At 61.8% G+C, this 55787-nt stretch carries 59 protein-coding genes (1 of these 59 running past the window's edge); 17 read left to right on the forward strand and 42 right to left on the reverse strand.

The annotated features are described in order from the left end of the window. The 8 genes from gcl to V3W39_RS11315 all read left to right on the forward strand — a co-directional run. Positions 1-1659, forward strand: the 3' portion of a protein-coding gene (gcl, locus tag V3W39_RS11280) for a glyoxylate carboligase (RefSeq protein WP_063028181.1). The gene continues 117 nt to the left of window position 1, outside the view; only the last 1659 of its 1776 coding nucleotides appear in the window; the start codon falls outside the window, past its left edge; the stop codon is at positions 1657-1659. Positions 1660-1669: 10 nt separating this feature from the next. Then, positions 1670-2452 carry a hydroxypyruvate isomerase gene (gene hyi / locus V3W39_RS11285; RefSeq protein ID WP_330212644.1) on the forward strand — a complete coding sequence of 261 codons (783 nt, stop codon included), beginning with the start codon at positions 1670-1672 and terminating at the stop codon, positions 2450-2452. 164 nt (positions 2453-2616) lie between these two features. Beyond that, a complete protein-coding gene (locus V3W39_RS11290; RefSeq protein ID WP_010166211.1) occupies positions 2617-3507 on the forward strand; it encodes a 2-hydroxy-3-oxopropionate reductase in 891 nt (296 codons plus the stop codon). 188 nt (positions 3508-3695) lie between these two features. Then, complete coding sequence (locus V3W39_RS11295; protein WP_330212645.1) at positions 3696-4991, forward strand: glycerate kinase type-2 family protein; 1296 nt, start codon at positions 3696-3698, stop codon at positions 4989-4991. Further along, positions 4981-6396 (forward strand): pyruvate kinase, encoded by a 1416-nt coding sequence (pyk, locus tag V3W39_RS11300; RefSeq protein WP_177043076.1) that lies wholly within the window; start codon positions 4981-4983, stop codon positions 6394-6396. Before V3W39_RS11295 ends, pyk begins: the two co-directional genes overlap by 11 nt. A 121-nt stretch (positions 6397-6517) precedes the next feature. Beyond that, positions 6518-7393, forward strand: a complete 876-nt coding sequence (locus tag V3W39_RS11305) for an urea transporter (protein ID WP_330212646.1) — start codon at positions 6518-6520, stop codon at positions 7391-7393. A gap of 31 nt (positions 7394-7424) precedes the next feature. Continuing rightward, the gene (locus V3W39_RS11310) at positions 7425-8249 is read left to right on the forward strand and encodes an ion transporter (RefSeq protein ID WP_177043074.1); all 825 of its coding nucleotides are present in this window, start codon (positions 7425-7427) and stop codon (positions 8247-8249) included. A gap of 105 nt (positions 8250-8354) precedes the next feature. Beyond that, positions 8355-9359: a sulfate ABC transporter substrate-binding protein gene (locus V3W39_RS11315; protein ID WP_330212647.1), complete on the forward strand. Its 1005-nt coding sequence runs from the start codon at positions 8355-8357 to the stop codon at positions 9357-9359. A 170-nt stretch (positions 9360-9529) separates the two neighbouring features. On the opposite strand, the gene V3W39_RS11320 is transcribed toward V3W39_RS11315, so the two are convergent. Then, the gene (locus tag V3W39_RS11320; protein ID WP_330212648.1) at positions 9530-10144 is read right to left on the reverse strand and encodes a DUF5666 domain-containing protein; all 615 of its coding nucleotides are present in this window, start codon (positions 10142-10144) and stop codon (positions 9530-9532) included. A 177-nt stretch (positions 10145-10321) separates the two neighbouring features. On the opposite strand from V3W39_RS11320, the gene V3W39_RS11325 reads away from it, so the two are divergent. Beyond that, positions 10322-11518, forward strand: coding sequence for an MFS transporter (locus V3W39_RS11325; protein ID WP_169385930.1), 1197 nt, complete (start codon positions 10322-10324; stop codon positions 11516-11518). A gap of 6 nt (positions 11519-11524) precedes the next feature. Here the strand turns inward: V3W39_RS11325 and V3W39_RS11330 are convergent, their stop codons facing one another. Together V3W39_RS11330 and V3W39_RS11335 are read right to left on the reverse strand one after the other, a co-directional pair. After that, on the reverse strand, positions 11525-11929 hold the full coding sequence (locus V3W39_RS11330; RefSeq protein ID WP_010166194.1) for a type II toxin-antitoxin system HicB family antitoxin: 405 nt from the start codon (positions 11927-11929) through the stop codon (positions 11525-11527). Positions 11930-11950: 21 nt separating this feature from the next. Next, a complete protein-coding gene (locus tag V3W39_RS11335) occupies positions 11951-12139 on the reverse strand; it encodes a type II toxin-antitoxin system HicA family toxin (protein ID WP_177087582.1) in 189 nt (62 codons plus the stop codon). A 216-nt stretch (positions 12140-12355) separates the two neighbouring features. Here V3W39_RS11335 and V3W39_RS11340 point away from each other — a divergent pair, with 216 nt between their 5' ends. Beyond that, the gene (locus V3W39_RS11340) at positions 12356-13234 is read left to right on the forward strand and encodes a LysR family transcriptional regulator (protein ID WP_330212649.1); all 879 of its coding nucleotides are present in this window, start codon (positions 12356-12358) and stop codon (positions 13232-13234) included. Between the two features lie 3 nt (positions 13235-13237). Here the strand turns inward: V3W39_RS11340 and V3W39_RS11345 are convergent, their stop codons facing one another. Beyond that, the gene (locus tag V3W39_RS11345) at positions 13238-14347 is read right to left on the reverse strand and encodes a cytochrome P450 (protein ID WP_330212650.1); all 1110 of its coding nucleotides are present in this window, start codon (positions 14345-14347) and stop codon (positions 13238-13240) included. A gap of 74 nt (positions 14348-14421) precedes the next feature. Between V3W39_RS11345 and V3W39_RS11350 the strand changes: the two genes are divergently transcribed. Further along, positions 14422-15111 carry an ArsR/SmtB family transcription factor gene (locus tag V3W39_RS11350; RefSeq protein WP_259195925.1) on the forward strand — a complete coding sequence of 230 codons (690 nt, stop codon included), beginning with the start codon at positions 14422-14424 and terminating at the stop codon, positions 15109-15111. A 6-nt stretch (positions 15112-15117) separates the two neighbouring features. Here the strand turns inward: V3W39_RS11350 and V3W39_RS11355 are convergent, their stop codons facing one another. From V3W39_RS11355 to phnC, 16 genes are all read right to left on the reverse strand, one after another. Next, on the reverse strand, positions 15118-16605 hold the full coding sequence (locus tag V3W39_RS11355) for a M57 family metalloprotease (RefSeq protein WP_330212651.1): 1488 nt from the start codon (positions 16603-16605) through the stop codon (positions 15118-15120). 177 nt (positions 16606-16782) lie between these two features. Continuing rightward, on the reverse strand, positions 16783-17556 hold the full coding sequence (locus V3W39_RS11360; protein ID WP_259195927.1) for a M10 family metallopeptidase C-terminal domain-containing protein: 774 nt from the start codon (positions 17554-17556) through the stop codon (positions 16783-16785). Between the two features lie 239 nt (positions 17557-17795). After that, entirely contained in the window at positions 17796-20642 is a 2847-nt protein-coding gene (locus V3W39_RS11365; RefSeq protein ID WP_330212652.1) for a M10 family metallopeptidase C-terminal domain-containing protein, read from the reverse strand. A 468-nt stretch (positions 20643-21110) separates the two neighbouring features. Then, on the reverse strand, positions 21111-21860 hold the full coding sequence (phnP, locus tag V3W39_RS11370) for a phosphonate metabolism protein PhnP (protein WP_177077232.1): 750 nt from the start codon (positions 21858-21860) through the stop codon (positions 21111-21113). After that, on the reverse strand, positions 21851-22414 hold the full coding sequence (gene phnN, locus V3W39_RS11375; protein WP_330212653.1) for a phosphonate metabolism protein/1,5-bisphosphokinase (PRPP-forming) PhnN: 564 nt from the start codon (positions 22412-22414) through the stop codon (positions 21851-21853). The genes phnP and phnN overlap by 10 nt, the downstream gene beginning before the upstream one ends. Continuing rightward, positions 22414-23562, reverse strand: a complete 1149-nt coding sequence (locus V3W39_RS11380; protein ID WP_177043064.1) for an alpha-D-ribose 1-methylphosphonate 5-triphosphate diphosphatase — start codon at positions 23560-23562, stop codon at positions 22414-22416. Before V3W39_RS11380 ends, phnN begins: the two co-directional genes overlap by 1 nt. After that, positions 23552-24271 carry a phosphonate C-P lyase system protein PhnL gene (gene phnL, locus V3W39_RS11385; RefSeq protein ID WP_053255202.1) on the reverse strand — a complete coding sequence of 240 codons (720 nt, stop codon included), beginning with the start codon at positions 24269-24271 and terminating at the stop codon, positions 23552-23554. The genes V3W39_RS11380 and phnL overlap by 11 nt, the downstream gene beginning before the upstream one ends. Next, positions 24271-25083, reverse strand: a complete 813-nt coding sequence (gene phnK / locus V3W39_RS11390) for a phosphonate C-P lyase system protein PhnK (protein WP_330212654.1) — start codon at positions 25081-25083, stop codon at positions 24271-24273. Before phnK ends, phnL begins: the two co-directional genes overlap by 1 nt. Beyond that, the gene (locus tag V3W39_RS11395; RefSeq protein ID WP_053255200.1) at positions 25080-25946 is read right to left on the reverse strand and encodes an alpha-D-ribose 1-methylphosphonate 5-phosphate C-P-lyase PhnJ; all 867 of its coding nucleotides are present in this window, start codon (positions 25944-25946) and stop codon (positions 25080-25082) included. The genes phnK and V3W39_RS11395 overlap by 4 nt, the downstream gene beginning before the upstream one ends. Further along, positions 25939-27015: a carbon-phosphorus lyase complex subunit PhnI gene (locus tag V3W39_RS11400; protein WP_330212655.1), complete on the reverse strand. Its 1077-nt coding sequence runs from the start codon at positions 27013-27015 to the stop codon at positions 25939-25941. Before V3W39_RS11400 ends, V3W39_RS11395 begins: the two co-directional genes overlap by 8 nt. Further along, positions 27015-27605 (reverse strand): phosphonate C-P lyase system protein PhnH, encoded by a 591-nt coding sequence (gene phnH / locus V3W39_RS11405; RefSeq protein ID WP_330212656.1) that lies wholly within the window; start codon positions 27603-27605, stop codon positions 27015-27017. The genes V3W39_RS11400 and phnH overlap by 1 nt, the downstream gene beginning before the upstream one ends. After that, the gene (phnG, locus tag V3W39_RS11410; protein WP_053255197.1) at positions 27605-28042 is read right to left on the reverse strand and encodes a phosphonate C-P lyase system protein PhnG; all 438 of its coding nucleotides are present in this window, start codon (positions 28040-28042) and stop codon (positions 27605-27607) included. Before phnG ends, phnH begins: the two co-directional genes overlap by 1 nt. An 11-nt stretch (positions 28043-28053) precedes the next feature. Then, positions 28054-28758, reverse strand: coding sequence for a phosphonate metabolism transcriptional regulator PhnF (gene phnF, locus V3W39_RS11415; protein WP_073636930.1), 705 nt, complete (start codon positions 28756-28758; stop codon positions 28054-28056). Positions 28759-28794: 36 nt separating this feature from the next. Then, positions 28795-29577 carry a phosphonate ABC transporter, permease protein PhnE gene (gene phnE, locus V3W39_RS11420; protein ID WP_003210621.1) on the reverse strand — a complete coding sequence of 261 codons (783 nt, stop codon included), beginning with the start codon at positions 29575-29577 and terminating at the stop codon, positions 28795-28797. 144 nt (positions 29578-29721) lie between these two features. Then, positions 29722-30723 (reverse strand): phosphonate ABC transporter substrate-binding protein, encoded by a 1002-nt coding sequence (phnD, locus tag V3W39_RS11425; RefSeq protein ID WP_330212657.1) that lies wholly within the window; start codon positions 30721-30723, stop codon positions 29722-29724. Positions 30724-30755: 32 nt separating this feature from the next. Then, positions 30756-31589, reverse strand: coding sequence for a phosphonate ABC transporter ATP-binding protein (phnC, locus tag V3W39_RS11430; RefSeq protein WP_177077240.1), 834 nt, complete (start codon positions 31587-31589; stop codon positions 30756-30758). Between the two features lie 414 nt (positions 31590-32003). Between phnC and V3W39_RS33770 the strand changes: the two genes are divergently transcribed. Further along, complete coding sequence (locus tag V3W39_RS33770; protein WP_442968399.1) at positions 32004-32336, forward strand: DUF6124 family protein; 333 nt, start codon at positions 32004-32006, stop codon at positions 32334-32336. Positions 32337-32432: 96 nt separating this feature from the next. Here the strand turns inward: V3W39_RS33770 and V3W39_RS11435 are convergent, their stop codons facing one another. Then, positions 32433-33329, reverse strand: coding sequence for a LysR family transcriptional regulator (locus V3W39_RS11435; RefSeq protein WP_330212658.1), 897 nt, complete (start codon positions 33327-33329; stop codon positions 32433-32435). Between the two features lie 106 nt (positions 33330-33435). On the opposite strand from V3W39_RS11435, the gene V3W39_RS11440 reads away from it, so the two are divergent. Further along, positions 33436-34668 carry an MFS transporter gene (locus V3W39_RS11440; protein ID WP_330212659.1) on the forward strand — a complete coding sequence of 411 codons (1233 nt, stop codon included), beginning with the start codon at positions 33436-33438 and terminating at the stop codon, positions 34666-34668. 147 nt (positions 34669-34815) lie between these two features. On the opposite strand, the gene V3W39_RS11445 is transcribed toward V3W39_RS11440, so the two are convergent. The 10 genes from V3W39_RS11445 to ccmA form a co-directional block, all read right to left on the reverse strand. Next, positions 34816-35208, reverse strand: coding sequence for a hypothetical protein (locus V3W39_RS11445; RefSeq protein ID WP_177043057.1), 393 nt, complete (start codon positions 35206-35208; stop codon positions 34816-34818). A gap of 15 nt (positions 35209-35223) precedes the next feature. Next, positions 35224-36417, reverse strand: coding sequence for a c-type cytochrome biogenesis protein CcmI (gene ccmI, locus V3W39_RS11450; RefSeq protein WP_330212660.1), 1194 nt, complete (start codon positions 36415-36417; stop codon positions 35224-35226). Then, positions 36410-36883, reverse strand: coding sequence for a cytochrome c-type biogenesis protein (locus V3W39_RS11455; protein ID WP_177043055.1), 474 nt, complete (start codon positions 36881-36883; stop codon positions 36410-36412). The genes ccmI and V3W39_RS11455 overlap by 8 nt, the downstream gene beginning before the upstream one ends. Then, a complete protein-coding gene (locus tag V3W39_RS11460) occupies positions 36880-37416 on the reverse strand; it encodes a DsbE family thiol:disulfide interchange protein (protein ID WP_177043054.1) in 537 nt (178 codons plus the stop codon). The genes V3W39_RS11455 and V3W39_RS11460 overlap by 4 nt, the downstream gene beginning before the upstream one ends. Beyond that, positions 37413-39401: a heme lyase CcmF/NrfE family subunit gene (locus V3W39_RS11465; RefSeq protein WP_177043053.1), complete on the reverse strand. Its 1989-nt coding sequence runs from the start codon at positions 39399-39401 to the stop codon at positions 37413-37415. Before V3W39_RS11465 ends, V3W39_RS11460 begins: the two co-directional genes overlap by 4 nt. Positions 39402-39404: 3 nt before the next feature. Then, positions 39405-39860 (reverse strand): cytochrome c maturation protein CcmE, encoded by a 456-nt coding sequence (ccmE, locus tag V3W39_RS11470; RefSeq protein ID WP_008434786.1) that lies wholly within the window; start codon positions 39858-39860, stop codon positions 39405-39407. Beyond that, positions 39857-40033, reverse strand: coding sequence for a heme exporter protein CcmD (gene ccmD, locus V3W39_RS11475; protein ID WP_008434788.1), 177 nt, complete (start codon positions 40031-40033; stop codon positions 39857-39859). Before ccmD ends, ccmE begins: the two co-directional genes overlap by 4 nt. Next, positions 40030-40785 carry a heme ABC transporter permease gene (locus tag V3W39_RS11480; protein WP_003210634.1) on the reverse strand — a complete coding sequence of 252 codons (756 nt, stop codon included), beginning with the start codon at positions 40783-40785 and terminating at the stop codon, positions 40030-40032. The genes ccmD and V3W39_RS11480 overlap by 4 nt, the downstream gene beginning before the upstream one ends. A gap of 82 nt (positions 40786-40867) precedes the next feature. Beyond that, positions 40868-41536 (reverse strand): heme exporter protein CcmB, encoded by a 669-nt coding sequence (ccmB, locus tag V3W39_RS11485; protein ID WP_003210635.1) that lies wholly within the window; start codon positions 41534-41536, stop codon positions 40868-40870. Beyond that, positions 41533-42168, reverse strand: coding sequence for a cytochrome c biogenesis heme-transporting ATPase CcmA (ccmA, locus tag V3W39_RS11490; RefSeq protein WP_177043052.1), 636 nt, complete (start codon positions 42166-42168; stop codon positions 41533-41535). Before ccmA ends, ccmB begins: the two co-directional genes overlap by 4 nt. A gap of 198 nt (positions 42169-42366) precedes the next feature. Between ccmA and fliK the strand changes: the two genes are divergently transcribed. Both fliK and V3W39_RS11500 read left to right on the forward strand, forming a co-directional pair. Continuing rightward, on the forward strand, positions 42367-43950 hold the full coding sequence (gene fliK, locus V3W39_RS11495) for a flagellar hook-length control protein FliK (protein WP_330212661.1): 1584 nt from the start codon (positions 42367-42369) through the stop codon (positions 43948-43950). Continuing rightward, the gene (locus tag V3W39_RS11500) at positions 43947-44276 is read left to right on the forward strand and encodes an EscU/YscU/HrcU family type III secretion system export apparatus switch protein (protein WP_259195943.1); all 330 of its coding nucleotides are present in this window, start codon (positions 43947-43949) and stop codon (positions 44274-44276) included. The genes fliK and V3W39_RS11500 overlap by 4 nt, the downstream gene beginning before the upstream one ends. Here the strand turns inward: V3W39_RS11500 and V3W39_RS11505 are convergent. After that, a complete protein-coding gene (locus V3W39_RS11505; RefSeq protein ID WP_259195944.1) occupies positions 44270-44539 on the reverse strand; it encodes a hypothetical protein in 270 nt (89 codons plus the stop codon). The two genes, V3W39_RS11500 and V3W39_RS11505, sit on opposite strands and share 7 nt — an antisense overlap. 247 nt (positions 44540-44786) lie before the next feature. Here V3W39_RS11505 and V3W39_RS11510 point away from each other — a divergent pair, with 247 nt between their 5' ends. Together V3W39_RS11510 and V3W39_RS11515 are read left to right on the forward strand one after the other, a co-directional pair. Next, entirely contained in the window at positions 44787-45170 is a 384-nt protein-coding gene (locus V3W39_RS11510) for a Rap1a/Tai family immunity protein (RefSeq protein ID WP_330212662.1), read from the forward strand. A gap of 82 nt (positions 45171-45252) precedes the next feature. Beyond that, positions 45253-46416 carry a hypothetical protein gene (locus V3W39_RS11515; protein ID WP_330212663.1) on the forward strand — a complete coding sequence of 388 codons (1164 nt, stop codon included), beginning with the start codon at positions 45253-45255 and terminating at the stop codon, positions 46414-46416. A gap of 33 nt (positions 46417-46449) precedes the next feature. Here V3W39_RS11515 and V3W39_RS11520 read toward each other — a convergent pair whose 3' ends face one another. The 10 genes from V3W39_RS11520 to V3W39_RS11565 form a co-directional block, all read right to left on the reverse strand. Next, positions 46450-46845 (reverse strand): DUF2802 domain-containing protein, encoded by a 396-nt coding sequence (locus tag V3W39_RS11520; RefSeq protein ID WP_177043048.1) that lies wholly within the window; start codon positions 46843-46845, stop codon positions 46450-46452. Next, entirely contained in the window at positions 46846-47331 is a 486-nt protein-coding gene (locus V3W39_RS11525) for a chemotaxis protein CheW (protein WP_003210641.1), read from the reverse strand. 72 nt (positions 47332-47403) lie between these two features. Then, on the reverse strand, positions 47404-48222 hold the full coding sequence (locus V3W39_RS11530; RefSeq protein WP_177077258.1) for a CheW domain-containing protein: 819 nt from the start codon (positions 48220-48222) through the stop codon (positions 47404-47406). A 151-nt stretch (positions 48223-48373) separates the two neighbouring features. After that, positions 48374-49162 (reverse strand): ParA family protein, encoded by a 789-nt coding sequence (locus V3W39_RS11535; protein ID WP_330212664.1) that lies wholly within the window; start codon positions 49160-49162, stop codon positions 48374-48376. Positions 49163-49213: 51 nt separating this feature from the next. Continuing rightward, positions 49214-50101 carry a flagellar motor protein MotD gene (motD, locus tag V3W39_RS11540; protein ID WP_177077260.1) on the reverse strand — a complete coding sequence of 296 codons (888 nt, stop codon included), beginning with the start codon at positions 50099-50101 and terminating at the stop codon, positions 49214-49216. A gap of 208 nt (positions 50102-50309) precedes the next feature. After that, a complete protein-coding gene (locus V3W39_RS11545; RefSeq protein ID WP_010166125.1) occupies positions 50310-51050 on the reverse strand; it encodes a flagellar motor protein in 741 nt (246 codons plus the stop codon). Continuing rightward, complete coding sequence (locus tag V3W39_RS11550) at positions 51050-52171, reverse strand: protein-glutamate methylesterase/protein-glutamine glutaminase (RefSeq protein WP_177077262.1); 1122 nt, start codon at positions 52169-52171, stop codon at positions 51050-51052. Before V3W39_RS11550 ends, V3W39_RS11545 begins: the two co-directional genes overlap by 1 nt. A 49-nt stretch (positions 52172-52220) precedes the next feature. Further along, positions 52221-54446 carry a chemotaxis protein CheA gene (locus tag V3W39_RS11555; RefSeq protein WP_330212665.1) on the reverse strand — a complete coding sequence of 742 codons (2226 nt, stop codon included), beginning with the start codon at positions 54444-54446 and terminating at the stop codon, positions 52221-52223. An 11-nt stretch (positions 54447-54457) separates the two neighbouring features. After that, positions 54458-55246, reverse strand: coding sequence for a protein phosphatase CheZ (locus tag V3W39_RS11560; protein WP_177043043.1), 789 nt, complete (start codon positions 55244-55246; stop codon positions 54458-54460). Positions 55247-55264: 18 nt separating this feature from the next. Further along, positions 55265-55639 carry a chemotaxis response regulator CheY gene (locus tag V3W39_RS11565; protein ID WP_005790040.1) on the reverse strand — a complete coding sequence of 125 codons (375 nt, stop codon included), beginning with the start codon at positions 55637-55639 and terminating at the stop codon, positions 55265-55267. Between the last annotated feature and the right edge of the window lie 148 nt (positions 55640-55787).

A 55787-nucleotide genomic window follows, 5' to 3' on the forward strand; every position in this document is an offset into this window, starting at 1 on the left:
GTCGGTGGCATCGATCACGTCCTTGCTCGCCACGTTGAAGGCGCCTCGCACATGGCCGAGGGCTACACCCGCACCAAGGCCGGCAACATCGGCGTGTGCATCGGCACTTCGGGCCCGGCGGGCACCGACATGGTCACCGGCCTGTACAGCGCCTCGGCCGACTCGATCCCGATCCTGTGCATCACCGGCCAGGCGCCACGGGCACGGATGCACAAGGAAGACTTCCAGGCCGTGGATATCACCAGCATCGTCAAGCCGGTGACCAAGTGGGCGACCACCGTCCTGGAACCCGGCCAGGTGCCGTATGCCTTCCAGAAAGCCTTCTACGAAATGCGCTCCGGCCGCCCGGGCCCGGTGTTGATCGACCTGCCGTTCGACGTGCAAATGGCCGAGATCGAATTCGACATCGATGCCTACCAGCCGCTGCCCCTGGCCAAGCCGTTGGCCACCCGCATCCAGGTGGAAAAGGCCCTGGCCCTGCTGGACCAGGCCGAACGCCCGTTGCTGGTGAGCGGTGGTGGCGTGATCAACGCCGACGCCAGCGAACTGCTGGTGGAGTTCGCCGAGTTAACCGGTATCCCGGTAATCCCGACCCTGATGGGCTGGGGCACGATCCCGGACGATCACCCGCAGATGGTGGGCATGGTCGGCCTGCAAACGTCCCACCGTTATGGCAACGCCACGATGCTGAAATCGGACGTGGTGCTGGGCATCGGTAACCGCTGGGCCAACCGTCACACCGGTTCGGTGGAGGTGTACACCGAGGGCCGCAAGTTCATTCACGTGGACATCGAGCCGACGCAAATCGGCCGCGTGTTCACCCCGGACCTGGGCATCGTTTCCGACGCCGGTTCCGCCCTGACCATGTTCATTGAAGTGGCCCGCGAGTGGAAAGCCGCCGGCAAGCTCAAGGACCGCAGCGCCTGGCTCCACGACTGCCAGCAGCGCAAGGCCACCCTGCACCGCAAGACCCACTTCGACAACGTGCCGGTCAAGCCGCAACGGGTATACGAAGAGATGAACCAGGTGTTCGGCAAAGACACCTGCTACGTCAGCACCATCGGCCTGTCGCAGATTGCCGGCGCGCAGTTCCTGCACGTCTATAAACCCCGCCACTGGATCAACTGCGGCCAGGCCGGCCCGCTCGGCTGGACCATCCCGGCAGCGCTGGGCGTGGTCAAGGCAGACCCGACCCGCAAAGTCGTGGCGTTGTCCGGCGACTATGACTTCCAGTTCATGATCGAAGAGCTGGCCGTGGGCGCGCAGTTCAAGCTGCCGTACATCCACGTGGTGGTGAACAACTCCTACCTGGGGCTGATCCGCCAGGCCCAGCGCGGGTTTGAAATGGACTACTGCGTGCAGCTGTCCTTCGACAACCTCAACGCGCCGGAACTCAACGGTTATGGCGTGGACCACGTGGCCGTCGCCGAAGGCCTGGGTTGCAAGGCCCTGCGCGTGTTCGAGCCGGGTCAGATCCAGCCGGCACTGCGCAAGGCCCAGGAGATGATCGAGGAGTTCAAGGTGCCGGTGATCGTCGAGATCATTCTGGAGCGGGTGACCAATATTTCCATGGGCACCGAGATCAACGCCGTCAACGAATTCGAAGATCTGGCACTGGTGGGCAACGACGCGCCGACTGCTATTTCACTGCTCGATTAAGGAGAACCCCATGCCGCGTTTTGCCGCCAACCTGTCCATGCTGTTTACCGAACAGGACTTTCTTGCCCGTTTCAAAGCCGCCGCCGACGCGGGGTTCAGTGGTGTGGAATACCTGTTTCCCTATGAATTCAGCTCGGCTGAAATCAAGGCGCAACTCGATGCCCACGGCCTGACCCAAGTGCTGTTCAACCTGCCGGCCGGTGACTGGGCCAAGGGCGAACGCGGCCTGGCGTGCCACCCGGACCGGGTCGAGGAGTTCCGCGCCGGGGTCAACCTGGCCATCGCCTACGCCCAGGTGCTGGGCAATACCCAGATCAACTGCCTGGCGGGGATTCGTCCTGCCGGTGTGGATGACGCCACCCTGGAAAAAACCTTCGTCGCCAACCTCAAGTACGCCGCCGATAAGCTGCAAGCGGTGGGCATCAAGCTTGTGATGGAGATGATCAACACCCGCGACATTCCGGGCTTCTACCTCAACAACACGGCGCAGGCCCTGTCGATTCGCGAGCAGGTGGGCAGCGCCAACCTGTTCCTGCAATACGACATCTATCACATGCAAATCATGGAAGGCGACCTCTCCCGCACCATGGCGAACCACCTGGATGAGATCAACCACATCCAGCTGGCCGACAACCCGGGGCGCAACGAGCCGGGCACCGGTGAAATCAACTACCGCTTCCTGTTCGAACATTTGGACCGCATTGGTTATCAGGGTTGGGTCGGCTGTGAGTACAAGCCGTTGACCACGACTGAAGCCGGGCTTGGCTGGCTCAAAAGCCACAACGCGATCTGACTGAACAACACAAAACCCAATGTGAAAGCAGGGCTTGTGTGGGAGCTGGCTTGCCTGCGACGCAGGCAACTCGGTCTCTCAGTTAAACCGAGGTGATGCCATCGCAGGCAAGCCAGCTCCCACAAAAAGCAGCTCTCACATCGAATAAAGAGAGGATTTTCGTCATGGCTAAAATCGGATTTATCGGCACCGGCATCATGGGCCAACCCATGGCCGCCAACCTGCAAAAGGCCGGTCACCAACTGTTCCTGTCCGAGCATCACGGCAAGGCCCCGGCTGAACTGATCAACGCGGGCGCGGTGGCCCTGGCCAACCCGCAGCAAGTGGCCCAGGAAGCCGAATTCATCATCGTCATGGTGCCCGACACCCCGCAGGTCGACGATGTGCTGTTCCGTGCCGACGGCGTTGCCGCAGGCCTGGGGCCGAACAAAGTGGTGATCGACATGAGCTCGATCTCGCCCACCGCCACCAAAGCCTTTGCCGCGAAGATCAACGAGACCGGCGCGCGCTACCTCGACGCCCCGGTGTCCGGTGGTGAAGTCGGTGCCAAGGCCGGCACCCTGAGCATCATGATCGGCGGCGACCCGCACACCTTCGAACGCGCCCTGCCGCTGTTCCAGGCCATGGGCAAGAACATCACCCTGGTGGGCGGCAATGGCGATGGCCAGACTGCCAAGGTGGCCAACCAGATCATCGTCGCCCTGAACATCCAGGCGGTGGCCGAAGCGCTGCTGTTCGCCTCGAAAAACGGTGCCGACCCGGCCAAGGTGCGTGAAGCGCTGATGGGTGGTTTTGCTTCCTCGAAAATCCTCGAAGTGCATGGCGAACGGATGATCAAGGGCACCTTCGACCCGGGCTTCCGCATCAACCTGCACCAGAAGGATTTGAACCTGGCGCTGGCGGGTGCCAAGGAGCTGGGGATCAACCTGCCGAACACCGCCGGTACGCAACAGGTGTTCAGCACCTGCACGGCCATCGGTGGCGGCAACTGGGACCACTCGGCGCTGATCAAGGGCCTGGAGCATATGGCGAATTTTTCGATTCGCGATAAGTAAACAACAGCGCCCCTGCCTTGGAATGCAATCAAGTGTGGGAGCTGGCTTGCCTGCGATAGCGGTCGTTCAGACACCGACTCATCGCCTGACACACCGCTATCGCAGGCAAGCCAGCTCCCACATTTTTGACCGCGTTTTACATCGAGTTTGATGTACCTCTAATAACAAGAACCCCCGGGAGCCCGCTTATGTCGGTCGATCCGCAACACCTGCTTCGCGAGCTGTTTGCCACAGCCATCGACGCCGCCTACCCCCGGCAAGTCCTCGAACCCTATCTACCCGCCGACCGCAGCGGCCGTGTCATCGTGATCGGTGCCGGCAAAGCCGCCGCCGCCATGGCCCTGGTGGTGGAAAACTGCTGGCAAGGCGAAGTCTGCGGCCTGGTGGTCACCCGCTACGGCCACGGCGCACCCTGCAAGAAAATCGAAGTGGTCGAAGCCGCACACCCGGTTCCGGATGCCGCCGGCCAAGCCGTGGCCAAGCGTGTGCTGGAGTTGATCAGTAACCTGGGCGAAGACGACCGCGTGATCTTCCTGCTCTCCGGCGGTGGCTCTGCGTTGCTCGCCCTTCCGGCCGCCGGCATCACCCTGGCGGACAAGCAAGCGATCAACAAAGCCCTGCTCAAATCCGGCGCCACCATTGGCGAGATGAACTGCGTGCGCAAGCACCTCTCGGCAATCAAGGGCGGCCGCCTCGCCCGGGCAAGCTGGCCGGCCACGGTCTACACCTACGCGATTTCCGATGTGCCGGGCGACCAGGCCACGGTCATCGCTTCCGGCCCCACCGTCGGCGACCCCAGCACCTCGCAGCAGGCGCTGGCGATCCTCAAGCGCTACCAGATTGAAATCCCGGCGTCGGTGCGCACCTGGCTGCAAAGCCCGGAGTCGGAGACGGTCAAGCCCGGCGACCCGGTGCTCGCCCGCAGCCATTTCCAACTGATCGCCCGCCCGCAGCAATCCCTGGAAGCGGTGGCGGTGAAAGTCCGCCAGGCCGGTTTCAGCCCGTTGATCCTCGGCGACCTGGAAGGCGAAGCGCGGGACGTGGCCAAGGTGCACGCCGGTATCGCCCGGCAAATCATCCAGCACGGCCAGCCGCTGGCAGCGCCTTGCGTGATCCTTTCCGGCGGTGAAACCACCGTGACCGTGCGCGGCAATGGCCGTGGCGGGCGCAATGCCGAATTCCTGCTGAGCCTCACCGACAGCCTCAAGGGCCTGCCCGGCGTCTACGCCCTGGCGGGTGACACCGACGGCATCGACGGCTCCGAAGACAACGCCGGCGCGATCATGACGCCCACCAGTTACGCCCGCGCCGAAGCCCTGGGCCTGAGCGCCAGCGATGAGCTGGACAACAACAATGGCTACGGCTACTTCGCGGCCCTCGACGGCTTGATCATCACCGAGCCGACCCGCACCAACGTCAACGATTTTCGCGCCATTCTGATTCTTGAAAGTCCTGAAAGAGAGTCCCCTGAACATGACGCCTGACAAGAAGGTCAAAATCCTCGCCACGCTGGGCCCGGCCACCGACAGCATCGATGACATCCGCGAACTGGTGGAAGCCGGGGTGAACATCTTCCGCCTGAATTTCAGCCACGGTGATCACGCCGATCATGCCCAGCGCTACCAGTGGATTCGCCAGGTGGAGCGCCAGCTCAATTATCCCCTCGGCATCCTCATGGACCTGCAAGGCCCGAAGCTGCGGGTCGGGCGTTTTGCCGAAGGCAAGGTGCAACTGATTCGCGGCCAGGCCCTGCGCCTGGACCTGGACCCGACACCCGGTGACCAGCGGCGGGTCAACCTGCCGCACCCGGAAATCATCGCGGCCCTGAAGCCCGGCATGGACCTGCTGCTGGACGACGGCAAGCTGCGCCTGCGGGTGATCACCAAGCACGTGGATGCCATCGACACCACCGTACTCAATGGCGGTGAACTGTCGGACCGCAAAGGCGTGAACGTGCCCCAGGCATTGCTCGAACTCAGCCCGCTGACCGCCAAGGACCGCCGCGACCTGAGTTTCGGCCTGGAACTGGGGGTGGACTGGGTGGCGCTGTCGTTTGTGCAACGCCCGGAAGACATCCGCGAAGCCCGGGAATTGATCGGCGACAAGGCGTTCCTGATGGCCAAGATCGAGAAGCCATCGGCGGTGCAGCACCTGCAGGAAATCGCCGCGCTGAGCGACGCGATCATGGTCGCCAGAGGGGACCTGGGGGTGGAAGTGCCGGCGGAAAGCGTGCCGCAAATCCAGAAGGACATCATTGGTGTGTGCCGTCAGTTGGGTAAGCCGGTGGTGGTGGCCACGCAGATGCTTGAGTCGATGCGCTTCTCACCGGCACCGACCCGTGCCGAGGTCACGGACGTGGCCAACGCAGTGGCGGAAGGCGCGGATGCGGTGATGCTCTCGGCGGAAACCGCTTCCGGCGAATACCCGCTGGAGGCCGTGCTGATGATGAGCAAGATCATTCGCCAGGTGGAAAACGGCCCGGACTACCAGACCCAGCTGGACGTCAGCCGGCCCAAGGCCGATGCCACGGTATCGGACGCCATCAGCTGCGCGATTCGGCGTATCAGCAGCATCCTGCCGGTGGCGGTGCTGGTGAACTACAGCGAGTCGGGCAGCTCCAGCCTGCGGGCGGCGCGGGAACGGCCGGCGGTGCCGATCCTGAACCTGACGCCGAACCTGTCCACGGCGCGTCGGTTAAGCGTGGCGTGGGGCGTGCATTCGGTGGTGAATGACCGATTGCGGCAGGTGGATGAGGTGTGTTCCACGGCGCTGGAGATTGCCCAGGCACAGGGTATGGCGCAGCGTGGGGACACGTTGGTGATTACCGCGGGGGTGCCGTTCGGGCAGCCGGGGTCGACCAACTCGCTACGGATAGAGACGTTGATCTAGCGCCTGTAAGGGCCTCATCGCGGGCAAGCCCGGCTCCCACATTTTGATTTGTGAACCCGTTCAAATGTGGGAGCTGGCTTGCCTGCGATGGGGGCAACTCGGTCCCTCAGACTCACCCACCATGCCCAACCAACCCTGCCCCGACTGGGCCGAAGCCCTGCTCAACGGCTTCAGCCAGATTTTCCTCCAGCGCCACCCGCTGTGCGGCCTGCTCTGCCTGCTGGCAATCCTGATCGGCGCCCCGGCCCTGCTCGGCGGTGCGCTGCTGGGCGGTGTCGCCGGCCTGCTGACGGCCCAGCGTCGCGGCTACCCCAAGGCCGAGCGCCAGGCCGGCCTCTATAGCTACAACGGTGTGCTGCTGGGCTTGCTGATCAGCCAGCACTTCACCTGGTCGGCACTCTTGCCGCCGTTGATCCTCGCCTGCGGCGGCCTCAGTGCCATCCTCACCCGACAATGGCTCAAACGCGCCGCCAACCCCGACGACCTGCCCGCCTATACCGCACCGTTTGTGGTGCTCGGCTGGCTGCTGCTGGGCACCACGGCGCCCGCCGCATTCGCCGCCAGCGAACCCGGCACCTGGGCCCTGCTCTGCGCGCCGTTTAATGGCCTTGCCCAAGTCATCCTGCTGGATCAGCCCCTGGCCGGTCTGTTGATCGCCGTCGGCCTTTTAATCGCCAGCCGCCGCGCTGCACTGTGGGCGCTGACCGGTGCCAGTCTCGGCGTGCTGCTCGCCCTGTTGATGGACGAACCCGCCAGCGCCCTGCTCGGGCTGCACAGCTATAACCCGGCGCTGGCCGCCCTGGCCCTCAGCCAGCATCGGCGCCAACCCTGGCTGCCGTTGATCGGCATTCTGCTGGCGATCATTCTCACGCCTGGCTTCACCGGCCTGAACCTGCCCGCGCTGACCGCACCGTTTATCCTCGCCACCTGGCTGGTGCGCGCCAGTCACCGGGTGATGCAGAAAACCCGCATGGACAGCCCCTTCGAATCCCCCTAGGCTTCGCTGATCTTCGATTCAGGCGACTTCAATGGACAGCAACAAACACTGGCGTGAACGTCTCTACGTCATGGTTTTTCAAAGCGACACCCCGGCCGGCCGACGCTTCGACAGCACCCTGCTGCTGATCATCCTCGCCAGCCTTGTGATCGTGATCCTCGACAGCATCCAGGCGGTCCACGACAACTACGCCAACGTGCTGGCGTATATCGAGTGGGGCTTCACCATCATCTTCGCCATCGAGTACGGCCTGCGGCTGTATTGCTCGCCCAAGCCGTTGCGCTACGCCTTCAGCTTTTATGGGCTGGTGGATTTGCTGGCCATCGTGCCCGGGATCCTGGCGCTGTATTACAGCGATGCGCAGTACCTGTTGATCATCCGCATCATCCGGATGCTGCGGATCTTCCGCGTGCTCAAGCTTGGCCCGTACCTCAAGCAGGCCAACTACCTGATGTCGGCGCTGCGGGGCAGCAAGCAGAAGATCGTGGTGTTCCTGGTCAGCGTCTGCACCCTGGTCACGGTGTTCGGCACCCTGATGTACGTGATCGAAGGCCCGGAACACGGCTTTACCAGCATTCCCAAAGGCATCTATTGGGCGATCGTGACCCTCACCACCGTGGGCTTTGGCGATATCGTGCCGAAGACCCCGCTGGGCCAGGTGATCTCGTCGCTGGTGATGATCACCGGTTACTCGATCATCGCGGTGCCCACCGGGATCTTCACCGCCGAACTGGCCAACGCGATGCGCGGCGAACAGCTGCAGACGGATTGCCCGGTGTGCAAGAAAAACAGCCATGAGCCCAATGCAGCGTTTTGCTCACGGTGTGGCAGCGCGCTTTTCAAGAAAGTGGAATAAGCAAAGTTCTTTTTAATCTTTAAGCGACTATGCGCCCGCCGTTATAGTCGCTGGCATATTGCCCCTATGTGTCCCAAAACCTTCTCGAACAACAAGGAATGAGCAGTGAAAAAACTCGTTAGTGCCTCTCTCCTGGCCGCCGGCCTCGCACTGGCTGGCGTCGTCCAGGCCGCCCCGGTCACCCTGCTCAACGTCTCCTATGACGTGATGCGCGACTTCTACAAGGACTACAACGCCGCCTTCCAGAAACACTGGGCAGCCGAGCACCCGGACGACAAGCTGACCCTGCAGATGTCCTTCGGTGGTTCGAGCAAACAAGCGCGCTCGGTGATCGACGGCCTGCCGGCTGACGTGATCACCATGAACATGGCCACCGACATCAACGCCCTGGCAGACAACGGCAAACTGGTACCCGACAACTGGGTCACCCGCCTGCCGAACAACAGCGCGCCGTTCACCTCGGCCACGGTGTTCATCGTGCGTAAAGGCAACCCGAAAGCCCTGAAAGACTGGCCGGACCTGATCAAGGATGGCGTACAAGTCATCGTGCCCAACCCGAAGACCTCCGGTAATGGCCGCTACACCTACCTGTCGGCCTGGGGTTATGTGCTGAAGAACGGCGGCGACGAGGAAAAGGCCAAGAAGTTTGTCGGCGACCTGTTCAAACACGCGCCCGTGCTGGACACCGGTGGCCGTGCGGCGACCACCACGTTCATGACCAACCAGATCGGCGACGTGCTGGTGACGTTTGAAAACGAAGCCGAAATGATCGCCCGTGAATTCGGGCGTGATCAGTTCGAAGTGATCTACCCAAGCGTTTCCGCTGAAGCCGAGCCACCGGTGTCGATCGTCGACAAAGTGGTCGAGAAGAAAGGCACCAAAGTGGCTGCCGAGGAATACCTGAAATACCTGTGGTCGCCGGAAGGCCAGGAAATTGCTGCCAACAACTACCTGCGTCCACGTGACCCGAAAGTGCTGGCCAAATACACCGACCGTTTCCCGAAAGTCGACTTCCTGTCGGTCGAGAAGACCTTTGGTGACTGGCGTACCGTGCAAAAGACCCACTTCAATGATGGTGGGGTTTTTGACCAGATCTACAGCGGGCAGTAATCCGCTCTGACTGAAAAAATGCAGTCCAGTGTGGGAGCTGGCTTTTGTGGGAGCCGGGCTTGCCCGCGATAGCCTCACCTCGGTTTGTCTGATAGACCGAGGTGCCTGCATCGCGGGCAAGCCCGGCTCCCACACAAGCCCGCTCCCACATTTGGTTCAGTGCTCAGCGGTTACATCGGCGGCGTCACGCCATCCTTGCCCGCAGAAATCGCCTGGGCCGTCACACTCCCATCCGCGCCCTTCGCCGCAAACATCACCACCTTCACCCCCGGCTTCAGCAAGCTGCGATCACCCGGCTCCAGGTTGACGATCGGCACATCATCCGGCACCACGATCTTCTGCTCGCCGCCCTTGTACTTCACGGTCAACGTCCGGCCATGGCTCACCACCAGGTCACCCACGGTGCCGTTGGTCATGCTGCTGCCTTCCTTCAGGTCGAACGCACGGTGCCCGTCACCGGTACCCGCCATGGCCGGTGGAAACACATGCACTTCCAGCGCCGTCAGGGTGCCATCCGCGTTGGGCATGGCCGCCGAACCGATGTAACTGCCGGGCTTGATATCTTCAATCTTCGCCAGGGTAACGGCGCGCACCAGCGTGTCCTTGGTCAGGTGCACGGTGACGTCTTCACCGCTGTTGACCTTGACCTGCATCGCATCGCCGTCCAGCGCGGTGATCGCACCTCGCACGCCGACACGCGGCGCATCCTGGGCCTGGGCAGCCCCCACGGTCATCAGCGCGGCCAGGCTTGAGGCCAGGAGCATCTTGTTGAAAGTCATCTTCATGGCAGTCGATTTCCTGTTTATGCAGTTGTGACTGAATGTATCATCGACCTTCAGCCCGAAAGTTAACGTTTCAGTCATTAATGCCCGGCATAAGTGTTATCACCCCAAACGGGCTACTCCCGCCCCGGGCCAGTCTTTAATCTCGCTCGCCTCTTTCTTCGCTTTTATGAGAACGCCATGAACGCTACGCCCCACGCTACAAGCACCATGACCCGAGGCATGGTGATGCTGTTTGCGTTCTGTTGCGGCGCCATCGTCGCCAACATCTACTACGCCCAACCGATCATCGAGCTGATTGCGCCGGACATCGGCCTCACGCCGGCCATGGCCAGCCTGATCGTGTCCCTGACCCAGATCGGCTATGCCCTGGGCCTGTTCTTCCTGGTGCCGCTGGGCGACCTGCTGGAAAACCGCCGGCTGATGATCATCACCACCGTGGTGGCCATCGCCAGCCTCCTGGGCGCAGCCTTCACCGAGCAGCCGAACCTGTTCCTGCTGGTGTCGCTGCTGATCGGCTTCAGCTCGGTGTCGGTGCAAATCCTGATTCCCCTGGCGGCGCACCTGGCACCGGCTGAATCCCGTGGCCGGGTGGTCGGCAGCATCATGGGCGGCTTGCTGCTGGGCATCCTGCTGGCCCGGCCTGTGTCCAGCGTGGTGGCCGACCACTTCGGCTGGCGCGCCATGTTCATGGCTGCCGCGGCCCTGATGGCGTTTATCAGCGTGGTGCTGATGCTGACCATCCCCAAGCGCCAACCCGATCACGCCGCCAGCTACGGCCAGTTGCTCGGCTCGCTGGGCACCTTGCTGCGTCGCCAGCCGGTGCTGCGCCAGCGGGCGTTTTACCAGGGCTGCATGTTCGCTACCTTCAGCCTGTTCTGGACCGCCGCCCCACTGGAACTGTCCCGCAACCATGGCCTGAGCCAAAGCCAGATCGCCCTGTTTGCCCTGGTGGGTGCCCTGGGCGCCATCGCCGCGCCCATCGCCGGGCGCCTGGCGGATGCCGGCCACACCCACCGCGCCTCACTGCTGGCGATGCTGTTTGCCGCGTTGAGCTTCCTGCCCGCCTTCGTACACCCGCTGTACAGCGTGATTGGCCTGGCGGTAACCGGCGTGGTCCTGGACTTCTGCGTGCAGATGAACATGGTCCTCGGCCAACGCGCCATCTACGCCCTCGACGCCAACAGCCGCAGCCGGCTGAACGCGCTGTACATGACCAGCATCTTCATCGGCGGCGCCTTCGGGTCGGCGATTGCCAGCAGCGTGTACGAACACGGCGGCTGGCTGGGGGTGATGCTGGTGGGCAGCGCGTTCCCGCTGGTGGCCTTGCTGCGCTTCTTGAGTGCATCGCGGCAAGGGGCGGTGGCCACCGCCTAGTCAAACTTACAACCGCACCAACTTCTCCAAAGCCGCATCCGCCAGAAATGACGAGCGGCTTTTTACTTTGTGCTCGCGCACATAGCGGTCGATACGCTGGATCACATAGCCGGGCAAGGTCACGTTGACCTTCTCGGTCTTGCCCAGATAGGGCGAAATGTCGAGTTCCAACATCCCCCAGCCCATCCCCGCGTATTCCTCATTGTCATGATGGGCGGCCACCGACGTTGGCATCGGAATCACCCGACCTTCTGCCGCGATCTCCTGCAGCATGATGTGCGCCACCTCGACGGCGGCGTTGTACGCCTCTTCAAAGCTGTCCCCGGCGGTCACAGCGCCCGGAATATCGGGGATCTGAATACCGGTGGCGACAAAGTCATCGCCCCATTCGATACAGATTGGGTATTGCATGGAAAATCTCCTTAAACCGTCCTAAAACGAAAACAGCCCGGCACGTTTCCTGATACTTCGCACGGTGCCCAGGGGCAGATCCTTCTTGGGATGGGGCACCGGTATCGTGTACGGGTTATAGCGATGGGTGAAAAGATGATGGCTGCCCGTCACCCGATCCAGCACCCAACCTGCCTCTTGCAGCTCTTTGATCAATAGCCTGCTTTGCACCACAGCCTCCTTGCTCCGGCCTGAATAAAAGTAACTCTAGAGTTATCTTTACTCAAGCACAGAATTCGTCAGTCTGACTGGTGGCTGTTTTACTGGATGTTGGAAACCCATCAATTCATGCCCTTAGGGAATGAATTCTATGCCAACCGACTGACTTCCCCCCTTATCCCAAAGGCCCCATGATTCCCGAAACGCCACCGCCAAAAGGACATCCCGATGGACCGCCTCACCGCCATGGAAACCTTCGTTCACGTCGTGGAGACAGGCTCGTTTTCCTCTGCTGCCAAACGCATGGGCATTGGCCAGCCCGCCGTGTCCAAAGGCATTGCCCAACTGGAAGCCCGGCTGGCGGTCAGGTTGCTGATGCGTTCCACCCGGGGACTGACGCCCACCGAGGCGGGCCTGGCGTTTTTTGAGAAGGCCAAGCGCGCTGTCGACGACGCCAACGATGCCGACGACGCCGCCCGGGGCGCCAGCAATGGGCTGTCGGGCACCCTGCGCATCAGCGCGGGCGTGACTTTTTGCCGTTTACAGATCATTCCCAACCTGGGGCCGTTCCTTGAGCAACACCCCGGCCTGAACGTCGACGTCGTACTCGACGACCGCCTGCTCAATCTGGTGGAAGAAGGTATCGACGTCGCACTGCGCATCGGCAACCTGAGTGACTCCGGCCTGACGGCCCGCAAGATTGGCCAAAGCCCCTGCCGGATTTTTGGCACGCCCGCCTACTTTGAACGCCATGGCGAACCCCGCTCCCCAGCAGACCTCCTGCACCACCAGGCAGTGATCTATAGCTTGAGCGAAAGCACCTGCTGGACCTTCACTCAAGGTGCCCATCAATACCCGGTGGTCGCTCACGGGCGCCTGCGCGTCACGTCCTCCGAAGGCATCCGCGCAGGGGTGCTGTCTCACCTGGGTGTGGCGATGACTGCCGAATGGATGTTCCTGCCGGAGATCGCCAGTGGCGAGGTCAAGGCAGTCCTCACCGACTGGGAACTGCCGCCACGGGACTTGTGGGCCGTGTTGCCCACAGGCCGGATGATCAGTGCGAAGGCCCGGGCGTTTATCGAGTTCGTGGAGGGCGTGTTGCGCTGATCCTTACCCGTGAAAGCGCGGAATACGCCCATTCAGCGACGGCCAGTAACTGAACGCACACGGGCTGCTCAGCACACGTTGCTGACGACGCTGTAAATCCTGGATCGCCTGCGAGGCAATGCTGACCGCGATTTTTTGACCCGGACACTGATGCCTTCCCAAGCCGAAACTGAAGGTTCGTCGTTGCTGGCGCTCGAGTAAAAATCGGTCGGGTTCCGGGTTCGCCGCAGGATCCCGATTGGCCGACGCCAGCAACACCAGCACGGTATCTCCAGCCTCCAGAGTCCGGTCGCCAATGGTGCAGCGGCTGGCCACGAATCGTCGGGTGTTCTGCACCGGAGAATCGTAGCGGGCGACCTCCTCGACCAACGCAATGGTGAGGGTCGGCGTACGCTGGACGAGTTCCAGCAGATCGGGGCGCCGATGCAGTGTGACCAAGGTGTTGCCGATAAGACCTGCACTGGCTTCGCAGGTCTGTGACAGCAGCCCGATCAGATTGGCGATCAATGCGTCGGGATCTTCCCAGGTACTGGCTTCGTAGTTGCGAAGGATGTGCTTCCGCAACCCTGATTGCGCCAGCAACCCGCTGAACATTTCCCTTAGCCGGCTCGCCCCGGCGTGCGCATCGCGCAGCTGAGCCTCGCTGCTCAACGGTGAAAGGCAGGCGACAAAATCACGAGTCATCCGGGCGACTGCCCGCAGTTGGTCGCGTGGAAAACCCAGCCAATGCGCGACCGCCGACACCGGTAACGTGAACATGAATTCGTTCAGATCAGCCGCTGGGGGACCGATGCGAGTCACGACATCTTCGGTAGCCAATGAGGCCAACGCCGGCTCGATGACCGCCCTGGGGCACCGATGGCGTGTGCCTTCATTCATGCGCATCAATGACGCAAACACCTGCCCCGCCGCACCTTGCGCAATGGCCGCAGGCACCGGCTCATGCAGTGATCGCACCCGGCAATCGGGATGCGTCAGCACGGCCTCCACCGTCCTGGCAGTGCTGGCGATCCATAGCCCGAGACCTTCATCAAACAGCAGTTCGCCGTTGAGCCTCAAGCCTGCGTAATACTCATAAGCGTTGTTGTGTGTCGCAGCTTCCAGCGGGGTCATTCAGTACATCCTGTGCCTAAAGAACCGCTACTATCTGCCACCGCACACGGCAACGATTCGTTCAGGAACGAAATATGAATGCCCACCACGATGACTCCGCCCTCTCCCGGGTCGCCGGCGCGATTGCGGAACCTGCACGGACCAAAATGCTTTGCGCACTGATGGACGGCCATGCGCGCACCAGCACCGAAATGGCAATCATCGCCGAGGTCAGCGCCTCCACCGCCAGCGCCCACCTGGCACGGCTCAAGGAAGACAGTCTGGTTAAACTGCATACTCAGGGAAGGCATCGCTATTACAGCCTTGCGGGCCCGCATATCGCCCAGGTGCTTGAAGCGTTGATGGTGATCAGCCAAAACACCGCGATAGCGTTCATTGCAACCACACCCAGCCGATTGCAGTTCGCCCGCACCTGCTACGACCATATGGCCGGGACGTTGGCAGTGCGCCTGCATGATCACTTTATCGAGGCCGGCTGGCTGGTAGGCGCTGATGCCTATCAGCTAACGGCGGGTGGCGAAAAAGCCATGTCCGAATTAGGGGTTGATGTCGACACCCTGCGAACCCAACGGCGTCGTTTCGCCTGCTCGTGCCTGGACTGGAGCATGCGCCGTCCTCACCTGGCCGGCGCACTGGGAGCTGCTTTGCTGCAGAGTCTCATCCGGCGCCAATGGGTGACCCAGGACCTTGACAGCCGGGCACTGGGATTGACGCCAAAGGGGCGCAAGGCGTTGGCTGAGCGATTTGGCATGGATGACCTGTAGCCGCCATCAAGGCCTGGCCGCGGTGCCCAATAACTGCAACAACAGTGAGAGTGTCTTCGTGATCATCTCGCCTAACGCGGCCAGTGTGCCTGTCGTCGAATCAACGGGCGGCGATGGGGTCGGCGTCGGCTGCACCAAGGGGGTAGGTTGGACCCTCGGCATTGGCTGAACCTCAGGTTTTCGACCGTCCCAAATCACATCCCCGGGCTTGATGGCGCCGTTGCTCTTGACCAGCAGATTGGCGCTGCCGCGGCCCTTCAAGTCGATCGCCAGGCTGGAGCGACCCGTCGCCGCATCGTGGGTGAGCATCGCCTCGCCTGCCCGGCCACTGAATCGGTCGGTAAACACCAGCGCGCTGACGCCCGCCTCTTTCAAGGCCCCCGAGACGTCAATCCGGTCGGTGCCGCTGGCAAAATCCTCGATCACGTCGGGACTCTGGGGTGTGGAGTCGCTGGCCTTGTCGTACACGAACGTGTCCGCCCCGCCACCACCGCGCAACGTGTCCGCCCCCGCCCCGCCTTGGAGCCGGTTGTTGGCCTGATTACCGATCAGGGTGTCGCGGCCGGCACCGCCAATCGCGTTTTCCACCACACAGCCCTTGGCAATCGAAACGTTACCCTTCAGGCCGCCCACATCGGAGAACGACTCGGCATTGAGGTCGATCTTCTGGTCCTGGGAGAACCCGGAAAAGTCCAACGTGTCCTCACCGCCGCCGTCCCATACGCAAAAAACGGGTTTGTCCCTGGCGCTCTTGAGGGTCATCGCTTCGCGCTCGGTATTGGAGTTGAACCCATAGGTGGTGTCGGTATTGCGGGTTTGGTGGTTCGCGCCGTAAAGCCGCTGCGCAGCCGCAATGTCATCCATCATCGGCGCCGACGGGTTCTGTGACTGGAAGTCATGGCCGGGCTGGTTTTTCTCCGACCAGTAACTCATCACACTGCGGGCCTTTGTGTCTCCGGCGTACACCGCGCCGCTTTGATAGGTTGAGCCTCCACCGTTGTAGTTACCGGGGTGTTGCAGGCCGATGGCATGGCCGATTTCATGCACGGTGGTCACCGAAAAATGACTGCCCAGGGCCGGCGCAGTACCGGCACTGCGCGTGCCAACCGTGGCCGTGGTGCTGGTGGTGGAGCGCGATGGAAACGTGGCGACGCCGCCGTCGCCTCCTGGATTGCTTCTTATGTTGACGGTGCCATCAGCGCCACCGGTCTGTTCCTTGAAGTTGATGTTGGCGACGTCCTGCCAGGACTGCACGGCCTGGCGCACGCGCTGTTGCTGTTGGGGGGTGAAACGCTTGTCTACGGTGTAGGCCAGGTCAACTTTCTGGTCACCGTTGCGGTCCCGGAACGCCATGTTTTCCCGGGTGATGTGTTTGGCTGCCTGGTCCGTCGTATACGACGGCTTGTTATTGGCACCCACCCCGAACGGCCCAGGGTCAGACACCGGCAAGTTGTAGGGCGACAATTCAATAGCCCCAGGATAAGAACTTCTCATAAAACAGCACGCTCCTTTTAACTAATAGCTAAACACCCCAATATCTCTGAATACCGTAAACCAGGAAAACTTATGCCCATACTTTAAGCAATCCAAAAAACACCAAGGCGCGGACATCTGCAGAGCGGATGCATAGTGCAATCAACCTTTAGACTGTACGCGCCTCAGCAAACAGTCTTACACCGGACGTTGCCGCTCAACAACAGGACCCACCAAATCCGAAGGCCTTACCAATCGGGCACTTTTAATAAGGAAGTTCGATTCACAACGCCCGGTGAGGTCTACCCCCACAAAGTAGCGGCCACTCTGCGGATTAAACTTCACCACCGTATCGCCAATACGCCCCGTGTAGTGGTCAACCAATCGCAAGGGCGTATTGATCTCGTTCATCATTTGCGTCAGATCAATCTTGTCTCTGCCACTGACAAAATCCATGATCAGGTCCGCGTTGTAATAGGGAGAATCACTGGCTTTTTCATAGCGGAATGTATTTGTCCCCCCCAATCCCCAAAGAACGTCGCCGCCCGCACCGCCGGTCAACACATTGTCGACGTTATTGCCAATCAACACGTCGTGGCCTGCGCCGCCTACGGCATTCTCCACTGTCACACCTTTACCTATCGAGACGTTATTACGCAGGCCGCCCACGCTGGAAGCCGCGCCATCACGCAGATCAATCGTCTGGTTTTGGCTGAACCCGGAAAAGTCCAGGGTATCGTTTCCGCGTCGGTCCTGTACGGTGAACCTTGGCGCACCACTAAGAGAGTGCAGGCTCATGGATCGGTTGCCGGTATTGGAGTTAAAACCGTAGACCGTATCCGAAACACCCGGCTCGGGTTCCGGCCGGCCAATCACGGTACTGGCACTCTTATCGGCATAACGATTGCCCGGCGTTGCCGGCACTGCCGGGTTTTGTACATAAAAATTAAAAACGGGAGAGGCAGTTATCACGTGATGACATCCTTTACAAGACCAAATAACGGGCCTTTCCATACACGGCCCACAAGCCCCGGAAATCCTATTTACCGGGACCAATAAGTTGCCATATGAAAGTACAACTCACCAACCCCGATATTATTTCCGAAGAAGTACTTAAACAATAACAGTCACACAATCAACACGGTATCCGACACTGATTGTATTAACTGCCCTCTCGGACCCCAAGAAAGCGCCGTGTACGTTCCAGGCCGTCAAAGATACGTATCAGGCTTCAGTGTCAGGCCTATAACATCCTCCGGGCTTATTATCCGTGTACTTTTAATCAGAAACTCCGTTTTGCCTCCACCGGTCAAATCGACTGCCAACAAGTAACGCCCGGTTACCGTATTGAACTTGATGATCGTATCGCCCGCCTTGCTGGTGTACTTGTCCACAAAGTTCAAATCGACACCCGCGCTCTTGCTCATCTGCGACAAATCGATTTTGTCCTTGCCCGTGGTGAAATCCATCAACAGGTCCGCACGCTCGCGGGTCGAGTCGGAGGCTGCGTTGTATTTGAAGATGTTCCAGCCGCCGCCACCGGTCAGGTTATCGGCTCCCGCGCCGCCAATCAGGATGTTGTCTGCCTCATTGCCACTCATCCTGTCGTCGCCACCGCCACCAATGGCATTCTCGATGACGGTTTTCTCGGTGATAAACACATTATCTTTCAACCCACCCACACTGGAATGGGTTCCCCCGTTCAAGCTGATGACCTGACTCTGGGTGAAGCCGGAAAAATCAAAGGTATCGTTACCGCTCTTGTCATGGACGGTGAAGTCCGGCTTGTCGGCGGCGGACGTCAGGGTCATATGAGGCTTGCCCGTGTTGGAGTTGAAGCCGTAGATCGTGTCGTCCTTCTCTTCTCGTCTTGGATCTGGCTTTGGATCCGGCTTTGGGTCTGGCTTCGGATCCGGCTTCGGATCCGGCTTTGGGTCTGGATTCGGATTCGGATTCGGATTCGGATCCGGTTTAGGGTCTGGCGTCGGATCCGGCTTCGGGTCTGGCTTCGGATCCGGCTTTGGATCCCCCCCGTCACTAACCAGGACATCACCGGCCTTGATCTCGCCGATACTTTTCACCAACAGATCAACCTTGCCATCGCCCTTGAGATCAATGGCCAGACTGGCTGTGTCGAACTGCGAGTCGTAGTTCAAAACGGCTTGACCCGCCTTGCCCGTCAACACACTGACGAAATCCAGTTTACGGATGCCGGCAGCACTCATGAGTTTCGACACATCAATCTTGTCGGTGCCGCTGATGAAATCCATCAGCAGGTCAGGCGCCTCAGGCGTTGAATCACTGATCTGTTCATACACAAACGTGTCAGCGCCACCGCCGCCCCACAACTTGTCCGAACCACCCCCGCCTTTGAGTCGGTTACTCACGTGATTTCCGATCAACAGATCATTGCCCGCACCACCAATGGCATTTTCAATGATGCTGGAAGCGTCGATCGAGACGTTAGCTTTCATGCCACCCACGTCAGAAGCCGATCCGGAATGAAGGTCGATGATCTGGTTCTGGTTGAACCCCGAGAAGTCGAGCGTATCGATACCCTCGGCGTCCTTTACCGTGAAACGGGGTTTATCACTGGAGGAGGTGAGGCTAGTGGCGGGATCACCACTATTGGAGTTGAAACCGTAAGTGGTGTCCGTGTTGCGAGGTTTTGGGTCGGGCTTCGGATCCGGTTTGGGGTCAGGATTGGGATTGGGATCATCCGGCTCGCCCCCTTGTTCAAGGACATCCCCACGCTTGATCTCTCCTTTGCTTTTTACATAGAGATCCGCCTTGCCATTTCCCGAAAAATCGATGGCCAGGCTTCCCTCTCCGGTATTGTGGTCGAAGCTCAAGACCGCATCGCCTGGCCGCCCCGTCAAGGCACCGAAGGTAAGCGCCTTGATACCGGCAGACTTAAGCGCGCCAGAGACGTCAATCCTGTCGGAACCGCTGGTAAAGTCCTTGATCAGATCAGGGCTCTCGGGGGTGGAGTCACTCGCCCGATCGTAAATGAAGGTGTCCCCGCCACCACCGCCCAGCAGCTCATCTGCCCCTCCACCGCCCTTCAGGCGATTGGCAACCTGGTTGCCCACCAAGGTGTCTTTACCCGAACCACCAATGGCGTTCTCTACCACCACGCCCTTCGCAACCGAAACGTTTCCCTTGAGCCCGCCGATGTCGGAGAACGCCTCAGCATTGAGGTTGATCGTCTGATTCTGTGCAAACCCCGAAAAGTCCAGCGTATCGATGCCACCGCCATCCCACACCGAAAAAATCGGTTTCTCGGTGCCGTCTTTCAGGCTGTAAAAATCTCGATCGGTGTTGGAATTAAAACCGTAGGTGGTGTTGGTATTCCGGGTTTGAGTATTCACGCCATAAACACGCTGAATCGCCGCGATATCATCAATCATCGGAGCGGAAGGCATCCGCGAGTTGAAATCATGCCCCGGCTGATTACGCTCAGACCAGTAACTCATGGCACTGCGGGCCCTGGTATCTTCCGCGTAATCGGCGTTACTGTCATAGCTGCCCCCGCCATTGTAGCCACCGGGGTGCTCAAGACCGATGGCATGTCCCAGCTCATGCAAAGTCACAAACGGAAAGTAACTGCCCAGCGGTGGAGTACCGCCAGCATCCGCCGTACCAATATTGGCCGAAACGTTGTAGATATGTTTATTCGGAAGTGACGCCCACCCACCACTAAAACCAGGAATATCTTTAATGGTCATTGAGCCATCCGCATCCGCGGCACCTTCCTTGAAGGTGATATTGGCCAAGTCCGCCCATGACTGTAACGCTAATCGGGCACGCTCTTTTTGTTGCGGGGTAAACCCACCGGCAAAGTTGTAAGAGATGATTGTTTTTTTATCGTCATTTCGATCGTGAAACTTGTAACCCCCTCGGGTGATGTGCGCGGCCGCTTGATCCGTCGTGAAGGATGGTTTTTTCGCCGCCGCACCGGAGACCGTATGATCTGGCTTTTCAGGAAGGACGGCCAGCGATTGAATATCGGAGTTTCTTGCGTAACAGGTGAAGGATGGAGCAACTAAAGAATTCATAAACCAAATAGGCCTCTCACTACTAAAAGTAACCAACTCACAAAATGCGAGTCATAACCTCGACGACTTAGCCGTCAAAGCCTGGTTAAGTCTCCATAGAGAAAGGCAATATTCCAACTACCACTTTATTTCAAAACAGCCACACTAAAAACCATGTATCAAGTTACCTGGCAATGCCATCAACCTTTACAAACTCGCCCCAAAGACAACTCACCGCGCCCGCCCAACCAATTGTTTTATATATGGAAATTTAATGAAAATCAAAAGACGCCAGACAATTGGAACCGTTCAACAAAGCAAAAAGTTACACTCACACTAATCACCACTCACAAATCCCACCCAAACAATTAGCCCCCCTCGCAAACGCTGCAAAGTACTTCATTAGAACTTAATACACTCTTACTCTTAACTAAACGCTCGTCCTACGGCTTTCATGCCGGAATCTTCAAACAGGCCAAGCCGAGCCCACTACAACACCCGCCCATCCCAGCCTACGGTGACGTTGCGCGGCAACTCCCGCCGATGCTGCAACAACCACGCATCCAGCGTATGCCCCACATGAGTCAGCACGCCCAATTCGGCGCCGACCTCCTCAATGCACTGCAACGCCAGCGTCAAATCATTGTGGTTACGCGGTGCCTGCGGCTGCGGCGGCATGGAGCAGTCGAGCACCAGCACATCCAGCGGCTCGCGTTGCAGCCAGTCGCGGGTGGCGGGTGGCAGGCCAACGGTGTCGGTGAGGTAGGCGATGCGCCGCCCCTCGCCTTCCAGCAGGTAACCCAAGGTGGGTTTGGAATGCAGCAGCGGTAACGCCGTGACACTCAGCTCGCCAAACCGGCGGGTTTCAAACTCGGCAAACGGCTGGCTGAAATCCAGGACGCCGGGGTGCTTGTACAGGTCGGACAAACCTTCCGGATCCACCGGACCATGCACCGGAATCACCAGGCCCTGGCCCCAGCGCAAATGCAGCAGGCCCTGGGCGTGATCGGCATGATAGTGCGTCTGGAAAATCCCGTTGAAGCTGCGCGGCGGGAAGCGTTCGGTGAGGTCGGGCAACCCGCTGTCGATCAACCAGCGCTGGTCGCCGCATTCGATCAATGCGCTGCATGGGCGGCGTCGCAGGCTTTCGTCGCTGCGGGCCAGACCACAGGCGGCGCACTCGCAGCCATACACCGGGACTTGCCGCGCGTCACCGGTGCCCAGCAGTGTCAGGCGCATGCCGGTTGCCCGTCGAGGCAGCCCAGCAAGCGCTCGACCGTATGTTCCAGTTGGCCGGAATTGTCGAGCAGGAACACGTCTGCTGCCGTGCTCAAGCTGTCGGCGAACCGGGCATTGCGCGCCAGCCGCAGATCAATGTCCGCCAGGGATTCGCGGCCCCGCGCCAGCAAGCGCTGGCGCAACACCGCCTGGTCCACCGTCAGCAACACCACCAGCAGGTTCGGATAACGCAGCCGGGTTTGCGCCAGATAGCCACGGGAGCCGTTGACCAGCACGTCGTGCCCCGCCGCCAGCCATTCGTCGATCTCCCGGGGGATGCCATAGGCCAACCCGTTGGCGTGCCAGCTGAGGGCAAACGCGCCCTCGGCCTCCATCGCGGCAAACTGCGCCGGGCTCACACCCTGCGCGGCCTCGCCCACCGCTTCCGCCGAGCGGGTGATGACCCGCCGCACAATGCGGCAGCCACGCTCGGCCAAACGCGGTCGTGCAGCATCCAGCAGGCTGTCCTTGCCCGAACCCGATGGTCCGATGAGATAGATCAACCTGCCCGCCATCAAAACACCCTCTTCGCTTGTCGCCAGACTTGTTGGACCACTGGCAGTCCGTCGCGGCTTTTTTTCGCTTGCACCAGATCGGCCCGCAGGCCCACGGCGATTTCGCCGCGATCACTCAGGCCCGCAGCATGTGCCGGCGCCAGGCTGATCATCTTCACCGCCCGGGAAAGATCGCCGCCGTCCTGCTGATCGGCCAGCACGAACGCCGCCTGCAGCAGGCTGGCCGGGTAGTAGTCACTGGAAAGTATATCCAGCAAGCCCTCGGCCGCCAGGCCGGCGGCGGCCACATTACCCGAGTGGGACCCGCCACGCACCACGTTCGGCGCGCCCATCAGAACTTTCATGTTCAGTTCCTGGCAGCCCCGCGCCGCTTCCAGGGTGGTGGGGAATTCGGCGATGGTCATGCCGTAGCGCGCCGACTCCTCGACATGTGCCAGGGTTGCATCGTCATGGCTGGCCACCGACAGCCCGCGCGTCAGGCAATGCTCGACGATCGCGGCGCGGTAGCGGTCGCTGTATTCCTTCGAGTTGGCCATTTGCAGCTTGATGAACGCGTCCATGGTCTCGTCGTTCAGGTGGTACTTGCCCATGTAGTACTCACGGTACTTGGATTCGAGCACGAACTGGCGCTGGCCCGGCGAGTGGTCCATCACCGACACCAGGCGCACCAGCGGGTTTTCCACCAGGTCGCGAAACACGCTCAACGTGTCCGGGTGGCACAGCTCGCAGCGCAGGTGCAGGTGGTGTTCGGCGCGGGTCAGGCCGGCGCTTTCGGCCGCGGCAATGGCGTTGAGCATCGCCGGCAGTTTCTGCATGCGGTTGCCCTTGGGGTTCACATCGCCGATGGACACCGCGTCGAACACCGTGGTGATGCCGGCCGCGATGATCTGCGCGTCATGGCTGAGCACCGCCGAGGTGGACGGCCAGTCCACGCCGGGGCGCGGGGTCATGTGTTTTTCCAGGTTGTCGGTGTGCAATTCCACGAGGCCCGGCAGCAGGCAATCACCGTCCAGGTCCTGGGCCTGGGGCAACTGGCTGCGGCCTTCGGCGATGTCGACGATCAGCCCGTCACGCAGCACCACCGAGCCAAGAAATACACGGTCAGCGGTGACGACCTGGGCATTACTGAGGATCTGTTCAGCGGGCATGGGCGTATTCCTCTTGGGCAACAGGCGCGGGGGTCATGTCGAAATGGCGGTCGGCGACTGCTTCACGGGCGGCGCGGTCGTGGAAGATGCCGATCAAGGCGGCACCGGCTGCCTTGGCTTCGTTCATCAGTTCCAGCACCACCTGGCGGTTGCTGTCGTCGAGTGACGCGGTGGGTTCGTCCAGCAGCATCACCGGCCAGGCCACCATGAACCCGCGGGCGATGTTGACCCGCTGTTGTTCGCCACCGGAAAAGGTGCCGGGCGCCAGCTGCCACAGGCGCTGTGGAATGTTCAGGCGGCTGAGCAGGAGTTCGGCACGGGAGCGCGCCAGGTCCCGGGACCAGCCGCGGGCCAGGGCCGGCTCCATCACCACGTCCAGGCAGGCCACACGCGGGATCACCCGCAGAAACTGGCTGACATAGCCGAGGGTCTGCTGGCGCACTTGCAACACCTCACGGGGCTCGGCACCCACCAGCTCCAGCCATTCGCCGAGGTGCTGCACGCGAATGCTGCCGCCCGCCGGCAGGTAGTTGCCGTACAAGGTGCGCAGCAAGGTGCTTTTACCGGCGCCGGACTGGCCGTGCAGCACCAGGCACTCGCCGCCTTTCACGCTGAACTCCACCCCGCGCAGCACGTTCAGCACCACGCCGTGTTGCTGGTGCAAGGTGAAGGTTTTCGAGAGGTCACGGACCTCGATCAAGGCATTCATCATGGCTGCAATACCGAAGACACCAGCAGTTGAGAGTAAGGGTGCTGTGGATCGTCGAGGATCTGGTCCGTCAGCCCGGTTTCCACCACCCGCGAACGGCGCATCACCATCAGGCGGTCGGCCAGCAAGCGCGCTACGGCGAGGTCGTGGGTCACGATCACCACCGCCAGGTCCAGCTCGCGCACCAGGCCGCGCAGCAGGTCGAGCAGGCGTGCTTGCACCGACACGTCAAGGCCGCCGGTGGGTTCGTCCATAAACACAAGACGCGGGCTGGAGACGAGGTTGCGGGCGATTTGCAGGCGCTGTTGCATGCCGCCGGAGAAAGTCCGGGGCAAGTCATCGATGCGTTGCGGGTCGATTTCCACCTGGCTCAGCCAGTCCAGACCGGCGCCGCGCAGCTGCTGATAATTACGCACGCCCTGGGCCATCAGGCGCTCGCCAATGTTGGCGCCGGCCGAGACGCCCATGCGCAAGCCGTCCCGTGGGTTCTGCTCGACAAAGCCCCATTCGGTGCGCAGCAAGGTGCGGCGCTCGGCTTCGCTGGCGCTGTACAGGTCCAGCCATTCGCCGTCCTTGCCGCGATAGCCGATGTTGCCGGCCTGGGGCGGCAGGCGCCCGCTGAGCAGCGAGAGCAAGGTGGATTTGCCCGAGCCCGACTCGCCGACAATCCCCAGCACTTCGCCGGGGTACAGGTCGAAGCTCACGCCCTGGCAACCCTTTTCCGGGCCGTACAGCAGCGACAGGTCGCGCACTTGCAACAAGGGTTCGGCGGGCACGCTCAGCGGTTGTTGTTTCATCAGGGCCGGGATCATTGGTTGCTCTCCTTCACCCGTTGGGCGCAGTACCAGGTGTCGGAACACACAAAACTCTGGGTGCCGGCGTCATCCAGAATCAGCTCGTCGAGGAACGAATCGTGGCTGCCGCAGATGGCGCAGTTGTGTTCCCACTTCTGCACTTCGAAGGGATGGTCTTCAAAGTCCAGGCTGTTGACCTGGGTGTACGGCGGCACCGCGTACAGGCGCTTTTCGCGACCGGCACCGAACAGCATCAGCGCCGGGCTCATGTCGAGTTTCGGGTTGTCGAATTTCGGGATCGGCGAGGGGTCCATCACGTAGCGCTCGTCCACCATCACCGGGTAGGCGTAGCTGGTGGCGATATGGCCGAAGGTGGCGATGTCTTCGTAGAGCTTTACGTGCATCACCCCGTAATCATTGAGAGCGTGCATGGTGCGGGTCTCGGTTTCCGACGGCTCGATAAAGCGCAGCGGCTCCGGGATAGGCACCTGGTAAACCATGATCTGGTCGGCCTGCAACGGAGTTTCCGGGATGCGGTGGCGGGTCTGGATCACCGTGGCGTCCGGGGTGCTTTCGGTGGTGGCAACACCCGCGGTGCGCGCGAAAAAGCGGCGGATCGACACGGCGTTGGTGGTGTCGTCGGCGCCCTGGTCGATCACCTTGAGCACGTCGTCGGCCCCCAGAATCGCGGCAGTCAATTGCATGCCGCCGGTGCCCCAGCCGTAAGGCAGCGGCATCTCGCGCCCGCCGAACGGCACCTGGTAACCGGGGATCGCCACGGCCTTGAGCAAGGCGCGGCGGATCATGCGTTTGGTCTGCTCATCCAGGTAGGCGAAGTTGTACGCCGGGTCACGCGCAGGCGTTTGAGTCAGGTCATTCATGGCGGGTGCCCTCGGCCGGTTGGCGCAGTTTGCGGATCAGTTCCAGCTCGGACTGGAAGTCCACGTAGTGAGGCAATTTGAGGTGGGACACAAAGCCCGCCGCCTCGACGTTGTCGCAGTGGGACAGCACGAATTCTTCCTGCTGGGCCGGCGAGACGATCTCTTCGTTGAACTCATTGGCCCGCAGCGAGCGGTCCACCAGGGCCATGCCCATGGCCTTGCGCTCGGCATGCCCGAACGCCAGACCGTAGCCGCGGGTGAACTGCGCCAGCTCGGTGGCCGAGCCGACGAACTGGTTGACCATCTCGCACTCGGTGACTTCGATGCTGCCCAGGCAAACCGGGAAACCCAGCTCTTGCGGGTCGATCCACACCTCTACGTCGCCAATGCGAATCTCACCGGCGAATGGGTGGTTGCGGCCGTAGCCGCGCTGGGTGGAGTAACCCAGCGCCAGCAGGAAACCCTCATCGCCACGGGCCAGGGCTTGCAGGCGCTGGGCACGGTTGGCCGGGTATTCCAGCGGGTCGCGGGTGATGTCGGCGACGCTGCCGGTGTCGTCGGATTCGTTCTTGATCAGGCCTTCCTTGGCCAGCAAGCCAAGCACCCGCGGGCACGCTTCCAAGGTCGCATTTGGTGCGGTTTGCGGGCCCGGGTATTCACCTTCGGCCAGCAGCGCAAAATCCAGCAGGCGATGGGTGTAGTCGAAGGTCGGGCCCAGCAGTTGGCCGCCCGGCACGTCCTTGAACGTCGCTGACAAACGTCGGCTCAACGACATCTGCGCGGTGTCGATCGGCAGGCTCGGGCTGAAGCGCGGCAACGTGGTGCGGTAGGCCCGCAGCAGGAAGATCGCTTCCACCAGATCCCCCGCCGCTTGCTTGATCGCCAGTGCGGCAAGCTCCGTGTCGTACAACGAGCCTTCGCTCATCACCCGGGCGACCGCCAGCGGCAGTTGCTCGCGGATCTGCTCCACGCTCAGTTCAGGAATGGAGGTATCGCCCCGGCGTTTTTTCGCCAGCAGGCGGTGGGCATTGTCGATGGCCTGTTCGCCACCCTTGACGGCTACGTACATCAGGCACGCTCCTGTGCAATTCGGGTACTGCGGGGCAGGCCGATCAGGTGATGGCCGGCGGCGAACAACACGTCCAGGCCACGGGGAAAGGTTTCGCGGCGTTGGCGTTCCAGCCAGAACGCTTGAGGCACCGGCAGGTTGACCTGGCGCTGGGTCTTGATCCCCGGGCCTTGCCAGTCCAGGCCGCGACCGGCTTCCAGGTCGGTCAACTGGACCAGCAAGGTGCAGGACTGATCGGGGTAGCGGTCGTTGCCGTGGTCGAAGCCGCTGAGGTCGAGCAAGTCCTGTTCGCCGAGCAAGGCGAACGCGGCCTCTTCCCGGCGTGTGGTCAGCGGGCAGCCGCAATGGAAGGCCAGGTTGGCGCGAATCAGCGGTGTGTCGAAGCTCGGTGCCAGCCACAGCGGCGTGTCCGTATCCAGCAGTGCCAGGCACAGCGCGTAGGTGGCCGGCGCCAGGCCTTCAAGGCTTGGCGCCGCGGGCAAGGACTGGATCAAACCGGGCTCGGCGAGGGCCTTGAGGGCGCCGCGAAAACCGCGCTGGGCATCCAGCACCGGGTCTACGAACGCCGGTTGCAAGAGTTGGGCATTCATCAATTTTCTCCTCGAACCAGGGTGAAGAACTCGACCTTGGTGGCGGCGGTGTCGGCCTCTTTCTGCGCCCGGCGTTCGGCCTGGGCGTTGGCCAGTGAGCGGATCAAATCGCTGAGCCAGATGCTCGGGTGCGCGCCCTGCAAATGCGCATCCGCCAGGGCCGCCAGCTCGGCGTGGACCTTGTCGCGCCCGGCCAGGTAGCTGTAGCCGGTGCGGCCGTCGGCCAGGCGCACCACGCAGCGGGTCACGCTCATTTCGCCGACGTTGAACGGCGCACCATTGCCGCCCATGCGGCCGCGCACCAGGGTCATGCCGATTTCCGGGGCGCGGATCAGTTGGTAATCCACGTCGCGCAGGGCGTCTTCATGGGGCAGCAATTCACTGCGAAAGGCGCGGGCAAGCACGCCGATCCAGTGTTGACGCGGGGACAGGTTCATCAAGGTCTCCATCAGGTCACCACTTGGTACTGGAAGCGATCCGAACGGCTGGTGGACTGCGCCAGCTCCACCGGGCGGCCGTCGCGATCGCGGGAAAGGGTGAATACCGTCAGCGCCGGCAAGTGCCGGGGCATCATCAGCAGCGCGGCTTCGTCGCGGTTGGGCAAGCGCGCGCCGATCAGGCTGTGGGTGCGGGTCAACGGCAGGTCGCGCTCGCGCAGGTAATGGCGCAGGGAGCCGCCGTTGTAGTCCGCCAGCAACGGCGCACGGCTGGCGCAGTAGCGGTGGCGGATCAGGCTGACCGGCTGGTGATTGAGCTTGCGCAAGGTTTGCAGCTCGATCATCGGCGCCATCTCGGCGATGCCCAGTTGCTGCGCCTCTTCGCGGCTGGCGAAGCAGTAGCGGCGCTTGAGCAGCAGCGCTTCCACGCCCACGCCCTGGGCCGACAGCGATTGGCTGTAGGAGGTCTCGGCGCCCATCGGGTAAATCAGCGGGCGGTCGAGCACTTGGGTGCCCTTGCCCTGGCGGCGCAACAGGCTGCCTTCGAACACCAGCTCATCGATGGCCCGGCGCAGGGTGTGGCGGTTCACGCCAAAGCGTTCGGCCAGTTGCACCTCGCCCGGCAGGAAGTCGCCGGCCTGATAGCTGCTCAGTTCACGGCGCAGGATATCGGCGAGTTCGCGGTACACCGGCTCATCTTGTCTAGACAACTGCATGCTTAAAAAAAAGCGCCCAGGGGCACCCCTCCGTCGTCAGATGAACTGCTTGCGCAGGCGTTGGGACAGCACGTCGATACAGCTCACCACCACGATGATCACCAGCAGCACCGCGCAGGTCTGCACGAACTGGAAGGCGCGGATGTTCTCCCACAGGATCACGCCGATCCCGCCGGCACCGACCATCCCCACCACCGTCGCCGAGCGCACGTTGGCTTCGAAACGGTAGAGCGCGTAGGACACCCACAGCGGCATCACTTGGGGGATCACGCCGTAGATCACCTCTTGCAGGGCACTGGCGCCGGTGGCTCTGACGCCTTCAACCGGGCCGGGGTCGATGGCTTCGACGGCTTCGGCGAACAGCTTGGCGAGCACGCCGGTGGTGCTGATCCACAAGGCCAGGACGCCGGCGAAAGGACCGAGGCCCACCGCCACCACGAACAACATGGCGAACACCATTTCGTTGATCGAACGGAAGGCATCCATCACCCGGCGCAGCGGCTGGTGGATCCACCACGGCGTGATGTTGTCGGCGCACAGGATGCCCAGCGGCACCGAGCAGACAATCGCCAGCACCGTGCCCCAGAGGGCGATTTGCACGGTGACGATCATCTCCTTGAGGTAGGAGCGCCATTCGTGGAAATCCGGCGGGAAGAAGTCGGCGGCGAAGGTCGCCATGTTTCCGGAGTCGCGGTACAGCGCCAGCGGGTTCATTTCGGCGCCGTGCCAGGCCCAGGCCAGCAGGATCAGGAACAGGCCCCAGCCGAGGTATTGCGGCCAAGTCCTTTTGCCCACTGCTTCAGCATGCAAGGTAGTCATGGGTCACTCTCAATAAGTGTGTGGGCAAGGCTTATGTGGGAGCCGGGCTTGCCCGCGATAGGATCGACTCGGTTTTACTGTCAGATCGAGTTGCCTGCATCGCGGGCAAGCCCGGCTCCCACACAAGCCCGGGCCTACAGGGGGTTAGCCGTTGGCTGCGGTCTTCTTGTCCAGCTCGGTAATGCGCTCTTGCAGCTTGGCCAGGTCGGCGTCGATGTCGGCGAGCTTCTTGGCCTTGTCGGCGGCTTCCAGCTTGTCGTCGGCGCTGATGGTGGTGCGCTGCTTGAACAGTTCCAGTTGGCGGATCGGCAGCAGTTGGTCGTCGCTGGACTTGAGGAACTTGCCCAGTTGCATGTTCTTCAGCACGGCCTTCTCTTCGTCGGTGTCACCGTAGTTGGCGAAGAAATCGCGGATCTTGGTTTTCTCGCTGTCGCTCAGGGCCTTGCTCCACACCATCGGGTCGGCGGGGATCAGCGGCGACTTCCAGATCACCTTGAGCAGGGCGGCCTTGTCCGGCTGGGTGACTTCCAGGCGGTCCCAGCTTTCGGTGTTGAAGGTGGCGACGTCCAACTGCCCCTTGGCCACGCTCAACGCGTTGACTTCATGGCTGGAGTTGAGGGTGCGCTTGAAGGCAGTGGCGGCATCAACGTGGTTCTTGGCGAACACGTAGTAGCCCGGTACCAGGTAGCCCGAGGTGGAGTTCGGGTCACCGTTGCCGAAGGTCAGGTTCTTGGCGTTCTTGAGCATGTCATCGACGTTGTTGATCGGGCTGTCCTTGCGCACGATCAGCACGCTCCAGTAACCGGCGGCACCGTTGGCGGCGGCGGTCTGGGCGAAGATTTCGCCGTTGGAACGGTCCACCGCTTCCATCGCGGCCTTGTTGCCCAGCCAGGCCACGTCGACCTTGTTGAAGCGCATGCCCTGGATCAGGCCGGCGTAGTCGGAGGCGAAGGTGGCGTTGATGGTGAGGCCGGTCTTCTTGTGCATGTCATCCAAAAATGGCTGCCAGATGCTCTTGAGGTTCTGCGAAGACTCGGTGGACATGATGCCGAAATTGATCACCTTGTCGGCGGCCTGGGCATTGCCCATGGCCACGCTGGCGAGCAGCACGGCAGACAGAAACACATGACCGATACGGTTCAACATGGAGAGGATTCCTGTGGGTCGTTATTGGGGTTTCAAGCGCGAGCCAGGGCCAACCGTGCGGGGACGACGGTGGAGCGGGTCTGGTCGGAAAACATCAGGCTGGTGTCGACATCGGCACCGTACAAATCGTTGAGGAACTGGCTGCTCAGCTCGCTGGCGTGGCCATCGAAGTGAATTCGGCCGCCCTTGAGCGCCACGGCTCGGGGGCAATAACGCATGGCGTAATCGACTTGGTGCAGGGTGACCACCACGGTCTTGCCGTCGCGGCCGTTGATGTCGGCGAGGATCTCCATGACCTTGCGCGCCGACTCCGGGTCCAGCGAAGCGATGGGTTCATCAGCCAGGATCACTTCGGCGCGCTGGGTCAGGGCCCGGGCAATCGCCACGCGTTGCTGCTGGCCGCCGGACAAGGTGGAAGCACGTTGCGCGGCCAGGTCCGCCAGGCCGACGCGGGCCAGGGACTCCATGGCGAACTGTTTTTCCTCGGCATTGAACAGGCCGAGGTTGCCACGCCAGCGCGGCATGCGGCCCAGGCAACCGAGCAGCACGTTGTCGAGCACGCTCAGGCGATTGACCAGGTTGAACTGTTGGAAGATGTAGCCAATGTCGGAGCGCAGGCGCCGCACCTTGCTGTTCAACCGGCCGCTGGCCTGCACTTCCCGGCCCAGCACCTTGACGCTGCCGCCATTGTTCTTGTCGCAACAGGCCAGGCCCGCCAGGTGACGCAGCAAGGTCGACTTGCCGGAGCCGGAAGCGCCAATCAGCGCGACCATCTCACCGGTGGCAACGGTAAGTTCGAGGTCGACCAATGCGGATTTTTTCGCAAAGGTCTTGTTCAGATGATCGACATGGATAGCTGGAGTCATGGGCTTCTCTGTCTGGTTGAACAGCCGTCCGTGGCTGCGTTTGAGTTCAAACGACAGTAGGCGCGGGCTGTGTCAGCCCTATGACTTGCACATGACTGGAGTAAAACCGTTTGATGAAGGTTTGATGAAAGGTTGGAACTGACGCTGAACACCCAACCCGTGGCGAGGGAGCTTGCTCCCGCTGGGCTGCGCAGCGGCCCCAAACGCGGGTAACACGGTCTGTCAGATGTACCGAGGTGGCTGACTTGGGCCTGCTGCGCAGTCCAGCGGGAGCAAGCTCCCTCGCCACAAGGTCTTCGCCCGGCATTGGAAATGTTGAAAAGCTCGTTTCTCACGTGCTCTGAACAAGACTTTCCCTACGGCTAGTCATTGAACTCTTCCCCATTATGTCGACCGAGTTGTACGCAGGAGGGCATGCCCCTACCGGGTTTCCATTCCCCGGTCGACCAACCTGCGTACGGCTCACCACCCTCCGACAAACTCTTCGCTGTACGTGCGGGTCCCAGCACTGAAGTCGCCTTGTGCAACGCCAGCGAGACTCTTGAGTCGGCGGCTGTCAGCGCCTATGACTGTGCCGAGCATCTTGATGGGGCCGCCGCAAGCAAGTGTTGGCGGTGGTGCAATGGGTGGAGATGGCGCAGTTATTGGTGGATGAGGCGCTGGATCGGGAGTGCCCGGTGGCCTGATCAAAACCGAAATCCAACCGGCAACATAAATCTAAGGTGGGAGCTGGCTTGCCTGCGATGACTGACTCATAGCCGACATCTCAGGAACTGATACACCGCTATCGCAGGCAAGCCAGCTCCCACATTTTGATCTTCATCAGGTTCAAATTCGTCGGTGTTATTGGGCGGTGCGAGCACGCAACCGTGGCATCACAAAATCCAGAAACGCGCGCAATTTCAGCGGCAACGGTGACTGCCCTTTGTGCACCAAACTAATGGGCAACGGCGCCGACTCGAACGCCTCAAGCACCACCGCCAACGCCTCTTCCCGCACTGCATCCGCTACCTGATACGACAACACCCGAATCACCCCAACCCCCAATGTCGCCGCCGCAATCGCCGCTTCCGCCGTATTCACCGACAACCGCGAATGCACCGGCACCGAGACCCCGGTTTTACCCGCGCCAAATCCCCACGCCCCTTGGGACGCCAGCACTTCAAAGGTGATGCAGTCATGCCCTGCCAAGTCCTGAGGCTCAGCCGGTACGCCGCGAGCGGCCAGATACGCCGGGCTGGCACACACCACGCGCCGCACCGTGCCCACTTGCATGGCCTTGAGCGAGCTGTCGGGCAACTCGCCAATGCGCACGGCCACGTCGCAGTGTTCTTCCATCAGGTGCACGACGCGGTCGGTGAGGATCAGGTTGATGTCGATCTCCGGGTACTGCGCCAGAAATTCCGCCACCACCGGCACGATGTGCAACCGCCCGAACACCACTGGCGCGGTGACCACCAGCTCACCCCGGGGCTGGGAGTATTCGCCGGTGGCGGCGCGCTCGGCCTCGCTGATGTCTTCAAGAATGCGCCGGCACGCCGCGAGGTAGGAGGCGCCGGCATCGGTCAACGACAGTTGGCGCGTGGTGCGGTGCAACAGGCGGGTCTTCAGGTGCGTCTCAAGTTCAGCCACCTTGCGGCTGACGCTGGCCAGTGGCATGTCGAGGCGCCGCGCTGCAGCGGTCAGGCTGCCCGCATCAACCACGGCAACGAAGATGGACATGGATTCAAGGCGGTTCATGGCAACCTATCAAATTCTGGAAGGATGATTCCAGATCCTAGGGGATTATCCTGCCATGCGCGAGTGCGTAACGTTGGCCACTCATCTCCGCCCCCGGAGACCTGTATTGAAGGAGAGTGCCGTGAGTGGCCAACCGATTACCTCCCAAAATCCTGCAGCGCCTGCGGTCGCGCCGCGCGGCAAGATCCTCATGATGGCGGTGATCGCCGGCGCGGTGATCACCAATATCTACTGCACCCAGCCGATCCTGCCTTTGATTGCCTCGGACATGGGCGTAGACGTGACCACCGTCGACCTGGTGGCCGGTTCCGCCCTGCTGGGGTTTGCCACCGGCCTCGCCTTGCTGCTGCCGATGGGCGACCGTTTTGACCGGCGCAAACTGGTGCTGGGGCAGATCGCGCTGGCGTTCTGTTTCGCCCTGGCGGCGGCGTTTTCACCGGGCATCTGGGCGCTGATCGCGGCGTCTTTTGGCTTGGGGATTGTGAGCTGTGTGCCGCAGCAATTGGTGCCGTTCGCGGCGGTGATGTCGCAGCCTCATGAACGTGGGCGCAACGTGGGGACGGTGGTCAGCGGGATCATGGTCGGCATTCTGCTCGGGCGCACGATTGCCGGGGTGGTCGGTGAGGCTTATGGCTGGCGGGCGGTGTACGCGATGGAAGCGGCCTTCATGATCCCGGTATGGATCGCCGCCGCCAGGTTGCTGCCACGGGGCGTGCCGAGCACCAACCTGTCCTACCCTCGCCTGCTGGCGTCGCTGTGGCCGCTGATGCGCGACAACAGCCCGATCCGCCAGTCGATGATGGTGCAGGCGTTGTTGTGGGCTTGCTTCAATGCGTTCTGGGTGAATCTGGCGGCGTTGCTGGCTCATGGGCCGTGGCAGCTGGGCAGCGCGTGGGCCGGCGGTTTCGGGATTATCGGTGCAGCGGGTGCCCTGGCGGCATCACTCGGTGGACGGGCGTCGGACCGGTTGGGTTCGCGCAAGGTGATTGGGGCGAGTATCGGGATTGTGACCTTGGCGTTCCTGCTGCTGGCGGGAGCGGAAAGCTCGATAATTCTGCTGGTGCTTGGGGTGATCGTGCTGGATATCGGCGTGCAGTCGGGGTTGGTATCCAACCAGACCCGGGCGTTTGCGGTGGACCCGAAAGCCCAGGGCCGCATCAACAGTTTGTACATGACGGCGACGTTTTTTGGCGGTGCGGTGGGGGCCACGGTCAGCGGCTGGTTGATGGCGCGGTTGGGCTGGATGGGGATTGTCGAGTTTGGGGTGATGCTGGGGGTGATTGCGGGGGTGATCCATTGGATCAGTGGCGCAGGCCAGGCCGAATATCAAAAACAGTAGAGATCCTGTGGGAGCCGGGCTTGCCCGCGATAGCGGTGTGTCAGCAACCATTTCATAACCTGATACACCGCTATCGCAGGCAAGCCAGCTCCTACAGTTGATTGCATTTCACGCTCATGAAAAAGGCGACCCGAAGGTCGCCTTTTTTCATTGCGCGTATTGCTTGCTCAACCCCGGCGGTACGCCATGGACGTCGGTCTCTTCCCAAGGCCCGTTCGGGCTGATGGAGCGGCTCCAGCCGTTACTCCAACGGTAGTAGGTGCGCTGGCGGTAAAACGTATCGGCCTGTTCGTCCAGCACGTACACCTGCATCTTCCCGTCCCAGTGGCTGGCCGCACCCGGTGGCGGTGCGAAGGTTGGCGAAGAGCTCGGCACCGGCTTCGACGGTTTGATCACTGGCCCGGAAGGCTGGGTGCTCGGCTGGGTCGACGGCCCGGTGGGCGGGATGGTCGGCCCGGTAGGCGACGGTGGCCGATGGACCGCACAAGCACTCAGCCCCAGTACCAGGCTGAGCAGGGTGATACGCGCGATGGCGGTCATGGGCATTTCCTCGAATTAGTGGTCCGGACTGTCGATGGTCAGCTGCTGCAGCGCAGTGGTGCTGCTGGCCAAGGGTTGGCTGCGGCCGATCCACTCGCCAGCTGTCGGAACACCTGCCCGGGATATGCGCGCAACCAGTTGGACTTCGGGAAAGTTGGACAGTTTCAACTGCGGCATCATCGCGTCGCTGTCGCCCAGTTCGACGGTGATCGGCAGGTCGGCCACGCTCACGCGCTTGGCGGCCAGCGGTGCCGGCGGGCCTTTGACCGCGCGGGCGAAGATGAACACGCTGTCGGTCGGCAAGGCTTTGGCCTTCACGTCCGGGGCCAGGTCCACGCGTACTTGCATCTGCTTTTGTGCCTTCACCGGCGCCACGCTGCCGCCGCTCTCTTTGAGCTTCTCGGCGGCGCGGTCGATCCCGCCTTGCAGCGCGGCCCGGGAGTTGTCGTCCGGTGGCAGTTGCGCCAGCAGGCGCTTCCAGTAGTCGATCGCCTCCTGGTAACGCTGGCCTTCAAAAGCGGCGATGCCCAGCAGGCCGAGGCTGGTGACTTCTTTCGGGTCGAGTTTCAGCGCTTCGTCGGTCAGGGCCTGGACCTTGGGCGACCATTGCTTGTTGTCGGCAAAGTACTGGGCCTGGGCCCACTGCCCGAGCAACTCCGGCTGGCGACCGGCCAGGGCCACGGTGCGTTCGAAGACTTTGGCCGCATCGGCCGAGCGGTCCTGGGCCATGTAGGCGCGACCGAGGAAGTACAAGCCTTCCGGCGAGTCCGGCTGGGCCGCTGCGGCGCGCTCCAGGCGGCGGGTCATGTCTTCCATGGACACCGGTGGCTGGGAGAATTCGCGGGTCAGTTCGACCTTGTCGCTGGCGCCGTAATGCAGGTAGAGCGCCACGCCCAGCACCGGCACCAGAAAGGCCGCGAGCAACGGCAACGGTTTGCCGAGACGCGATTCCCGGGGCTTTTCCACACCCTCGGTATCGGCCAGCAACTCACGCGCCGCTTCAGCGCGACCGCTGTCCAGTTGGGCCGCATCCAGCACGCCTTCGGACTGCTGGGTTTGCAGTTCGGCCACGCGTTCCTGATACAGCGCCACGTTCAGCGCGGTGCGATCTTCTTCACGCTGGGCACGGCGGCCGCGTAACACCGGGATCAGCAGGAAACTCAAGGCAATCAGAAGCAGCAGACCCGCTGCGAGCCAGAAATCAATCATCAGTTTTTTTGTCCAGCAGTTGGTCGAGGCGTTGACGCTCATCGACAGAAAGCGAGTCCGAGCCATCGGCCGGGGCGACACGACGACGGCGCACGATCACCGCCATCACCACTAAGCCTGCGAGCAACAGCCCGGCGGGGCCGAACCACAGCAGCGCGGTCTTGCCGGTGAGCGCCGGCTTGTAGCGCACGAAGTCACCGTAGCGGTCGACCATGAAGTCGATGATCTGCTGATTGTCCTTGCCCTCGCCGAGCATGCGGAAAATCTCTTTGCGCAGGTCGGCGGCAATCGGCGCGTTGGAGTCGGCGATGTCCTGGTTCTGGCACTTGGGGCAGCGCAGTTCCTTGGTCAGCTCGCGAAAACGCTCGCGGTCACCGTCCTTGGCAAATTCGTAGGTGTCGATGGCGGCGTGGGCCACGCCGACCATGCTCAAGCCCAATACAGCAGCGGCTAACCAACGCTTCATGGCTTGGCCTCGTCCACCAGCGCCTGGTACTTGGCGGCCAGTTGCTCGCGCCACACCACTTCGTCGATCACGCCCACGTACTTGTCGCGGATCACGCCCTTGGCGTCGATGAAGAAGGTTTCCGGGGCGCCGTACACGCCGAGGTTCAGGCCAAGGTTGCCGTCTTCGTCACGGATATCCAGCTGGTACGGGTTGTGGAATTCCGCCAGCCACTTCAAGGCGGCAGCGTTGTCGTCCTTGTAGTTGATGCCGTAGATGACCACGCCCTGCTCGGCCAGCTTGTTCAGCACCGGGTGCTCGACGCGGCAGGAAATGCACCAGGTGCCCCACACGTTGACCAGCGCCGGTTTGCCCTGCAAATCCGCTTGAGTCAGGGTCTTGTCACCCTGTACGGTCGGCAGCGAGAACGCCGGGAACTGTTTGCCGATCATCGCCGAGGGCAACTCGGCCGGGTCCAGGTACAGCCCGCGATACAGGAACACCGCCACCACCAGGAACGCCGCCAGCGGCAACACCATCAACCAACGCTTCATACTGGCGCTCCTTGCAGGCCGAGGGCTTCACGCACCCGGCTCTTGACCTTGACCCGGTAACGCCGGTCCGTCGCGGCCAGCAAACCACCGAAGCCGGTCAGCAGGCCGCCGAACCAGATCCAGCGCACAAACGGTTTGACGTGGACCCGCACGGCCCAGGCGCCATCGCCCAGCGGTTCACCCAGGGCGACGTAGAGGTCGCGGGTGAAACCGGCGTCGATCCCGGCTTCGGTCATCATCGAGCTTTGCACGGTGTACAGGCGTTTTTCCGGGTGCAGTACCGCGATTTCCTTGCCATTGCGCACCACGCGTACGGTGCCTTTGTCGGAGGTGAAATTGGGGCCTTCGAAGTGCTTGGCACCTTCGAAAATGAAGTGGTAACCGGCCAGGTCCATGGACTCGCCCGGCGCCAGGCGCAGGTCGCGCTCGGCGCTGTTCTGGCTGGACAACACCACGCCGAGGGCACACACGGCGATGCCGATATGCGCGACCTGCATGCCCCAGTAGCTGCGGGTCATGGTCGGCAAGCCTTTGATCAAACCTTTGTGGCGGGTCTTGTCGATCAGGTCACGTACGCCGGCCAGCAACACCCAGGCAGCCAGCATGAAGGTGGCGAGCACGGCCCAGTTGAAGTCGCCGTAGGCAATCCCGGCGATCACCGCCAGCGCGGCGCTGCCCAGCAGTACCGGGGTGAGCATGCCCACCAGCCACTTCACCGGGGTGTCTTTCCAGCGCACCAGTACGCCGACCGCCATCACCACCATCAACAGCGCCATCAACGGGATGAACAGTGCGTTGAAGTACGGCGGGCCGACGGACAGTTTGGCGCCGCTCAGGGCATCCAGCACCAGCGGGTACAGGGTGCCGAGCAGGATCATCGAGGCTGCCACCACCAGCACCAGGTTATTGCCCAGCAGCAGGGTTTCCCGGGACCAGAGGTTGAAGCCGACGTGGCTCTTGACCACGGGGGCGCGCAACGCAAACAACGTCAGCGAGCCGCCGACCACGAACAGCAGGAAGATCAGGATAAACACGCCGCGCTCCGGGTCGGAGGCAAACGCGTGCACCGAGGTCAGTACGCCGGAACGCACCAGGAAGGTACCGAGCAGGCTCAGGGAAAACGCAGCGATGGCCAGCAACACGGTCCAGCTCTTGAACACGCCACGTTTTTCCGTGACCGCCAGCGAGTGAATCAGCGCCGTGCCCACCAGCCATGGCATGAAGGAGGCGTTTTCCACCGGGTCCCAGAACCACCAGCCGCCCCATCCGAGTTCGTAGTAGGCCCACCACGAGCCCAAGGTGATGCCGATACCGAGGAACGCCCAGGCGACGATGGTCCATGGCCGCGACCAGCGCGCCCAGGCAGCATCAAGACGCCCGCCGAGCAAGGCGGCGATGGCAAACGCGAAGGCTACCGAGAAACCGACGTACCCCATATAGAGCATCGGCGGGTGCACGATCAGGCCGATGTCTTGCAGCAGCGGGTTGAGGTCGTGGCCGTCTACCGGGATCTGCGGCAGGATGCGGGTGAACGGGTTGGAGGTCATGATCAAAAACAGCAGGAAGCCGATGCTGATCATGCCCATCACCGCCAGCACCCGGGCCAGCATCACCTGCGGCAACTGGCGGGAGAAGATCGATACGGCAAAGGTCCAGCCGCCGAGGATCAATGCCCACAGCAGCAACGAACCTTCGTGGGCGCCCCACACGGCGCTGAACTTGTAGTACCAGGGCAAGGCGCTGTTGGAGTTGTTGGCGACATAGGCGACAGAAAAGTCGTCAGTCATGAAGGCGTAGGTCAGGCAACCGAAGGCGAACACCAGAAACGCGAACTGGCCCCACGCGGCCGGCTGGGCCAGGCTCATCCACAGGCGATCACCGCGCCAGGCACCCAGCAACGGGACCACGGCCTGGACGATGGCAAAGCACAGGGCGAGGATCATCGCCAACTGGCCCAACTCGGGAATAAACAATGCGGACGTCATGACTTAGCCCTCCTTGGCGGGGGTCGGGGCGGATTGGCCGCTGTCTTTGAGGGCCTTGGTGACTTCCGGCGGCATGTATTTTTCATCGTGCTTGGCCAGCACTTCGTCGGCCACCACCACGCCGTCGGCGTTGAGCTTGCCGAGGGCGACGATGCCCTGCCCTTCGCGGAACAGGTCCGGAAGGATGCCGCGGTAGGTGATGGTCACGGATTTGTTGAAGTCGGTGACGATGAATTTCACGTCCAGGGAATCCCCGGAACGTTGCAGCGAGCCCTTCTCGACCATGCCACCGGCACGGATTCGTGTGTCCAGCGGGGCTTCGCCGTTGGCGATCTGGGTCGGGGTGTAGAACAGGTTGATGTTCTCCCGCAGGGCGCTCAGGGCCAGGGTCACGGCAATGCCGACACCGGCCATGATGGCCAGGATGATCAACAGACGCTTTCTACGCAGCGGATTCACTTTTCGGTCTCCCGGCGCAAACGACGCGCCTCTTGTTGCAGGTAACGCTTGCGGGCCAGGATCGGCGCGGCGACGTTGAGGGCCAGCACCGCCAGGCAAATGCCATAGGCCGTCCAGACGTACAGGGCGTGATGGCCCATGGCGAGAAAATCACTGAAAGAGTTGAAGCTCATCCACGGGCTCCCAGGCTGTTTTGCACTTCGGCCTTGACCCAACTGGTGCGGGCTTCACGCTTGAGCACTTCGAGGCGCATGCGCAGCAGCAGCACCGCGCCGAAGAAGCAGTAGAACCCCAGCACCATCAGCAGCAGCGGCGCCCACATTTCCACGGGCATGGCCGGCTTTTCGGTGAGGGTGAAGGTGGCGCCCTGGTGCAGGGTGTTCCACCACTCCACCGAGTATTTGATGATCGGGATGTTGATCACGCCGACAATCGCCAGTACCGCACAGGCCTTGGCGGCGCTGTCGCGGTTGCTGATGGCGTTGCCCAGGGCGATCAGGCCGAAATACAGGAACAGCAGGATCAGCATCGAGGTGAGGCGCGCGTCCCACACCCACCACGAACCCCAGGTCGGCTTGCCCCAGATCGCGCCGGTGACCAGCGCCACGGCGGTCATCCAGGCACCGATGGGCGCGGCGCATTGCAGGGCCACGTCCGCCAGTTTCATCTTCCACACCAGGCCGACGATGCCGCACACCGCCAGCATCACGTAGCAGGACTGGGCCAGCATCGCCGCAGGAACGTGGATATAGATGATGCGAAAGCTGTTGCCTTGCTGATAGTCGGGCGGCGCGAAGGCCAGGCCCCAGACCAGGCCGATGCCGATCAGCAATACAGCGGCGATGCTCAACCACGGCAGCAGTTTGCCACTGATGCCGTAAAACCATTTGGGCGAGCCGAGCTTGTGAAACCAGGTCCAGTTCATGCTGTTTCCATCACGGTTGCTTCTCGTCATTGCGAGGAGCTTAGGGTCTTTACTGACTAAGACAACGCTTGGTCAGACCTCATTATTCGCCGACGCTGATCTTCAGGCCAGCCGCTATAGCAAAGGGTGTCAGGGTTACCGCCAGGGCGGCCAGGCTGCCAAGCCACAGGAGGTAACCGGTCGCCGGCATGCCCTGGAGCGCGGCTTGCAACGCGCCGCTGCCCAGGATCAACACCGGGATATACAAAGGCAAAATCAGCAGCGCCAGCAACAGGCCGCCGCGCTTCAAACCCACCGTCAGCGCCGCACCCACGGCGCCCAGTAGACTGAGAACCGGCGTGCCAAGCAACAAGGAAAGGAGCAACACCGGCAGGCACTCGGTGGGCAACCCCAGCATCATCGCCAGCAGCGGCGCGAGCAATACCAGCGCCAGGCCGGAAAACGCCCAGTGTGCCAGTACCTTGGCCAATACCAGAAGTGGCAGGGGGTGCGACGAAAGGACCCACTGTTCGAGGGAACCGTCTTCAAAATCACTGCGAAACAGCCCGTCCAGCGAGAGCAGGACCGACAAAAGCGCCGCCACCCAGACCAGTCCCGGAGACAAGGTTTGCAACAGTTTAGTCTCGGGACCGACCGCCAACGGGAACAGCGCGATCACAATTGCAAAGAACACCAGCGGGTTGGCCAGTTCGGCCGGGCGGCGACAGAGTAACCGTGCTTCGCGGGCCACCAACAGGGCAAATACGCTCATACCGACCACCGGCCCAGATCAAGGTCGCGGTAACCGGCGGGCATGCGCGCCAGCGTGTGGTGGGTGGTGAGGACGACCATGCCGCCCTGCTCGCAATGCGCCGCCAGGTGTTCTTCCAGCTGGGCGACGCCTTGTTTGTCGAGGGCGGTGAAGGGTTCGTCAAGAATCCACAGCGGCGGGCCGTCCAGGTACAGACGAGCCAGGGCTACGCGGCGCTGCTGGCCGGCGGACAGGGTGTGGCAGGGAACGTCTTCGAAACCTTTCAGGCCAACGGCGGCGAGGGCCTGCCAGATGGCGTCGCGGCTCGCGGGGTGATGCAGGGCGCTGAGCCAGCTGAGGTTTTCTTCGGCGGTGAGCACATCCTTGATCCCGGCGGCATGGCCGATCCAGATCAGGTTGCGCGCCAGTTCCGTGCGCTGCTCGTGCAGCGGTTTGCCGTTGAGCCGCACTTCGCCCGCCGTCGGCTGCATCAGGCCGGCCAGCAGGCGCAACAGGCTGGTCTTGCCGCTGCCGTTGGGCCCGCTGACCTGCACCATGTCGCCGCCCGCCAGACGCAGTTCGAGGTGTTCGAACAGCATCCGCAGGTCACGTTCACAGGCGAGCGCTACGGCTTCTAGAAGAGGGCTGGTCAAGAGATCGCGGGCCTTTACGGTTCAAGTCGGCGGTGGAACGGCCGTTAAATAGGTGCACATTAACTGCTTTGGCGACCGGTTTTAGAGAGCTGGATCAAATAGTTGTGATGTTTATACCGCTCTCTTTGAAGACGGGCGGCATTATACATGTGATGCCCTACTCTAAAGAGGGCAATTTCCCTTGAGACGACGCGCACGATGACCGGTGAGATCAATCTTCCGACCCTTCCCCCGACGCTGCCGGCCGGCCCCGCGCCTGTGCCCGCGACGGGTGAACTGCTGAAACTGCTGGAGCCGCAGATCGGCCTGATTGACCCCGGGAAAACCGTAAACGCCGAAGTGCTGGCGCTTAAACAAGGTGGCGATGCGTTTCAGTTGCTGCTCAAGCTGACGCTGGAAGGTGGCCGGCAGACCCTGGTGCAGGCCAGCAGCAGCCAGCCGCTGCCCCTGGGCACCCAGGTGGAGGTCAGCCAGACGCCGTCGGGCAATTTGTCCATCAGCCTGCAGCAGGCGCTGAGCTCCAGCGTTGCCGCACTGACGCGTATCGACACCAGCCAATTGCCGGTGGGCACCCTGCTGCAAGGCAAGGTGCTGACCACCCAGGCGCTGCCCCAGGGCGCCAACCAGCCGGTGGTGTATCGCTCGCTGGTGTCGGTGCTCAACAGCGTCCTCAGCGGCGCGACCCTGACCGTCGAAAGCCCGCAACCATTGCGTATCGGCAGCCTGCTTAGTGCCGTGGTGCAAAGTGCACAAACCCTGAGTTTTGTGCCGCTGAGCGGTCTCAAGGACCAACTGGCCGTGGCCCAGCAACTCTCCACCCAGCAAAGCCGCCAGGGCTCGCTGGACGTGGTGTTCACCGCCCTGCAAAGCCTGCCGGCGACCAGCAGCGACAGCACCTTGGTCGACCTGCGCGCCGCCGCCGCGCGTTTGCTGGCGGCCCTGCCCGACCTGGCCCAGGTGAGCAATCCCAAGGTACTGGCGCAAATCGTCCAGAACAGCGGGACCTTTCTCGAAGCCAAGTTACTGGCAGGACAAAACCCGCAGATACCGCCACTGGACATGAAAGGCGCCCTGCTGCGCCTCGTCGCCGACCTGATGCCTGCCCTGCCCGCCAGCACCAACCTCACGGCGGTCCTGGCGGCCAACACCCTGGCGCAGATGCTCCCCAGCTTCGTGCGCAGCCCGTTGGGCACCCTCGGCCAGGTCGGCGCCCGCCAAGCCCCCGCAGGCTTCCCCCTGCCGGATCGGCTGATGCAACGCCTGGAAGGCGAGAGCGACCTGGAAAACCTGCTACGCCTCGCCGCCGGCGCCATTTCCCGCCTGCAAAGCCATCAGCTGTCGAGCCTGGAACAAACCGGCACCACGGCCGACGGCAAGCTCCTGACCACCTGGCAGCTGGAAATCCCCATGCGTACCCTGCAAGACATCGTGCCATTGCAGGTCAAGTTCCAGCGTGAAGAACCGGCCCCCGACAAGGAGCAGCCGGAACGCAAGGACAGCAAGGACCCCAAGCAAATGCTCTGGCGCGTGGAGATGGCCCTCGACATGGAGCCCCTGGGCCCGTTGCAGGTCCAGGCGCAACTGAGCCAGGGCAAACTGTCGAGCCAACTGTGGGCAACCCGTCCGTTCACCGCCAGCCTGATCGAAAGCCACCTGGGCAGCCTGCGCGAGCGCCTGGTGTCGTCGGGGCTCAACGTTGGCGACTTGGACTGCCACCTCGGCACCCCGCCGCGCGGCCCGAAAACCGGGCTGGAACAACGTTGGGTGGATGAAACCGCATGAAAAACCCCAACCCGCCGCGCCAGGCCATCGCCCTCAAATACGACGGACAACAAGCGCCGACCCTGACCGCCAAGGGCGACGACGCCCTGGCCGAAGCCATCCTGAAACTCGCCCGTGAAAACGAAGTACCGATTTATGAAAATGCCGAGCTGGTCAAATTACTGGCACGCATGGAATTGGGCGACAGCATCCCGGAAGAGTTGTACCGCACCATCGCCGAGATCATTGCGTTTGCCTGGACATTGAAGGGCAAGTTCCCGGTGGGATATGACCCGGATGCGGGGCCGGTGGAGCGGGATGTGACGGAGCGCGGTGAAGATTACTGAGCGAGCACCGGACTAATTTCCGCGGCGACATAGCCTGATGGGCTGCCGGGACTCCCCCCAGTAGGTAAAAATGAAACCCGCATTCCTATGAAAGGATCCGTTTTGGAAGGGTTGAGTACCGGATTCAAAAAATCGCGATAGGTGAAGTACAAGTGCCTACCTGAATAGCCTACATATCCGATAAAGCGATTAACTGGGATCCAATCGGTGTCAGGCACAAGATGTTCTATATTGCCAAACTGGCGATCAACATTAATCTCCATCACAAATCCCCTTTGTATATAACAGTGAATGAATAACTCAGCCTCTTACCCTCGCTACATGGGTCACCCTCATTAAACGCCCGTCGATAGTAAAAAAAAACTGTCAACTATTACAGTATCAGCCACCGTTAAAGCAACTCATACTAAGGGGTTATAGAACTGTATATGACGGACAGAGGTTACGATTACCAAACCGTAACAACGGTGCATTAACCTGCCGCCGACCCTTGACCCCGGAGCGCGGCAGTTGAAACGGACTTCAATCCTGATAGCCCTGAACCTTTGTGTGTTTCCCCTGACGGCAACAGCCAGCGACGAAGCTGCTGACTACCTCGCAGCCTGTCGCGAAGGCAGGAAGCTGTCCCTGGATGCACCACCCTCCTACAAGGCCGCCTATTGCCTCGGCATCACCATAGGTGTGTTCGACACCTTAAAATACATGGACGAATTCACCCCCCGAAACCGCCACCTCTGCATGCCGGAACGTCTGGAGCCGGGGAGCCTGGTCGATATCGTTCTGGCATACAGTGAGAAGTACCCTGCGCCAGGGCGATTTGGTACGGCTCGACTGGTGAGGGGCGCAATTGCCGAGCGCTATCCCTGCTTGAAAAAAGACAAGGACACCCTCTAGCAAACGCTACAGGGGGCGATGTATAGCAATTATATCTTTCAAGGTATAAATTATCCCGAACCCGATAGTTCAGGATAAACCCATGAGCCCTACCCGCCCGATTCTCAGTCGAAAGCTACTCGCCGAAGCCCTCGCCCGCGATTTGGCAGGCGAGTCATTTGCCGACTACAGCTCCGGCATGTTCCTCGCGGCCCCGCGCCGTACCGGCAAGAGTACGTTCCTGCGCAACGACCTGATCCCCGAATGCCGGGCTCGCGGCTGGCTACCGGTGTACGTGGACCTCTGGATGAACCGCGAAATCGACCCCGCCGAGCTGATTTCCGGCGCCATCGGCAAAGCCCTGGGCGAGTTCGAAGGCGCGGTGAGCAAAGCGGCCAAGAAAGCCGGTATCGAGAAGATCAGCTTGCTGCGCACCTTGAGTTGGGATTTCACCAAACCTCAACTGCCCGCCGGCACCACGCTCGCCCACGCCCTGGACGTGCTGCACCAAATCTCGGGGCAAATGATCGTGCTGATCGTGGACGAGGCCCAGCATGCCCTCAACAGCGAAAATGGCGTGAACGCCATGTTCGCGCTCAAGGCGGCACGGGACCATCTCAACGGCGGCAGCACGGCAGACGGCCTGCGACTGGTCTTCACCGGGTCCAGCCGGGACAAGCTGGCCAACCTGGTACTCAAGAGCAAACAACCGTTCTTCGGCGCCCATATCACGCCGTTTCCGCTGCTGAGCCGGGATTTTGTCGAGTTCGTGACAGACCTGTGGAACCAGCGCCTGGCGGCGACCAACCAGTTCAACCTTGAGGACATGGACTACGCATTCCAGCTCGTCGGCCGACGCCCGGAAATGCTCAACAAACTGTTGACCGAAGTCAGCGTGGGCCTTGGCGAAGCCAGCAACCTGGGCGAATTGCTGAGGACCGGGGCACTCAATCACCAGGCCGGAATCTGGAGCGACTACGAGAGCGCCTACAACGACCTGTCACCCTTGCAACAAGCAGTGCTGGAAGTGATGGGCGAACGAACCCTGGGCAAGCAAGCGTTCTCGCCTTTTGCGGAAAAAACCTTCCAGGATATAAACAGCAAATTGGAACTGGCCCAGGCTGAGCCGAACGCCAGCACGCCAAACGTTCAGAAAGCCCTGGAAGTGTTGCGGGAGAAGGAGTTGGTCTGGAAAGCCAACCGTGGCGAATACGCCCTGGAGGACTCGACCATGGCCGAATGGCTGAGCAACCGGCATCAGCTATAAGCTGCAAGCAACCCCGCTTGCAGCCCGTAACCTTCAGTTGCTCTTGTGCAACTTGCTCATCAACTGCGCCTCGGCCTGGGTCAACCCGCAGGACTGGGTCAGCTCATCTACCGTGGCGCCCATGCCCACCAGCTTCGCCGCCTGGGCGAACGACAGGCTCGACGGGTCGCGCTGCTCCAGTGCCGACAGTTTGTCCGGCAACGGCGCAAGCACCGCACGCAGCTCGTGCACTTCATCGCCCACACGCACAGCGCTCTGCTGGAAGTTGTCGACCCGCTTGGCCAGCTCCAGGATCCGCCGGTCGCGCACAGCGTCGCGCTCGACCTGTCGAGAGGCCAATTCCCGTTGCTGGCGCACATAGCGCAGCAGGAAGCCCAGGGTCCCGGCCCATAGGATGGCCAGGACGATCACCGCTACCTCAAGGAACAATCAGATATTCTCCAGGTCCTGCCACTCTTCTTCGCTCATCATCTTGTCCAGCTCAACCAGAATCAGCAGTTCGCCGTTCTTGTTGCAGACACCCTGGATGAACTTGGCCGATTCTTCGTTACCGACGTTCGGCGCGGTCTCGACCTCAGATTGGCGCAAGTAAACCACTTCCGCCACGCTGTCGACCATGATCCCGACCACTTGCTTGTCGGCTTCGATGATCACGATGCGGGTGTTGTCGTTGACTTCGGTCGGCACCAGGCCAAAACGCTGGCGGGTGTCGATCACGGTCACCACGTTGCCGCGCAGGTTGATGATGCCCAGCACGTAGCTTGGGGCACCCGGAACCGGGGCGATTTCGGTGTAGCGCAGCACTTCCTGCACGCGCATCACGTTGATGCCGTAGGACTCGTTATCCAGCTTGAAGGTGACCCATTGCAGGATTGGATCATCCACCAGACCTTGTGCGGACACTGACTTGTTCATACTCCAGACCCCTTCAAATACCGTTGGTTACGGTGTGTGTTCTTGGGCAGCGCCTGGGCGCTGCGCTTGTTATCAAGTGCGTTTGTTAAGCGGCATATCCTTCACCGCGCCACTGGCAATCAGCTCCGCCAGTTCGGCGACATCCAGCAGCGCGCACATGTGTTCGATCACAGTACCCGCCAGCCATGGTCGCTGCCCGCGGTGGCTGCGCCATTTGATTTCGTTGGGGTCCAGGCGCAACGAGCGGCTGACTTGATGCACCGCCAGCCCCCATTCGTAGCCCTGGACCGAAATAACGTATTGCAGGCCCTGGCGGAAATCATCCCGGTAGCGGTCGGGCATCACCCAACGCGCAGTGTCCAGTACCTTCAGGTTGCCCTGCTGGCTCGGCAGGATCCCGAGGAACCATTCCGGCTGGCCGAACAACGGCGTCAACTCCTGGCCTTCCAGGGAGTAGATCGACCCCAGGCACACCAGCGGCACCGCCAGGGTCAGCCCGGCGACGTCGAACAGCAAACATTCGAACGGCTCGGCGGCCCACGCCGGGCGACCATCGCCCTGCACCGGCGGCGGGGTGATGCTCGGCGGCAGGTGAACCTCAACCACCGGCTCCACCACCACGGGCGCAATCACCGCCACAGGCTCAACAGGCACGGGCACGGGCACGGGCACGGCAACCGGGACCGCTACGGGCACCACCAACGCATCACGGGCCTGTTCTTCCAGGACCGCCAATTGAAACTCGTCCAGAACCGCTGGCTCAGGCTCGATAACCTCATCGAGGATCAGGATCGGTTCCGGCATTTCCTCGGTGGCGTCCTGGAGCAAGGCGTCCAGATAGGACTCCAGCGCCAGTTGCGGCCGGGTCTTGAAATCAACGGGACGGTTCATCTGTATGCCCACGCGCAAGCCCCATCAACCCTGTACTCAGAGGTTATCGGCCTGTGGGTGTCCGGACTTGAATCGGGAGCCGGTTTTGCCAGGAAAACCGCGGCGTCTGCATCGCTGGCAAGCCAGGCTCCTACAGGGATGTTTAGGGTCATCACGCCACCTGCGCCACAAGTTGTTGGGACAACAGGTGCTTGAGCAACGCCCGGTACGCCAGCACACCACGGCTCTTGCCATCGAATTGCGACGGCGTAAGCCCGGCCCGGCTCGCATCCCGCAGGCGCGTGTCCACCGGGATGTAGCCCTGCCAGATGGTGTCCGGATAGGCATCGCGCAATACGCGCAAGGTGCCGAGGGAGGCCTGGGTGCGGCGGTCAAACAGGGTCGGCACGATGCTGAACGGCAGCGCCTGTTTGCGCGAGCGGTTGATCATTGCCAGGGTGCTGACCATGCGCTCCAGGCCCTTGACGGCCAGGTGCTCGGTCTGCACCGGGATCACCAACTGTTGGCTGGCGGCCAGGGCGTTGACCATCAGCACGCCCAGCAACGGCGGGCTGTCGATGATGGCGTAGTCGAAGTCCTGCCACAGCTGCGCCAGGGTCTTGGCGATCACCAGGCCCAGGCCGCTTTGCCCCGGCGACTGGCGCTCAAGGGTGGCCAGGGCGGTGCTGGACGGCAACAACGAGATTTTTTCATTGCTGGTAGCCAGCAACAGTTGGCCCGGCAAGTCGGTCGGCACGCTGCCCTTGTGCAGGAACAGGTCGTAGCAACTGTGCTCCAGGGCATCCGGGTCGTAGCCGAAATAGCTGGTCATGGAGCCGTGGGGGTCCAGGTCGACCACGACCACACGCTTGCCGGCCTCGGCCAGCAAGCCGGCCAAGGCGATGGACGTAGTGGTTTTACCGACACCACCCTTTTGATTGGCAACTGCCCAGACTCTCATTCGGATTGTTCCTCCCGGCAGGCACAGGCTCGACCGAGAAATTGCATGGGGTTATAGAGCCGGTGACGGAGAATTGACGGCACTCCCGCGAACCGGCGCCTTTACGGGCGCTGGTGCAGTTTGTGTGCCAGCCCGCTTCAAGGCGGCATCCGGTGTTGCATTGGCAGTGCCGGTACCGGTCAGGCTGCGGCGCACATCCAGGTTGCGCGACACCACCAGCACCACCCGACGGTTGCGTGCACGGCCTTCAGCGGTAGCGTTATTGGCCACCGGCTGGAACTCGCCGTAGCCCACCGACGCCAGGCGTCCGGGGTTCACGCCCTGCATCGCGAGCATGCGCACAATGCTCGCCGCGCGGGCCGAAGACAGCTCCCAGTTGGTCGGGTATTGCGCGGTGCTGATGGGCAGGTTATCGGTGAAGCCTTCCACGTGGACCGGGTTTTCAAACGGTTTGAGGATCGCCGCCACCTTGTCGATGATGGTGAATGCCTGGTCGCTGGGCATCGCATCGGCGCTGGCGAACAGCAGGCTGGAATTCAGCTCGATTTCCACCCACAACTCGTTGCCACGTACGGTCATCTGGTTGGAAGCGATCAAATCACCAAAGGCTGCGCTGATGTCATCGGCGATGCTTTTCAGCGGGTCGCTGGTGCCACCGATGCCGGCGGCGGTTTCATCGCTGTCGTTGACCAGCGGCTTGGCCGGGGTCACGGTCTTGGGGCGTTCTTCGCCGATGGGAATCGGCTTGAGCGCGCGGTCGGCGTCGTTGAACACGCCGATCAGCGCCTGGGAAATGACTTTGTACTTGCCTTCGTTGATCGAGGAAATGGAGTACATCACCACAAAAAACGCGAACAGCAGCGTAATGAAGTCGGCGTAGGACACCAGCCAGCGTTCATGGTTGACGTGTTCTTCAGGCTCGCGGCGGCGACGGCTCATAGAACCTCCCCGAGTTTTTGGGTATAGGGCTCACCGTGGCGAGCGAGCTTGCTCGCGCTGGGGCGCGAAGCGGCCCCAACAAGCTCACCGCTGCTCTCCTGCCGAAGCCGAGTAGCCCGTGTTGGGGCTGCTGCGCAACCCGACGCGAGCAAGCTCGCTCGCCACAAAAAGCCCGTTCGCCAGCGGGAAGCCGTATCGATATCCATCATCAATCCATGAAGCCCTGGAGCTTCAATTCGATGGAGCGCGGGTTTTCACCCTCGGCAATCGAGAGGATGCCTTCGAGCAACATCTCGCGATAACGCGACTGGCGCATGGCGATGGACTTGAGCTTGCTGGCCACCGGCAACAACACCAGGTTGGCACTGGCCACGCCGTAAATGGTGGCGACGAACGCCACGGCAATCCCGCTGCCCAGCTGCGACGGGTCGGCCAGGTTGCCCATCACGTGGATCAAGCCCATCACCGCACCGATGATGCCGATGGTCGGCGCGTAGCCGCCCATGCTTTCAAAGACTTTGGCAGCGTTGATGTCGCGGCTTTCCTGGGTGTAGAAATCCACTTCCAGGATGCTGCGGATCGCTTCCGGCTCGGCACCGTCCACCAGCAATTGCAGGCCTTTGCGCGCGTAGCTGTCGGGCTCGGCATCGGCCACGCCTTCCAGGCCCAGCAGGCCTTCCTTGCGCGCCGTGAGGCTCCAGTTGACCACGCGGTCGATGCCACCCGGCAGGTCGACCCGTGGCGGGAAGATGATCCAGATGAGGATCTGCATCGCCCGCTTGAACGAGCTCATGGGCGACTGCAGCAACGCCGCGCCCACGGTGCCGCCAATCACGATCAACGCCGCCGGGCCGTTGGCCAGGGCACCCAGGTGGCCGCCTTCGAGGTAGTTGCCGCCGATAATCGCGACAAACGCCATGATGATGCCAATCAGGCTCAAAACATCCATTAGAGGCAGGCCTCCACCAGGTGCTTGCCGATGTCGTCCAGGCTGTAGACGGCGTCGGCCAGGTCGGCCTTGACGATGGCCATGGGCATGCCATAGATCACGCAGCTGGCTTCATCCTGGGCCCAGATCGCGCTGCCGCCCTGCTTGAGCAGGCGCGCGCCTTCACGGCCGTCGGCGCCCATGCCGGTCAATACCACCGCCAGAACTTTGTCGCCGTAGGACTTGGCCGCCGAACCGAAGGTGATATCCACACACGGTTTGTAGTTCAGGCGTTCGTCACCCGGCAGGATTTTGATCGCGCCACGGCCGTCGACCATCATCTGCTTGCCGCCAGGGGCCAGCAGCGCCAGGCCCGGGCGCAGGATGTCGCCATCCTCGGCTTCCTTGACGCTGATGCGGCACAGCTTGTCCAGGCGCTCGGCGAAAGCCTTGGTGAACGCAGCCGGCATGTGCTGGATCAACACGATCGGCGCCGGGAAGTTGGCCGGCAGTTGGGTCAACACCCGCTGCAAGGCAACAGGGCCGCCCGTGGACGTACCGATGGCCACCAGCTTGTAGGCTTTGCGCTTGGGTGCCGGCGAATGCGCGGTGGGCGCAGCTGCACGCACAGGAGCCACAGCCGGACGCGCAACCGGCGCAGGTGCCGGGCGCCCAAAGGTGCTCGGGGCTGACGGTGGTGGCGTAACAGGCGCTGGCGCCGGCGCACTGAACAGGCTGCGACGGTTGCTGCGGGAGATGCTGTGCACCTTCTCGCAGAGCATCTGCTTGACCTTCTCGGGGTTGCGCGAGATGTCTTCGAAATTCTTCGGCAGGAAGTCCACCGCGCCCGCGTCCAGCGCATCCAGGGTGACCCGGGCGCCTTCGTGAGTGAGCGAGGAGAACATCAACACCGGGGTCGGGCAGCGCTGCATGATGTGCCGCACCGCCGTGATGCCGTCCATCATCGGCATCTCGTAGTCCATGGTGATCACGTCCGGCTTGAGGGCCAGGGCCTGATCGATCGCCTCTTTGCCGTTGGTGGCCGTGCCGACCACCTGGATATTGGAATCCGATGAAAGAATTTCCGAGACGCGGCGGCGGAAGAAACCTGAATCGTCCACCACCAGGACCTTGACTACCATAAACACTCCGTTAGGCCGGGCGAGGGACAACCGCCCTGCCCGGGCCGAATCAAATACGCCGTGCGGCGTAACGCTTGAGCATGCTCGGAACATCGAGAATCAGCGCGATCCGACCGTCACCGGTAATGGTCGCACCCGACATGCCCGGGGTTCCCTGCAGCATTTTGCCCAAAGGCTTGATGACCACTTCTTCCTGGCCCACCAGTTGATCGACCACAAAGCCGATACGCTGGGTGCCCACGGAGAGAATCACCACATGGCCTTCGCGCTGCTCTTCATGCTTGGCCGAAGCCACCAGCCAACGCTTGAGGTAGAACAGCGGCAACGCCTTGTCGCGCACGATCACCACTTCCTGGCCGTCCACCACGTTGGTGCGCGACAGGTCGAGGTGGAAGATTTCGTTGACGTTGACCAGCGGGAAGGCAAAGGCCTGGTTGCCCAGCATCACCATCAGGGTCGGCATGATCGCCAGGGTCAACGGCACCTTGATGACGATCTTCGAGCCCTGGCCCTTGGTGGAGTAGATGTTGATCGAGCCGTTGAGCTGGCTGATCTTGGTCTTCACCACGTCCATGCCCACGCCACGGCCCGACACGTCGGAAATCTCGGTCTTGGTGGAGAAACCCGGGGCGAAGATCAGGTTGTAGCACTCGGTGTCGGTGAGGCGGTCGGCGGCGTCCTTGTCCATCACGCCACGCTTGACCGCGATGTTGCGCAGTACCGCCGGGTCCATGCCTTTGCCGTCATCGGTGATCGACAGCAGGATATGGTCGCCTTCCTGTTCGGCCGCCAGGATCACTTTGCCCTGGCGACTCTTGCCCGAGGCTTCGCGTTCTTCCGGCGTCTCGACGCCGTGGTCGACGGCGTTGCGCACCAAGTGGACCAGCGGGTCGGCCAGGGCCTCGACAAGGTTTTTGTCGAGGTCGGTTTCTTCACCCACCAGTTCCAGGTTGATTTCTTTCTTGAGCTGGCGTGCCAGGTCGCGAACCAGGCGCGGGAAGCGGCCGAAGACTTTCTTGATCGGCTGCATCCTGGTCTTCATCACCGCGGTCTGCAGGTCGGCAGTGACCACGTCGAGGTTGGACACGGCCTTCTGCATGGCCTCGTCGGCGCTGTTCAGGCCCAGGCGCACCAGGCGGTTACGCACCAGCACCAGTTCGCCGACCATGTTCATGATGTCGTCCAGGCGTGCGGTATCAACCCGCACGGTGGTTTCGGCTTCACTGGCCGGTTGCTTGTCGGGAGCCGGGGCAGCGGCGGCACGCGCAGGCGCGGGAGCCGGGGCAGGTTTGGCAGCCACCGGCGCAGCAGTGGCCTTGGCGGCCACCGGAGCCGGCGTTGCCACCGCAGCGGCGGCACTGGCGGCCGGTGCAGCAGCGCCGGCCACTTCGGTGAACTTGCCCTTGCCGTGCAGCTCATCCAGCAAGGCTTCGAATTCGTGATCGGAGATCAGTCCATCGGCGGCCGGCGCGGCGGCAACGGCAGCGGCAACCGGTGCGGCAGCGGTTGCAGTCGCGGCAACTTCCGGCAGCGCATCGGCGGCAAACGAGCCTTTGCCGTGCAACTGGTCCAGCAGCGCTTCAAATTCGTCGTCGGTGATTTCATTGCTGGCAGGCGCCGCGGCTTCCGTCGGCGCTGGCGCAGCGGCCACCGCGTCGGGGGCAAACTGGCCCTTGCCGTGCAACTGGTCGAGCAACGACTCGAACTCGGCGTCGGTAATGTCTTCAGTGGTCGGCACCATGGCCGGCGCACTGGCTGCGGGCGCTTCGGCTTCGGCCTTGACGGCGTTCAGCGAGTCCAGCAGTTGTTCAAATTCGCTGTCGGTCACGTCGCCCGCAGGCTCGGCGACCGGTTCAGCCACCGCTTCCACCACCGGCGCGTTGGCCGCAGGTTCCGCCAGGCGCGCCAGGGCGGCCAGCAGTTCCGGCGTGGCCGCAGTGATGGGTGCACGTTCGCGCACTTCACTGAACATGCCGTTGACCGCATCCAGCGCTTCCAGAATCACGTCCATCAGTTCCGAGTCGACGTGCCGCTCACCCTTGCGCAGGATGTCGAACACGTTCTCGGCGATGTGACAGCACTCCACCAGCTCGTGGAGCTGGAGGAAGCCGGCGCCCCCTTTTACAGTGTGAAAACCGCGAAAAATTGCATTGAGCAGGTTCGCATCATCCGGTCGGCTTTCCAGCTCGACCAGTTGTTCGGACAGTTGCTCTAAAATTTCGCCGGCCTCTACAAGGAAATCCTGAAGGATTTCTTCATCGGCGCCGAAGCTCATGGGTGTGCTCCTTAGAAGCCTAAACTGGACAGCAAATCGTCTACGTCGTCTTGCCCGGATACAACGTCTTCACGTTTATCGGCATGAATCTGCGGACCTTCACCCTTGGCGAGGTGTTTTTGTGGATCTTTTTCAGAAAGGATCGCTTCGCGGTCATGTTCGATGCCGGCAAACCGGTCAACCTGACCCGCCATCAACACCAGTTTGAGCAGGTTGCTTTCCACTTCGGTGACCAATTGGGTCACGCGCTTGATCACCTGACCGGTGAGGTCCTGGTAATCCTGGGCCAGCAGAATGTCATTGAGGTTGCTGGAAACCGTGCGGTTTTCCTGCTCGCTGCGGGACAAAAAGCCCTCGACCCGACGCGCCAGTTCACGAAACTCTTCAGCGCCCACTTCCCGACGCATGAACCGGCCCCAATCGTTGCTCAGGGCCTTGGCTTCACTGGCCATGCCGTTGACCAGAGGCGTGGCGTTTTCCACCAGGTCCATGGTGCGGTTGGCCGCCGCCTCAGTCAGCCTGACCACATAGGACAGGCGTTCGGTGGCATCAGTGATCTGCGAGATTTCTTCGGCCTGGGGCATGTGCGGGTCAATCTGGAAATTGACGATCGCACTGTGCAACTCACGGGTGAGCTTGCCCACTTCCTGGTACAGGCCGCGGTCACGGGTCTGGTTGAGCTCATGGATTAACTGCACCGCGTCACCGAACTGGCCTTTTTCAAGGCTTTCGACGAGTTGATGAGCATGTTTTTTCAGGGTCGACTCGAAGTCGGCCTGCGATGATTCTTTATGCTCCATAGCTCCCCCGTGGCAGCATCAATGACCGATGCGTTCGAAGATTTTTTCGATCTTCTCTTTCAAGGCCAGTGCAGTGAATGGCTTGACCACGTAGCCGTTGACCCCGGCCTGGGCGGCTTCGATGATCTGTTCACGCTTGGCTTCAGCGGTCACCATCAGCACAGGCAGGCTGCGCAGTTTTTCATCAGCGCGCACGTGGCGCAGCAGATCGATACCGGTCATGCCCGGCATGTTCCAGTCCGTTACCAGAAAGTCGATGCTCCCGCTGTTGAGGATCGGAATCGCCGTAATGCCGTCATCCGCCTCGACCGTGTTAGTGAACCCAAGGTCACGCAACAGGTTTTTTATGATCCGCCGCATCGTTGAGAAGTCATCAACGATGAGGATTTTCATGTTCTTGTCCAATTCGACCTCCAAGCAGTCTTAAACGCGCCCAGCACCTGGGCGCGCCATATCAATCAACAGGCGTTACACAAAAAGGACTACCGGGGGCGCACCACGGGCCAAGCCCGTCCGGGCGCAAGGCCTGGACGGTATCGTT

Origin of the sequence: Pseudomonas sp. Z18(2022) (genome assembly GCF_036346535.1) — a bacterium.
Taxonomy (GTDB): domain Bacteria; phylum Pseudomonadota; class Gammaproteobacteria; order Pseudomonadales; family Pseudomonadaceae; genus Aquipseudomonas; species Aquipseudomonas yamanorum_A.

Bases quoted from the DNA above. Each gene is read 5' to 3' on its own strand.
- phnK (WP_330212654.1), bottom strand. From the start codon at position 25,083: ATGATCCCGGCCCTGATGAAACAACAACCGCTGAGCGTGCCCGCCGAA.
- V3W39_RS11290 (WP_010166211.1), top strand. From the start codon at position 2,617: ATGGCTAAAATCGGATTTATCGGCACCGGCATCATGGGCCAACCCATG.
- V3W39_RS11550 (WP_177077262.1), bottom strand. From the start codon at position 52,171: ATGGTAGTCAAGGTCCTGGTGGTGGACGATTCAGGTTTCTTCCGCCGC.
- V3W39_RS11465 (WP_177043053.1), bottom strand. From the start codon at position 39,401: ATGACGTCCGCATTGTTTATTCCCGAGTTGGGCCAGTTGGCGATGATC.
- V3W39_RS11515 (WP_330212663.1), top strand. From the start codon at position 45,253: ATGAGCCCTACCCGCCCGATTCTCAGTCGAAAGCTACTCGCCGAAGCC.
- V3W39_RS11330 (WP_010166194.1), bottom strand. From the start codon at position 11,929: ATGCAATACCCAATCTGTATCGAATGGGGCGATGACTTTGTCGCCACC.
- V3W39_RS11295 (WP_330212645.1), top strand. From the start codon at position 3,696: ATGTCGGTCGATCCGCAACACCTGCTTCGCGAGCTGTTTGCCACAGCC.
- hyi (WP_330212644.1), top strand. From the start codon at position 1,670: ATGCCGCGTTTTGCCGCCAACCTGTCCATGCTGTTTACCGAACAGGAC.
- phnC (WP_177077240.1), bottom strand. From the start codon at position 31,589: ATGACTCCAGCTATCCATGTCGATCATCTGAACAAGACCTTTGCGAAA.
- V3W39_RS11435 (WP_330212658.1), bottom strand. From the start codon at position 33,329: ATGAACCGCCTTGAATCCATGTCCATCTTCGTTGCCGTGGTTGATGCG.
- phnP (WP_177077232.1), bottom strand. From the start codon at position 21,860: ATGCGCCTGACACTGCTGGGCACCGGTGACGCGCGGCAAGTCCCGGTG.
- phnF (WP_073636930.1), bottom strand. From the start codon at position 28,758: ATGCAGTTGTCTAGACAAGATGAGCCGGTGTACCGCGAACTCGCCGAT.
- V3W39_RS11505 (WP_259195944.1), bottom strand. From the start codon at position 44,539: ATGGAGATTAATGTTGATCGCCAGTTTGGCAATATAGAACATCTTGTG.
- V3W39_RS11555 (WP_330212665.1), bottom strand. From the start codon at position 54,446: ATGAGCTTCGGCGCCGATGAAGAAATCCTTCAGGATTTCCTTGTAGAG.
- V3W39_RS33770 (WP_442968399.1), top strand. From the start codon at position 32,004: ATGCCCCTACCGGGTTTCCATTCCCCGGTCGACCAACCTGCGTACGGC.
- V3W39_RS11365 (WP_330212652.1), bottom strand. From the start codon at position 20,642: ATGAATTCTTTAGTTGCTCCATCCTTCACCTGTTACGCAAGAAACTCC.
- V3W39_RS11395 (WP_053255200.1), bottom strand. From the start codon at position 25,946: ATGAATGACCTGACTCAAACGCCTGCGCGTGACCCGGCGTACAACTTC.
- V3W39_RS11345 (WP_330212650.1), bottom strand. From the start codon at position 14,347: ATGACCCCGCTGGAAGCTGCGACACACAACAACGCTTATGAGTATTAC.
- V3W39_RS11320 (WP_330212648.1), bottom strand. From the start codon at position 10,144: ATGAAGATGACTTTCAACAAGATGCTCCTGGCCTCAAGCCTGGCCGCG.
- phnE (WP_003210621.1), bottom strand. From the start codon at position 29,577: ATGACTACCTTGCATGCTGAAGCAGTGGGCAAAAGGACTTGGCCGCAA.
- V3W39_RS11565 (WP_005790040.1), bottom strand. From the start codon at position 55,639: ATGAAAATCCTCATCGTTGATGACTTCTCAACGATGCGGCGGATCATA.
- phnN (WP_330212653.1), bottom strand. From the start codon at position 22,414: ATGGCGGGCAGGTTGATCTATCTCATCGGACCATCGGGTTCGGGCAAG.
- V3W39_RS11355 (WP_330212651.1), bottom strand. From the start codon at position 16,605: ATGAGAAGTTCTTATCCTGGGGCTATTGAATTGTCGCCCTACAACTTG.
- phnL (WP_053255202.1), bottom strand. From the start codon at position 24,271: ATGAATGCCTTGATCGAGGTCCGTGACCTCTCGAAAACCTTCACCTTG.
- motD (WP_177077260.1), bottom strand. From the start codon at position 50,101: ATGAGCCGTCGCCGCCGCGAGCCTGAAGAACACGTCAACCATGAACGC.
- ccmD (WP_008434788.1), bottom strand. From the start codon at position 40,033: ATGAGCTTCAACTCTTTCAGTGATTTTCTCGCCATGGGCCATCACGCC.
- V3W39_RS11530 (WP_177077258.1), bottom strand. From the start codon at position 48,222: ATGAACCGTCCCGTTGATTTCAAGACCCGGCCGCAACTGGCGCTGGAG.
- V3W39_RS11325 (WP_169385930.1), top strand. From the start codon at position 10,322: ATGAACGCTACGCCCCACGCTACAAGCACCATGACCCGAGGCATGGTG.
- V3W39_RS11350 (WP_259195925.1), top strand. From the start codon at position 14,422: ATGAATGCCCACCACGATGACTCCGCCCTCTCCCGGGTCGCCGGCGCG.
- V3W39_RS11500 (WP_259195943.1), top strand. From the start codon at position 43,947: ATGAAAAACCCCAACCCGCCGCGCCAGGCCATCGCCCTCAAATACGAC.
- ccmI (WP_330212660.1), bottom strand. From the start codon at position 36,417: ATGATTGATTTCTGGCTCGCAGCGGGTCTGCTGCTTCTGATTGCCTTG.
- V3W39_RS11380 (WP_177043064.1), bottom strand. From the start codon at position 23,562: ATGCCCGCTGAACAGATCCTCAGTAATGCCCAGGTCGTCACCGCTGAC.
- phnH (WP_330212656.1), bottom strand. From the start codon at position 27,605: ATGAATGCCCAACTCTTGCAACCGGCGTTCGTAGACCCGGTGCTGGAT.
- V3W39_RS11460 (WP_177043054.1), bottom strand. From the start codon at position 37,416: ATGAAGCGTTGGTTGATGGTGTTGCCGCTGGCGGCGTTCCTGGTGGTG.
- V3W39_RS11310 (WP_177043074.1), top strand. From the start codon at position 7,425: ATGGACAGCAACAAACACTGGCGTGAACGTCTCTACGTCATGGTTTTT.
- V3W39_RS11560 (WP_177043043.1), bottom strand. From the start codon at position 55,246: ATGGAGCATAAAGAATCATCGCAGGCCGACTTCGAGTCGACCCTGAAA.
- V3W39_RS11340 (WP_330212649.1), top strand. From the start codon at position 12,356: ATGGACCGCCTCACCGCCATGGAAACCTTCGTTCACGTCGTGGAGACA.
- V3W39_RS11305 (WP_330212646.1), top strand. From the start codon at position 6,518: ATGCCCAACCAACCCTGCCCCGACTGGGCCGAAGCCCTGCTCAACGGC.
- V3W39_RS11525 (WP_003210641.1), bottom strand. From the start codon at position 47,331: ATGAACAAGTCAGTGTCCGCACAAGGTCTGGTGGATGATCCAATCCTG.
- V3W39_RS11455 (WP_177043055.1), bottom strand. From the start codon at position 36,883: ATGAAGCGTTGGTTAGCCGCTGCTGTATTGGGCTTGAGCATGGTCGGC.
- V3W39_RS11545 (WP_010166125.1), bottom strand. From the start codon at position 51,050: ATGGATGTTTTGAGCCTGATTGGCATCATCATGGCGTTTGTCGCGATT.
- phnD (WP_330212657.1), bottom strand. From the start codon at position 30,723: ATGTTGAACCGTATCGGTCATGTGTTTCTGTCTGCCGTGCTGCTCGCC.
- V3W39_RS11400 (WP_330212655.1), bottom strand. From the start codon at position 27,015: ATGTACGTAGCCGTCAAGGGTGGCGAACAGGCCATCGACAATGCCCAC.
- V3W39_RS11480 (WP_003210634.1), bottom strand. From the start codon at position 40,785: ATGAACTGGACCTGGTTTCACAAGCTCGGCTCGCCCAAATGGTTTTAC.
- ccmB (WP_003210635.1), bottom strand. From the start codon at position 41,536: ATGAGCGTATTTGCCCTGTTGGTGGCCCGCGAAGCACGGTTACTCTGT.
- fliK (WP_330212661.1), top strand. From the start codon at position 42,367: ATGACCGGTGAGATCAATCTTCCGACCCTTCCCCCGACGCTGCCGGCC.
- V3W39_RS11445 (WP_177043057.1), bottom strand. From the start codon at position 35,208: ATGACCGCCATCGCGCGTATCACCCTGCTCAGCCTGGTACTGGGGCTG.
- V3W39_RS11535 (WP_330212664.1), bottom strand. From the start codon at position 49,162: ATGAGAGTCTGGGCAGTTGCCAATCAAAAGGGTGGTGTCGGTAAAACC.
- pyk (WP_177043076.1), top strand. From the start codon at position 4,981: ATGACGCCTGACAAGAAGGTCAAAATCCTCGCCACGCTGGGCCCGGCC.
- phnG (WP_053255197.1), bottom strand. From the start codon at position 28,042: ATGAACCTGTCCCCGCGTCAACACTGGATCGGCGTGCTTGCCCGCGCC.